Source organism: Metasolibacillus sp. (assembly GCF_025291715.1).
Lineage (GTDB): Bacteria > Bacillota > Bacilli > Bacillales_A > Planococcaceae > Metasolibacillus > Metasolibacillus louembei.
The window spans coordinates 115343-173013 of sequence record NZ_JAMBIZ010000005.1 but is presented as its reverse complement, the minus strand read 5'-3'; the positions used below and the strand labels follow the sequence as shown (position 1 = coordinate 173013).

The window sequence follows — 57671 nt, the reverse complement described above, 5'->3', positions numbered from 1 at the left end:
TCACACGCCTCAATTGCACCACGACCAAGTGGAATAATTCTTTCCTTGCCACCCTTACCAAAAACGCGCACAAAGCCCATCGTTAAATGAATATCATTAATATCAAGCTCAATTAGCTCACTAATGCGCATCCCTGTTGCATATAGCAGCTCTAACATCGCCACATCGCGAATGCCTTGAGGCTTTGAGCAGTCTGGTGCTGCGATTAGTGCATCGATTTCTTGAATCGATAAAACCTTCGGCAGCTTTTGCTCTAATTGTGGCATTTCTAAATGCACAGTTGGATCGGTTGTCGTTATCTTTTCCCGTAATAAAAACTGATGAAACGAACGAATCGAGGAAATATGGCGCGCGATTGTACGCGGTGTTTTTCCTGCTGCACGCAACGCCTCTAAATGTAATAAAATCGTTGCACGTGTTACCTCATTAAAGGATGGTAGCTGCTGTGCCTCTACAAATGCTGCGTAGCTCGCTAAATCGCGCTCATAGGAAACGAGCGTATTATCAGAAAGCTGGCGCTCGACACGAATAAAATGAATATAATCTGAAATGGCATCCTGCAATACATTCATACTGAAAAGTTCTCCTTTCTAGCAGAAATGAAAAACGAGTAGCTTATATGCTACCCGCTTTACTCTTTTGAATCCTCATCGCCATGACATCGCCAACAAATTCCATGGAACGTTAGTCGATGGTCTTTAATGATAAAATTCCAACGTTTTTCTACTACTGCTTCTACATCTTCTAATAAATCTTCTTGAATTTCATCAACTGCACCACATTCTATGCAAACTAAATGATGGTGGAAATGAGCAGCACCTTCTTGTCTAAGGTCATAACGAGATACACCGTCACCGAAATTAATTTTATCGACAATTTTCAGCTCCGTTAATAATTCTAACGTACGGTATACAGTTGCTAAGCCTATTTCAGGCGCTTTATCCTTTACTAGCAAAAAAACATCTTCTGCGCTTAAATGATCTTCCTCATGTTCAAGCAGAACGGCCACTGTCGCTTCACGCTGTGGCGTCAACTTATAGCTAGCACTATGCAGTTGTTTTTTTATACGATCAATACGGCTCTCCATGTGACGCCCTCCTAAACTCTTTTCATTATACCAAATGAGCGAAAGAGCTGACAAGTTAATGATTTTTAAAGAGACTTTTTCAAGCATATTTGAAAAAATCCCGACACAATTATACTACATATTGCTTTCTCTACTAAATCTATTTAAAAACATAGGATATAACGAGTATTTCCAGCAATGCAATTACACCAAATAATAGTATAATTGCCCCCATTCGTCTATATGTCGCATTACCCTTCTTTGCAAATCGCATCGGTCTTTTCGTTGAAATACTTAAACAAATCATTAGTAATAGTACACAATAAACAAATTGAAAAGGAAACCACCATATGCCATATGCAAGCAAGGATTGCTGCTGTGTTAACAAATACATCGAGCTAAACCCTAAAAACGTTGCTCGCAGTGCAATTAACCATTTTGCTACAAATGCACAAAACGGATGTGTCGCAAATAATAAAACAATCGCTATTGCAAAAGCAACGGGTAAAATTGTTTGAATGATACTCGGCTCTTGTTGCTGTAAAATACGTCCGTCCATCAATTGAATAAGTGCAATTGCCTGCTCTAAGTCAAATAAATAGAAGCAAGCAACGCCGCTTAGAAATCCGATGACAATCATACTTGTTAATTGTATTATAATGCTTGTCCGCAAATTTCAGCCTCCTTTTACAACCAACTTATGCTAGTCCAAGGCTGATATGCGAATTATTTTTGATTTTTCCACCACATCACAGCGTATGCTGTTTTCGCATCATAAATGGCGCCGCTTGCCATCATTGCTTCCGCTTCCTGCAAGGTGATTTCCATTAATTCAACAAATTCATCATCGTCAAGTGCTGCTTTTTCCTGCACTGGTGTTAGTCCGCGTGCAATGAATAAATGGATTACTTCATCAGCAAAGCCTGGTGAAGTCGCAAATGTTTGTAAATATGTAAGCTCCTCACAAGCATAGCCTGTCTCCTCCTCCAGCTCTCTACGTGCCGTTGCTGCGGGCTGTTCTCCTGGTTCTAATTTCCCTGCTGGAATTTCAACAATTGAGCGCTCTAGCGCCTTGCGGTATTGCTCGACAACAACTAATTTTCCTTCTTCAGTAAATGCGATAACCGCCACTGCCCCAGGATGATTAACAATTTCTCGCTTTGCTGTTGCACCATTAGGTAGCTGTACATCATCGACCTTTAATGAAATAACTCGCCCTTGAAAAATAGGCTGTGATGTAATTGTTTTCTCTTGAAATTTTTTCAAAGCTATTCGCCTCACTTGTCGCATAAGATAAATTCATTGTAACATTAGAACAAGAAAGGTGTGTATGCTATGAAAAAAAGAACGCTAGGAAAAAGCGAGATTGAAATTTCTGAGCTGAGCCTTGGTTGTATGTCATTGCCCCTGAATATAAATGAAGCAAAGCCCATTGTAGACACTGCTATTGATGCAGGTATTAACTATTTTGATACAGCAGATTTATATAATCAAGGCGACAATGAACGCATCATTGGTGAGATTTTAAAGCCACATCGTCAGCAGCTTATTCTGGCAACAAAGGTTGGTAATCGTTTTGAAAAAGGACAGGAAGGCTGGTCATGGGATGCCTCAGCAAGCTATATAAAAAATGCGGTGAAGGATAGCCTACAGCGCCTGCAAACAGACTATATCGATGTTTATCAGCTACATGGCGGCACAATTGAAGATAATTTAGATGAAGTTATCGCTACATTTGAGGAATTAAAAAAAGAGGGACTTATCCGTGCTTATGGCATTTCCTCAATTCGTCCAAATGTCTTTCTACCATTTGCTGAAAAGGGACAGGCTGTCAGCAATATGATGCAATACAGCATGCTTGACCGCCGCGCGGAAGAATGGTTCCCAGCACTTTCAGCAAATGGTGTTTCTGTTGTCACACGTGGCTCCATCGCGAAAGGGCTACTAACAAAGGAATGGCGCACACGCTTGCAAACCTATATGAGCTATTCACAGCAAGAGCTAGAAACGCTATTATCTAGCCTTGAGGAGCAATACGGCTCATTACATAGCTTAGCAATCGCCTTCAACTTGCAGCATCAAGCAATCGCCTCCACTGTTATCGGCGCAAGCTCAAAGCAACAGTTGCTTGAAAATATTGCTGCATACGATGCAATAAAAAATTTACCCGCTCTTGATACTGTTGAGGAGCTGCTAAAGAAGGACCTCTATACAGAGCATCGATGAAAAAATATATTTTTCTCGTTATTGTAGCACTATGCATTGTTGCATTTGCTTCTAATATGAGCTATAAGCAGCAAACGATTGTACCAGAGCTACGCGTGTTATTAGCTGATAAGCCTTTTGAAGAAACGCTTAGCCTTTTAAAAATTCCTTATTGGGGTACGATTATTTCTGTAGAATCAAGAGGCTATTTTTACTTTGTGGAATTTCTCGTGCGCAAGGCAACCCATTTCATTGGCTTCGGCATTGTCGGTACCATTCTTTATTTATTTTATCGCAAGCTCGCATGGCACTTTCCTTCACTGCTTGCGATTGCCACCATTTTTGTCATCGCCTCACTTGACGAGCTAAGACAATCCTTTTTACCAGGGCGCACAGGCGTTTTTTCAGATGTGCTGCTTGATAGCTTTGGAGCGGTTGTTTTTATTATGGTGACAGCGATGATGACAAGAAAAAAGAGAGCTACCTGAAAAGATAGCTCTCTTTTTTCTATATTAAAATTTCGAGCCTTTATCACCGTATTGCTCTAGCAATTCCTCAAAGCTCATATTTTTCTCGCGTTGCTTGCGTTCAAAGACCAGCCGTGCTTGACGCTCCTCTTCAGCAGCCTGTTCTTTATCAACTAACGCCTGTTTTGTTGCCTTTAATTTTGCTAGCACATCGCCACCAAGTTGGTCCTGCAATGTTGGTGCTTTTTCTTGTACAGGTTTTTGCTGTGCCGCTTGCTTTTGACCTGTTTTCTTTTTCGCCATGTTATTCACCTACCATATTTGCATTTCATATTATTTTATCAAATTTAGGTTAGGATTTATAGCGGAAGGGGGATATCTGCGCTTTTCTTTGAGTTATCTGCGAATTTGCGTCAGTTATCTGCGTTTTCACAGCACTTATCTGCGAATTTTCCTAAGTTATCTGCGAAACAGCTTCATTCCTTAAAAGAAATCAAATATTTCCTTCCTCTATTTTCCCCCTCAAAAGAAAAATCGAATTTTTTTAACAATCGCCTCGCTGCATACAATGAATCTATATGAACAAATCGCCTAAATTCCTCATTTGTAATCCATTCATTCACCAACAAGCCATAATCGTGCAATGCTTGCTGTAATAAAGTCCCATCATCCTTTATAGCACAAGATAGGCAGATAAAATAACCGCGTTCGAATTGCATCTGCACATCACATTGCTCACAAAGCACACCTGTGCGTATTTTAGATTTATCAATATTTACTTGTGGCTTTACAATAGCTTGCATTTGTCTTAATTGATGGAGCATAGCGTGAAGCTCTTTTGAGGTTACTTGTGGAGTATAACTTGATAGAAGCTTTCTTACATGAAATTCTAAGCCACTGCTATGTAGAACTGGCTCGTGTGGAGGCATTCGCCCAATAATAGTTTTCGGATGTGCGAGGACTACCGCATATATAATAGGAAATGTCGGAAATTGCTGCTGAAGCATGCGTTGATGACGTCGCACTTGATCAAGTGGATTTCGAAAACCTTGGATACTTCCGTCTTCTAATGTGCGTGTAAATTGATGGCGTGTCTCATCAAAATCAATTCGTCCTGCAATATTTTTTATTTCAATAACCAACAAAAATTTATCGCAAAGAAAAATCGTATCGATTTGATGGGAGGTTGTTTGAAAATCATGGAGTAAAAAATGGGGTTCGTTCAATTGCATATCGTGCCAGCTACGGTCAACATAGTGTTCTCCAGCTATGCCATACTGCACGCGGTTTAATTCTTCTTTAAACTCTGTAAAACCGCGACGCACTGCTGCTTCAAGTAGAGTTACTTTCATAGACTTTTTACGTGGCAAAACAATCATGTTATTCCTCCTTTTTAATCAATTACGCCTTGGCGTAATTGCGTCGGGATTTTGCATTGTGCAAGCACAATGGACTCCTTTCAAAATCCCTGACATCCGCCAGAGGCTTTATTAGGATTCAGTGAGTGTTTGGACACCCACTGAATGAAGGGTAATCTAAGTATTCATTGCACCACCTATAAAAGTGGGTGTTTTCTACTGAATCATAATAAATTATACCTATATTTCACCAATAAAAAAAGACGCCCGAATCTTCATTCAGACATCTCTCCTTATTATTTACCTTGAACTTTATTCATTTGAGCCATCATTTGACGGACTTGCTTTTCAGACGGTGTACGTCCCATTTGAGCCATCATAACACGAATCATTTGTTCATTTATCGGTGGATTTTCTTTCAAGTACTTCATCATATATTGACGTGCAAGGAAGAAGCCTAATGCCACCCCAGCAATTAAAGCAACAACTATTCCAAGAATCCATGCCCACATCGTTAAACCAACCTCCTCCATTACCTATCTCCTGAGAAAACTCTCCACAAAGCATTATACACTACTTTATTTATGCTTTCTATTGTTATTTATCTTAATTCATATAGAAGCATCTTTGCAATGCTAGCTAAATTTTATAGTCTTACTCCCCCTCAGCCTCAAGACCTAGCAAAAGATACATTTACAGGTCGTTATCTAAAATGCGAACTTGCTTTAACATAAAGGTATCAACAAAAGGAGGACAACAAAATGAAAAAATTCTTTTACTTTATCGGAGGCGCTATCGCCTTTATCGTTGCACTATCATTACTAGGGCCGATGATTGGCTTGCTACTGTCAGGCTTGCTTGTTGCAGCAGGTTTACATTACTACACAAAATCAACATCGGTGTTTGGCAAAATTATGAGTGGCACATTAGCATTGATAGGCTTCCTAACAGCTGCATCTAACATTCCAGCATTTATCGGCTTAATCGCGATTGTTGCATTATACTACATCGCAAAAAACTGGAAAAAAGATTCAAACGTTGTGGAAGCAAGCGACGATCCATTTAATAACTTTGAAAAAGAATGGGCAAAATTATCTAAATAAGAGGAGAGAACAATTATGACAAACTTATTCACACGCTTTAAATATCAATTACAGGCAGATTTACATGATTTCTTTGATAAAAAGGAAAGCAAAAACCCTATTGCCTTGTTAAATCAATACATCCGTCAGGCCGAGCAGCAAACGGAGCAAACAGGCAAGCTACTTGCACGTCAAGGGCAGCTAAAAAAAGAGCTTGAGGCACAATTAAAAGAAACAGAAACAATGCTAGCAAAGCGCGAGCAACAATTGCAGCTTGCAACAATTAGCGGCGAGGAAGATTTAATTATTTTCGCACAAGCGGAGGTAGAAGCCTATACTGCACGTAAAATGGGCTTACTTTCAAGCATCGATGTATGCACAGCTGAATACTTTGAATTAGAGCGCAAATTTGAAACAATGAAGCACAAAATTAAAGATATGAAAGTACGTCAGCTACAGTTAATGGGCAAGGAAAATGTAGTACGTGCACACCACCAAATGGATAAAGTCTTGCACAATCAAGATACAAGCAATTTTGAAGAGCTTTCAAGCTACTTTGACAATATTGCGACAAAAATTGACCATAAATATGAAGTGACTACATTTGAATCGCGATTAGCTAAACTTGAAAAAGAACAAAAGTTAATTACAACTAACGAAGAACCACAAAATCATGCTATAGTAGAATAGCCATAATTGGAGAGGGTACACTATACATCCTCTCCCTTTTATCTTGCGTCAGCTGATGTCTGTACATCAGCTGACGCAAGATAAAAACTTTGAAAGGAGGCCGCCTTTATGAAACGACTCACTACAGATCAATTTACTTTTTTTCTATTAGGCCTATTGCTCGTTATGTTAATAGAGCTTTCACTATTTCATAATGGCACTGTTTTTTTATTATTTTTCGGTATTATTTCTGTTTATTTTGGCATTAACAAACGCCGTAAATTTTTGCTATGGACAGGTGCCTTATTTATTCTTATTGCCCTCTTCACATTATGGAGCTTAAGACTATATTTTATCGTCCTCATTGGCTATTTAATTTATAAGCAATTAACAAAAGATGAAGTAACAATTGAAGTAACAAATCAAGGATGGACTTCCTCCACAACGAAAAATAAATTAATCGAAACGATGGCTACATCGACAGAGCCTTATAAATGGGAAGATGTACTTTTAAAGCGTTTCATCGGTGACGTTGTAGTTGATACAACACAAACGATTTTACCTGAGGGCAAATCGGTCATTACAATTCAACAAGCAATCGGTAAGGTGCATATTATTGTGCCATATGAGGTGTCGATTCGTTTGCACTATACAACAGTGTATGGAGAAGCAAGCTGCCTGCATGAGCCGCCAAAGCGTCTCTTTAATGAAAATTTAAAATTTGAAGATGGGCAAATCGATCATAAACGCCTATTAGTTATTAATGTTTCAACATGGCTTGGTGACGTGGAGGTGACACGCGCATGATTGGATTTATTTTTCGCATTTTTGTCATCTTCGCCCTTTTAGCCTCCATGTCATTTGGCTTTTTTATCTTTATTTTAGGTGAACCAACCGAACCGACGTGGCGCTTCTTTGTTGATGAAAAGCTTGGTGAAGTACCAATTGTTTTCACGATTGTCAGCATCATTTTAACGATTGCTGTTATTATTAGTATGTGGATGTCTGCATTAACTAAAACACGTGAAATCTCGACAATTCGTACAATTAATAAATTGAGAGACCCTGAATTTATGCCGCTACAAAAACGCGGCATCTCTCGTTCTATGAAAAAAGCGATTAATGAGGCCGGTGCCTTAATCGAATCACAAAGAGCTGCTTTACAGCGTTTATCCAATGAAAAAGCAGAAACAAATGATAAAATTGTACAAGAAAGATTAATTGAGGAGCGCCAGCGATTAGCACGTGAATTACATGATTCTGTGTCGCAGCAGTTGTTTGCTGCCTCTATGCTGCTCTCTGCTTTAACAGAGCAGGAGGAAAATGCACAATCAAAGCGCCAGCTAGAGCAGGTGGAAAAAATTGTCCAGCAAACACAGCTAGAAATGCGTGCACTGCTTTTACATTTACGTCCTGTTGCACTACGCAATAAAACATTAGCAGAAGGCTTAAATGATTTAATTCAGGAGCTACAGCAAAAGGTCTATTTCCATATTGAATATAAACTAGAGGAGATCGAGCTAACAAAAGCAGAGGAAGACCATCTTTTCCGTATTGCCCAAGAGGCGCTTTCTAATACGCTGCGTCATGCAAAGGCAACCGTTGTTGAGCTACTATTTGTCGCGCGTGATGACTATGCCATTTTACGTATTCAAGATAATGGTAAGGGCTTTGACAATCAATCCGATAAAAGCACCTCATATGGCTTGAAAAATATTGCAGAGCGTGCTGTTGAGATTGGCTGTCTTTATAAAATTGTCTCCGTTCCTAATGAAGGGACAATTGTTGAAGTGAAAGTTCCTAGAAAGAAAGGTGAGCAGCTTGATTAAAGTATTACTTGTAGATGACCATGAAATGGTGCGTATCGGTGTAGCAGCCTACCTATCTGCACAGCCTGATATAGAGGTTATTGGCGAAGCAGAAAATGGCTTAGAGGCAATTGAAAAAGCATTAGCTTTACGTCCTGATTTAATTTTAATGGATAATGTGATGCCTGTTATGACAGGTGCAGAAGCAACTGAAAAAATTTTAAAGGAATGGCCGACTGCTAAGGTAATGATGGTAACAAGCTTTTTAGATGATGACAAAGTATATCCAGCTTTAGAAGCAGGCGCAGTAAGCTATATTTTAAAAACATCGAATGCCAAGCAAATCGCGGATGCTATCCGTAAAACGATGGATGGCGAAACGGTATTAGAGCCTGAGGTGACGACAAAAATGATTTCTCGCATGCGTGGTGGCACGACTGCCCCACTGCATGAAAGCTTAACAGAGCGTGAAATGGAAGTGCTGCTTTTAATGGCAAAAGGAAAGGCTAATCAAGAAATTGCAGACGAATTATTTATCGCTTTGAAAACCGTGAAAACCCATGTCAGCAACATTTTAAGTAAATTAGATGTGCAAGACCGCACACAGGCGGTCGTCTATGCATTTCAAAATGGGCTTGCAAAATAATATAGCTGTTACTAATAGCCTTACTACAATTGATATTGTAATAAGGCTATTAAATATTAGTTAAAAGTTCATATCTTATTAATTAAGACGTAAGAAATTTTTCTTTAAAGATTGGACTAAGCTCACTCCATACATCAAATTTATTATCATCTAAATCATAAAAAACAAAATTTCTTCCAGCGTGTCCCCTATCTTCAATCTCTTCAACTCTAATTTCATTTTGCTTAAAATCTTTGTGTATTGCTTCTAAAGCATTTAATCCATTCACTTCAAATGTTAATGAAAAACGTTCATTTCCATAAATATCAAAGAAATTAGCACTTTGATTTTTATCAGACTTCACAAGAAAAATGCTTTGATTAGCAAAATTTAAAATAGCTTTGTCTTGATCCTTATAGCTTAACTCTGCGTTTAATTTTTTTACATACCAATCAGAAGAGAGGTCTACATTCGTAACTGGTATATATGTTGTTCCTATCCTTAATAACTTTTCGCCCATTTTTTGTCTCCTTTCATACCTTCAAAAAACTCGCTCCTGTAAAGCGAAACACTTTTTATATTCTGAAACTAAAGAATTGTGGTTTATACTTTAAGCTTTAATAGGTAAATAAATCTGTACTTCTTCATCCCCGTCCTTTCTTGGATGATATGTCTCGATAATATAAGAATCGAGATCCCTTTGATAGCCTTGTTGTTGTGACCACTTCAATAAATTTAAATGAAGTTCTCCTAAACTAGATATATGCCCCCTTGTCGTTATGTAGCTTTTATTTACTTCAATATATTCCATTCCTATTGGTATTTCATTTACCTGCTCATTCACAATTAGTCCTACATAATTCATATCGTTTATCATGATTCAGTAGAAAACTATAAATGCGCTTATAAGTACGTACAAAAACGCTCGTATAACCATGTACATTTTTGCTCACCAATGTATATTACAACTTTACTTGGAGTGGCGAGCATGATAGCCTTTTTCGGCTAGCCAGCCCTTGTATTAGCTGGGTTTTGGCTGCCGATTCATGCGAGTAGAGGTCTCCAAGTCAAGTTGTAATTATTCATACACATGAATAGAGAAGTACATTTTGAGCGAAAGTGTACATGCTTAGACAAGCAAAAATGTACATCTCGATGCGGACATTTATAGAAAACACCTACTTCTATAGGTGGTGCGATGAATATTTAGATTACCCTTCATTCAGTGGGTGTCCAAACTACCCACTTAGAAAGAGGAACTCAGTCTACGAGCGCCACGTCACGCGCGCAACGATTGAGTGACCAACATCATGTTGCCCCAAACCCTCCGACGCAATTACGCCTCAGCATAATTTCTGCAACTGTTATTCAACCAAACCTTTGCTTCATGTAATATAAATTAAGGATGAAAAAGTAGTGTTTCGCTACCTTTGCATATGTCTATTGATAAACCCCTAATAAACTATAGAATATATAAAATTAGTTATTGCCTCTCTTATAAATAGTTAATAGTAGCTTTCACCTTAAAACCTCGTTGGTTTGAAGTTTAAGGGGCCTATCATCTTATTTTTTAATAACTTTATTGCAAGTAAACAGCTTTATGTCAACGCTTCTCTTATTTGCTAGGTTGTACATAGTCCAAATACTGCGCTTTTGTTAGACCACCATAATGCATATTAAATGTATCAAAATCAAGCTGTTCCATATTAAAGAATTCAAATGCCATCTCATAATTTTTCTGATCAAAAGGGCTATGTCCAAACCTTACCCCATTGCTAACTCCATGCTGAAGATTGTAGTAGTCCAATGGGATACCTTCCTTTGCAATCGTCGCTAACCCCCAACTAATTCGTGAAGAATGGTCTTCAAAATAAAGTGATGGACCAAATCCAAATGGCAGCTCGATATCCGCTTCCGTTAATTGCTTGTTACCGATAAATGGGTATTGCCCTCGCATAAATTGGTCATCCATCACAATTTGGCAGCCTTCATAAAACGGCAATTTCGCTATTTCTTCTAGTGATAAATCTTTCTCTGTTTCAATATGATAAACTCTTACAAAAAGAGGAACTGTCATCAAGTCATGCCAAATACTTTCCTTCGAAAACATCCCATCTTTTCTCATTTTCGTTACATCCCCAATTACAACGATATAACCATGTGTCGTCATTGAACGCTCGACTTTAAAAACATCCCCTACTTTTATTTTATGGCGCTTTAGCTTTGTAAAGAGCTGTTCTAGCTTTTCCTTAGAGGTAGATGGTGGAGATGTAATAAATTGCGTTAATCGCTCTTCAACTTGTGCTAAATTTTCTGCATCAAAACGAGGAATTGGTAATGATCTTTTCGTTTCAACATGCTCCAAATCGATATAACCTTTATTATTGTATACACTATATTTAAATAGCAACATCCCATCATAACGACTATACAAACTAGGATATGTTAGCTTTTTTTCTTTCCCCCGAGCCGTTTTCGGTAAAATATATTGTCTATCTCGTGTAGCAATCGAGATATCCTTTTCCAAATAGGCGTTTTCAGTTTGGTCAATGCGTTTTACTATAATGTCACCCTCGAAATAAATTGTACACTCTGGTGACAATTGCACCATATCCCAAAAATCTTGAATAGGCTGTAATCTAAAAAATGCCCGTTTTTCATTGGTCATCCACATACAATCCCCCCTTAAATTTAGATTAGTTTAGAAAAAAGGCTGTCTAGAAAGAATCAATCATTTCTAAACAGCCTAAAATTAAGTTAGCTTATTTTAAAAGCTTAAAAACACTGCAATAAAAATACAAGTAGCTATCAGAAAAACTTTGCGTAATAGTCTTTCTATATTTTATGAATAGTTTATAGCGCTTTTACTTTATTTACTACGTTTTCAACAGTGAAGCCGAATTTTTCGATAACTAAATCGCCAGGTGCTGATGCGCCAAATGTGTCGATACCTAGTACATCACCTTCTAAGCCAACATATTTATACCAGCTTTGTGTTGCACCCATTTCGATTGCTAAACGCTTCGTAACAGTTTTTGGTAATACAGATTCTTTATAGTCTGCATCTTGTTGGTCAAATGCAAATGTTGATGGCATTGACACGACTGATACGTCGACACCTTCAGCAAGTAATGCTTTTTGTGCATCTACTGCTAGAGAAACTTCCGAACCTGCAGCAATTAAAATTGCATCAGGTGTTGCCTTTGTTGCAGGTGATACAACATAGCCACCACGTGCTACACCTTCAGCAGCTAATTGTGCTGTTGTGTCTAACACAGGTAAGTTTTGACGTGACAATACTAAAGCCGTTGGTGTGTTTGGCGATAAAATCGCTTGCTTCCAAGCTTCTGCTGATTCATTTGCATCTGCTGGACGAATTACATTTAAGTTTGGCATTGCACGTAATGAAGCTAAGTGCTCCACTGGTTCATGTGTTGGGCCATCTTCCCCAACAGCAATTGAGTCATGTGTAAATACATATGTTACTGGTAAGCCCATTAATGCTGATAAGCGTACTGCTGGACGAACATAGTCAGAGAACACGAAGAATGTTGCACCAAATACGTTTAAGCCGCCATGTAATGCCATACCATTTAACGCTGCTCCCATCGCAAACTCACGCACACCGAACCAAATATTGCGACCTGCATAGTTTTCTACTGAAAAATCGCCTGCACCTTTGATTGTTGTTTTATTTGAGCTTGCTAAGTCTGCACTACCGCCGAATAATGATGGTAGTTTTTTCGCTAAAGCATTAATGACATCACCAGAAGATGAGCGGGTAGCTACTGATTTTCCTGCTTCATACACAGGTACTTCAGCTGCGAAATCTGCTGGTAAGTCACCTGCCATTGCATTTTCAAATTCAGCTGCTAGCTCTGGATATTTAGCTCGGTAAGCTTCAAATTGTTCATTCCAAGCTTGTTCTGCTGCAACACCTTGACGCTCTGCCGCCGCTTTAAATGTTTCATACACTTCTTGTGGCACGTTAAATGGCTCATGATCCCAACCATAATGTGCTTTTGTTAAAGTTGCTTCATCTGCGCCAAGTGGTGCACCGTGTGAATCTGATTTACCGGATTTATTTGGTGAACCATAGCCAATTACTGTTTTTACTTCAATTAAAGTTGGCTTGCCCTTTAATTGCTTAGCTTCTTCAATTTTAGCGTTTAGCTCTGAAATATCATTTCCATCGTCTACACGCAAATAGTTCCATCCGTATGATTCAAAGCGCTTTTGGACATTCTCTGAAAACGACATGCCTAATTCGCCATCTAATGAAATATCATTGCTATCATAAAGTACGATTAATTTTTCTAATTGTAAGTGACCTGCTAATGAAATCGCCTCAGCAGCTACACCTTCCATTAAATCCCCATCACCACATAAAGCATATGTGTAATGATCTACGATTTTATGCTCATCTTTATTGTATTTAGCCGCAAGGTGTGCTTCAGCCATTGCCATACCCACAGTCATTGCAATCCCTTGTCCAAGTGGTCCAGTTGTTGCTTCAACACCAGCAGTATGACCATACTCTGGGTGACCAGGTGTTAATGAGCCCCATTGACGGAAGTTTTTAATTTCTTCCATCGGTAAGTCATAGCCACCTAAATGTAATAAGCTATAAAGTAACATAGAGCCATGACCAGCAGATAATACAAAACGGTCACGGTTATACCAATTTGGATTTTGTGGATTATGGCGTAAATGCTGTGTCCATAGTGTATAAGCCATTGGAGCTGCCCCCATCGGTAAACCAGGGTGGCCAGAATTTGCTTTTTCAATTGCATCAATTGATAATGTGCGGATTGCATTAATTGCAAGTTGATCCGGAGTTTGAGTCATTTTTGACATCCTTTCTCGTGCTAAATAGTCTACTTTTATAGTGTAGTCAAGAACGTTAAAGAAAACAATGGTTAGTAGCTGTTTTCTTTGAAATTCATCATACTAAATGTACTATTTTGTAAATTTCGGATTTTGTACTGAATCATGATAACATTAGTTTGGAAAATCCCTCTGCTTTTTAATATTTTTTATTTTATCTGGTGTAACATCATTGCCTTCTGGATCAACAATTTTTACATGCTCAATCGTATCACGCATCGTTGCACGGAATGTATCTAAATATTCTTTACGAAGTGCTGTACGCTCCTTGGCTTCTGCCTCTGTCAACGTACCTTCCTTCGCTTTTTTTGCGAGTGTATTAATTCGAGTTAATTTTTGTTTTGATAACATATTTTTCTCACCTTTCTAAAACTCCATACTACAAAGGTATGAGAAAAAAACGTAAAGCGCAAGTGATTTACCTTGCGCTTTACGTTTTGAACAAACTACTCACATCTCATGTTCTTCTTGATATTCCTTAAAGCGACGATGAACTGTTGCTTTACTCACATCGAAGCCTAACCCTCTCAATGTTGTAGCAATTTCTTCGAACGTGAAGCCTTTTGTACGCAGCTTTATAACTTCCTCAATCGGTATATCAATTCGTGCGCGTCCTTCGATATTGCCTCTATTCTTTAAATTATTTTCTGGACGATAGCCGTTATTGACTGCACGGCGCATGCCACGTCGAATTTTAGCATTATGTAGCTTACGTTGATATTCCTCTACTATTGCTAAAATTTCTAGCAGCATTGTATCCATTTCATTTAATGAGATAGGCCCAGCATCATTTAAGGTTAGAACAGACACACCCTGCTTTTGTAAAAGATGCAATACAGCTACACGAGCATTGCCACGCCCTAATCGTGTTTCATCTTGTATAAACAATGCTTTAATATTGTTTACTTTCATGTAATCTAACATGTCTAATAATCCTTCACGCTCCACATCAAAGCCACTCTGCTGATCCTCAAATATTGCTACTATATTGTAATTTAATTTGTTGGCATATGTTTTTAACTCTTCTTTTTGTCTTGCAAGAGATGTATGCTGTGTCGATTTCTCAGTGCTTACTCTTGCATATATAACTGCCGCTTGTCTAACCATTAGTTTTTATTCGCCACTTCACGCGAATGGCTATCCTCACTTAATTGATTTGCATTTGCAATGATCGAACGCTTTTCTATTGGAACTAGTAACTGCTGTCCACTTACTATTTTTTCATCCGTAAGATAATTTGTTTTTTTCACAAAGCCAATCCATTGCTCTGTTGACATTTTGCCTCGATATTGTTCAGCCAAAGACCATAGCGTATCTCCATGAGCAATAACAATTTCCTCATATTGTTCAATTTCTTCATCTGTAATTACTAGTATTGAAATGACAAACAGCGTAAATGCAACAAAAATTGCAATATAATTATTTTTTTTCAACCAATTCATATTTAACTCCTCCTAAATAAATAGAATATCCGTTCGGAATATATGTTCTTATAATAAAACGAACAAACGTTTCTTGTCAATATTTTTTTCGAACTAACGTTTGCTTTCTGTTTTCTCTTTTGTTATACTAAAAACAAGAAAATTTGTTCTACCAATTATGTGTTATTTAAGGCTTTATTTTAGTTCAGTAGGCTTTCTACATATGCTGAGCAAGACTAACTATAGTTCCCTCTCTTTATATTTAGAGAGGCAGGATATTTTACTAAAAATTAAAAGAGGTGAGTGAGTTGACAAAAGTATCAAAACGCCAAGAAGCAATTTTAGCTTTTATTAAAGAAGAGGTTAAGTCAAAAGGTTATCCACCGTCAGTTCGTGAAATCGGAGAAGCAGTCGGTTTAGCATCGAGTTCTACTGTGCATGGACATTTAGCTCGCTTAGAAAGCAAGGGACTTATTCGACGTGATCCAACAAAGCCACGCGCAATTGAAATTTTGGATACTAGCGATAATGATATTGAACAACAAGGCGTTATCCATGTCCCGTTAATCGGTAAAGTAACAGCTGGACTTCCTATTTCTGCCATTGAAAATATTGAGGAATATTTCCCGTTACCTAACTCCTATGGCTCTGCTGAAGATCAACTGTTTATGCTTGAAATTATGGGTGAATCAATGATTGAAGCAGGTATACTAGATGGAGATTATGTGATCGTAAAACAAAAATCGACAGCCAATAATGGTGATATCGTAGTAGCAATGACAGAAGATAATGAAGCAACGGTTAAACGCTTTTATAAAGAAAAAACGCATTTCCGTTTACAGCCTGAAAACTCTTCAATGGACCCAATTTTAGTGAATCAAGTAACGATTTTAGGTCATGTTGTTGGACTATATCGTAAAATCCAATAAATGAAAAGCGGAGCTACCCATCTTTGGGCAGCTCCGCTTTTTAGCTAGCATAGCTTTCGAATAATTACATTGTGGAAATAAAGAAGAATATTTGAGGTGAAATGAATATGAAGAAAAATCACTAAAAAGCTTGCTAGTGAGGAATTAATGCTATTTTATATAACAAATAAAAAATGTGCATGTTCAACAATGATTGATAATTTCTCAAAAATAGCCCATTTCAATAATTAATAGCATGATTTTTGTGGATTTTTAAATAAAATTGGCGATTTCCTATGAAATTTTTCTTCTATTAATGGATGCTGTACTTCAGCAAATATTTTAACAAAACAGCAAAAGTGTCCGAAAAGGAGGTTTAATATACCTCTTTTCAGACACCCATATACCTTTTTATTATTTACATGCTTCAATAAATGCTTTAAAAAGTTTAATAGAATGCTCATCACCAGATGGTGCCATTGCCTCTGGATGCCATTGTACCCCAATACAAAATGGATGTCCTTCATGTTCAACCGCTTCGTTGATGCCATCTGCTGCAACACCTGCAACGACTAATCCTTCTCCTAGCTGATCAATTGCTTGATGATGGAAGGAATTTGTGCGGACTTGCTCCACATCAAAAATAGCATGAAGCTTTTCTCCATTAATTTTAACTGTATGTGTTGCCTCATCTCTTAAAGAAGCTTGCACATGTGCAATTGATTGCTCCGATTGTGATGGAATATCTTGAATTAACGTACCGCCAAATGCGACATTCAATACTTGATGACCGCGACATATTGCCAATATCGGCATATTGCGCTGAAAGGCATTTTGTACAATGGCTAAATCACTGTTATCTCGTTTTGTATGAAACATACCTAGCTTTTGATGCGGCTCTTGCCCATATAATTGCGGGTTGACATCATGTCCCCCAATTAATAGTAGACCGTCTACTTTATTTAATACTTGCTCCACATCATATGCATCGAGATGTGGAATGCATAAAGGAATTCCTCCAGCTAGCTCTACAGACTGTATGTATGTTTCATTTATTTCTAGTTTTTTATCACCTGTATGCATCGTTACCCCGATTATTGGCTTCATTATTACATTCTCCTCACTTGTAAGTTATTACTATTATCATATGCTAGTTATTTGCAGTGAGCAACGTAATTTTTAGATAATTCAAAATTCCTTTTTTAAAGCAATTGCATATACCATGCCATTATTTGCTTGCCATAAAAATAAATGATAATGCTTGCCAATGCAATAGATGGGCCAAATGGAATTGGTGTTTTGCGATCTTTTTTATATAAATTTAACTGGATAATAGCTAATAGCATCCCAATCATCGCTGCTAAAAAAAGTGTAAGTAATGTACTCACTGTCCCAAGCACAAGACCAATTAAGAAAAATAGCTTAATATCGCCTCCTCCTATACCACCCTTCGATACAGCTGCAATAAGCAATAATAGACCAAAGCCCATCACTGCGCCAAGCAAGCTATCCCACCATAAAGTAAGGGGCGATAATATACGTCCTAAAATAAGTAAAGGTAAAAAGAATAACAAAATTTTATTTGGTATTAACATATAGGCAATATCGGAAACTGTAATAATCATTAAAAGTGAAATGAAGAGCAAGGCAACAAATAGCTCTGTTGAAAAACCTAGTTGGTAATAAGAAAATGCGAAGAGGATGCCTGTGAAGAACTCAATTATCATATAAATTGGGGAAATACGAATTTTGCATATGCGACATTTCCCACGCAATAAAATATACGAAAATATTGGGACTAGCTCAATGATTGTTAAAGTATGCTGGCAGTTTGAGCAGGAAGAACGGGGGAAAATAATAGATTTGTTTTTGGGGATACGTAAACCAACAACATTATAAAAAGAACCGAGTATCAGTCCTAATAACAAAAAGAAAAACAGATACATAATTGTCATTTTGTACTCACCTACATAATTAAAATAGTCGTTTTACTTTTTTATCATACCATATAAAGGAATAAAAGCTGTAGGGAAATATAGAAATTCTACATTCCCTACAGCTTCTTACTTCCTCCCTAATCTCCCCGACAACAACATTCCTGCTGCACCGATGATCATAAAGAGAATTGCCCGAATTAACAGGTTTAATGTGGCTAAATCAAAGAAAATAAGCTTAAATATTGCGATTAATAATAAAATAAAGCCTGTTGCTGTAACCTTTTTCCATTGTCGCCTTCTTCCTAACAATATTGTTAGGCTTGCTGCTGCAAAGAGAATCAATGTTTTCATCATAATCGCAATGCCCCATGTCAATAGGTCAATCGCGTATAAATAGGATGCAAGATTAATGAAATGCAATAGTGTTAGAAGAATACCTACATTTATATAGATTTCAATATATTTTTCAATGAACCTTTTCCACTTTTGATAAATACGTCCTTCTTTATATATGTCAGCAAGCAGGGCAATGAGCGTTAAAATGAAAATGCTACGCGTTACAAGCTGCAATACGCTATGCGTATTATCCATTGTGCCTGATGTAAGTAATGCCAAGCTTTGCGTAAAGTAGCAAACAATGAGTAATGCTGGTGCAAAAATGCCGAGCCAACGGTTATCCATAATTAAAACAACAAGCAGAGCAATAGCGGTTAAGCTAAAGACAATATACGGAATATGGGATGTTGTTGAAATATAAGCAAAATCAAGCTTTGCCATATACAGAATAACGAAGAAAATAATACTTGCTGCAATGACATCCATTGCATAGTACTTAGCTAACCCCCGTTCAAAGCGCATCAGCTCTTCTTTTGGTCTTTTCGCATAAATATAAGCAAGGGCTAGACCTACAATAAGGACAATTATCGCTATATTTTCTACATACCAAAATGGTCGTACATCTGTCGTTGCATATAAAGCAAATGCCATCATAAATAAAATAGTTGAATACGTAATTTTCATTAGCGATGCTCGCAAGCGTATTGCTAACATCATACCTGCAAGAGCTGATAAAACATAGGCGAGTCGATCATAGTCTTGTGCAAAATCAAACGTCATCACCATATTAAATGTTAATAGTAATGCAATTGTCGCCGCAATATCGAAAACATGACGCTCGCTCTTTTTATGTGCGATAAAGGCCATGATTACATAAAGTACAAATATAATAAATAAATAACCTATTTGATATGGCTCATTTAAAATAAAAATATTAAAAAGCAATAGCACAAAACTGCTAACGCTAAACAATGCACCTTCTTGTATAACCTTCCATCTTTCGCTACGTATAAATAGCTGCCACCAGCTATTCAAAAATAGCGCTAACAGAATGATGATACTACATGCAAAGTACAGTGTTTGATTGTATTGTGTAAACCAAATAATTTGTATTGCCAATAGTGAAAAAATCATAGCAATATAAAGGGCAATTTGTTGCTGATGCTGTAAAATAACGAGCTGAATGGCTCCAAAAATCAGTATAATATAAATTAAAATAAATACTTTTTCAAAATCCATATATTCTAGCAAATAAGGTAATAGTAAAGATGTAAATACAACAAAGGTTGTTAATGCCTGACTCCCTTTTAAATAGCTAATGGCAACCCCATATGCGATATATAGTAGTGCAATAGCAAGTGCCACCGTTAATGCGAATATTTCATATAAAATTGCCCCTGCTGCAGTCGCCAATATACCAATAATAAAGGAACCACCGTATAAAGAGATGACCATTGCTGTCACTTCTTCTTTTTTCTTCTCAAGGCGCCATGCATAAATGCCGATAGCGATTGATACGATGTAAGCCATCATAACTTTCACTGTATCTGATAAGAAGCCGAATTCGCTTGCTAGCTTTAGCCCCCATAAAATACCTAGCACTAAAATAACCATAAACAGCTTCGGTAAAATAGTTGTTATACGCTCCTCAAAGGATTTTGTCGGCTTCGCTACTATCTCAGGTGCCTTCGTTTCATTTATAGCTTTTTCGACAGGCTGCTTTATGACAGCTTTTGTCTTTGTAATGATAACAGGTTTTTCTTCTGTTTTAGGTGCTACATACTGTTTTTCGTGACCATGCTTAAGCTTTGCTACCTCTGCCTGTAGCTGTGCAACCTCTTGCTCTAGCCGTTTGACTCTTTCCTGCCATTCTCTTTCCATTCATCCCACCTACCTTTTATACATTTTATCACATGCTTATAGAAGCTATGACGAACTTTCTGTCGAATCGCGTGAAAATTAAGAATAAAGTAGGGGATTAAGTGTAAGCTGTAGGAAAATGTATACGGTACAAAAAAGATTGCCAAAAAAGCAGACTAACCTACTTTTTGACAATCAATGACTGTTTTATTTTATAAGCTGTTCTTGGAAGTAGGCTTCGATTTCCTTCCAATTGTTCATTCGTATGAAGCCTTCTGTTGTTTGATTATATGGCATGGAATATAAAATACCAGTACCTTTAAATGCTTCTAGCTGATATGGGCTATCGTCAATTAAATAGTCTGTGTGAATAACTGATTTCGTGCCACAAAATACGATGTTTTGTTTATTAATAAATGGGAAATAACGCTCTAACCAATCGTATTTCGCATTGAATGAGCCTGGAACTTCCATTGCAGCTGTTGCAATAAAAATATCATAATGCTCCTGCAAATTTTTCACCACTTCAATCGCATCTTGGTCCAATAATTCTAAGTCTCCAAAAAAATCTGCCTCATTCATAAAGCCATACAATTTTTTCATCTGTTCATCTGGCAAGTTACGTCGAGTCCCACCTATAAATTCTTCATCTGTATAACTTGTCCCAAATCGTTCATTGCATGTTGTACAAAGCTTTTTATAAAAATTAGCTAATACTTGGTCCATATCAATTGCAATACTTTTTCTCATTATATAGCCTCCTCTTTCATTCCTTTTCTAAGTGTAATCAACTTGTAAACGAGAAACAAGCATGCGTAATTAACTTAACAAATTTTACAAATTTAACACCTTACATGTTTGCGTTTAAAGCCAATTCGTCCCTTTTCCACTTCTTTTTCAATGCTTTCTAACGCATTTAAGAAGCTGCTTTTTTTACCAGCCTTCTTCATTTCAACAACACCGATTTCCTTCGCAGTAGTCAATGCCTGTTCGTGTAATGGCTTATACGACACCCCTACCGTTGTTACAAAATTGTTCATCGCTGATTTTGCTCGCTCTGGCGCAGTATGAATTGTCTCTTTTACAACATCCAGCATATTAGCAAGCTTGCTTTGTGAAAATGTCTCATCCTTGCGATTGCCAAGCAGCCAGCAATAACAGCTATAGCCTGCTGACATTTTCAATTCTTCACCACTAGCAATCCATTTATCAGCTACTTGCTCTGCAATATTTGCCTCTGCTAGCGTTACCGCTACAACATAGTCTGATAGCATATAAAAATATGCTTGCTCAATCCAACGATCATAATCTGCCTCTGTCATTGTATTTGGCTCTGCAATAACCCCTGCAAAATACATCGCATCATAATTGCCTGTTGCATATAGCTGCTCTGCAAGCGCTTGATTCGTTTTAATCATTTTTCTCATCGGCTTCATCGCACCTGTTGCTACGCCAAAAACAGGCTCCTTCGCCCCATTTGAACAATAAGTCTTTTTCATACGCTCTTTTCCTAATGCTTCTAGCTCCTGCATGACGGTTTGAAAGTCCATTCATTTTGCTCCTTTTGTCATTATTACTTTGACCTTAGTTTATCATTTTCATTACAGGTCAGTGAAGAAATATCCTCTATCCTATTAATCCGTTATAATATAAAGAGATTAATTTTTTATAATTCAATAGAGATTACAGATTTTGAAAAGGAGGCTACCTTGGAAACTATTTTATTTTTTGCATGCATTTTATTTGTCGCCTCTGTGCTGCAAACAAGTACAGGCTTTGGCTTTTCCATTATGGCAACGCCTTTTCTGCTGATGTTGCTGCTCCCACAAGAGGCGATTCAAATAAATATTATTTTATCTTTATTTATTTCACTTTCATTAATATGGAAAATAAGAGCAACAATTGATTTTACGATTTTAAAAAGGCTAACCATTGGCAGTATAGCTGGCGTACCTTTTGGTATTATGCTTTTTATTTCGATTGATATCGAAATGTTTAAATTAGGCATTGCGATACTGCTGTTATTGCTAACATTATTATTAATACTGAATTTTAGAGTTAAGCCAACCCCTGTTCGTGACTTTATCGTTGGCGGATTATCTGGACTTTTAACAACAAGCATCGGGATGCCTGGACCACCTTTATTGCTATACTTTACAGGGACAAATACAGAAAAAGCGAAGCTGCGTGCAACTACACTTGCTTTCTATCTATTTATCTATTTAATTAGTCTTATTGCACAAATATGCTTTACTGGTATTAGCCTATTCATATGGCAATCAAGCATTTACGCAATTCCGATCGTATTATTTGGCTTGTATGTAGGACAAATTATTTTTAAATGGTTAAATCAAAATGCATTTAAAATTCTTACATATATTCTTTTAAGCTTCACAGGTATTTATCTTCTTATTGATTATTTTAACTAACATAAAATGCTGTAGGGCGCTTTTTGTTTCTCTACAGGTTTTATCTTGATAAAACCCTATAAACGCTGTGGATCATCCTAGCCTAATTGCTGTTCTAGTTTCCATAAATGCATTTTAGTAGCCTTATTGGGATGCGCATATTTATGACCTTGCATTGATAGCAAAATTCTCTTTAATCCTTTAAGTGTACATTCACGCATTATATACATCCTGCCAATCCATACCAAGATCACGGGCTATTGCCCAGATTTTTTTGATAACTGTCCTACCATCTCCTCTTTAAAATTTCGTTAAAGGTGTTGTTAAATGCTTAAAGGCTACTTTATCTAGTGCTGCATCTATTAACAATCTAGTCCTTCTATTGGTTGATAGCCTTTGATGTGCCCTATTCTCTCTCAATCATACTTGCCAGTGTCCAACTTGCACGCTTCAAACGCCTCGTATTGTTGTCTAGCCTCCTGATTTCTTCAAAATTTTATCTTCATTTTAGTAGCCTCACCTATCCTAAAATAGTGATTTAATTTTCTTTAATAGACAAACTACCAATCCCCCTCCAATCTTAATTCATAAGATAAAAAGGGAGGTGAGAAAAAATGATTAAAAAATTAGGCTCGCAAAATTTGATTGACAACAGTTATTGTGCAATTAATCGATTTTTTTGGCCTCCTATGAAAGCTATTGACATATGTTCTATTCAACCGCCTCCAGTCATTATCCCTGAAGGAACTATTATTCCCATAATAAATAGATATTTTTATATCGTTACAGAAAATATTGATTTAACAAACGGAGTAACACTTCCAACTCATTTATTTTCAGATGATAATGGCAATCCAGTAACCGAATTTACACTTTTTAATCCTAATGGCTACGTTAATCTTTATATTAATGCCGTCATGCAAGAGGGGGCACATACCAGGTAACCCCTAATTCATTAACTCTAAACCCATTTAATGCAACTATCTTTGCTGGAACTCCAATCATTATAGAATCATTAGGTTTCCAACAAAGATAATATAGAATTCCTTTATCCCTTGAAAGGGGGTGAAAAAAATGGCACTTTCAATTATCAATATTCATGTAAATGTTACTGGCACTTCGACTAGATTCTTTAATGTTTTAGCAGCAAATTTACCTGTCACAGACGGTACTACAGTTGCTGCAACTGCCTTTCTAGACGATAGTGGAACTGCCGCTACCGCATTTCCTGTAGTAGCAAATGGCTACTATAATTTCTATATTAATGGCGTATTACAAGAAGGTGATTCGTATACAATTTCTGCAACAGAATTAACATTTAACGGTGTTACAGGTACAATCACAGCAGGAACTCCATTAGTAGTGGAAGCCGTAGAATTAGTTACACAAACTTAATCTTTAATTAATAATGCTACGGTTGAAATTTCAATGCGTGTTTTATTGCCATCCGTTTCTATAACCTCCATGCTATTTAAAATCACTAATTTTTCCTTGTTTGTCATATGAGTCTTTCCTTTTCTTAATAATGCAGAACAAACAATGAATAGTTACGAACAGTACATGGATAAGTTAGGGCAATAACAAAAGAAAGCGTTGGAACCTAATAGCTCCAACGCTTTTCTTTTAGTACATTTTTAAATATTGTTCGCGCTCCCATTGATGAACAGTAGAGCGATACATATCAAATTCGATATCTTTTGCTTCTTTAAAGTTCGCATAAATATGCTCACCTAATGCTTCTTGAATAACTGTATCTTTCGCTAATAATGTCAATGCATCATCTAATGCCGCTGGTAAGTTTAAAATACCATTCGCTTCACGCTCTTCCTCTGTCATTACATAGATATTGCGATTCACTGCTGGTGGTGGCGTTAATTGCTTACGAATACCTTCCAAGCCTGCTTGTAAAATAACAGCCATCGCTAAATATGGATTTGCCGATGGGTCAACAGAACGTACTTCGATACGTGTAGAAACACCACGAGATGATGGAATACGAATTAATGGTGAACGGTTACGTGCTGACCATGCCACATAACATGGGGCCTCATAGCCTGGTACTAAACGCTTATAAGAGTTTACTGTTGGGTTTGTTACCGCCGTAAAACCTTGTACATGCTCTAATACACCTGCCATAAATTGCATTGCTGTTTCTGATAAGCCAAGCTCTGTTTGCTCGTCATAAAAGGCATTTTCTTTCCCTTTAAACAAAGAAACATTAAAGTGCATTCCTGAACCATTTACACCGAATAACGGTTTTGGCATAAATGTTGCATGTAAGCCGTGCTTACGAGCAATTGTTTTTACTACTAATTTAAATGTTTGAATATTATCACATGCTGTAATAGCATCTGCGTATTTAAAGTCGATTTCGTGCTGACCTGGTGCTACCTCATGGTGGGATGCTTCGATTTCAAAGCCCATTTCCTCCAACTCAAGCACGATGTCACGACGACAGTTTTCACCTAAGTCAGTTGGTGCTAAGTCAAAATAACCACCATCATCATTTAACTCAAGTGTTGGTTCACCTTTTTCATCTAATTTAAAGAGGAAGAATTCTGGCTCTGGTCCTAAGTTAAAGCTTGTAAAGCCTAATTTCTCCATTTCCTTTAACATACGCTTTAAGTTTGAACGTGGGTCACCAGCGAACGGTGTGCCATCTGGGTTTGCAATATCACAAATGAAACGCGCTACTTTGCCTTTTTCAGCTGTCCATGGGAAAATCATGAATGTATCATAATCAGGTAATAAATACATATCTGATTCTTCGATACGAACAAAGCCTTCAATTGAAGAGCCATCAAACATCATTTTATTATCTAATGCTTTATCTAGCTGACTAACTGGAATTTCAACATTTTTAATTGTTCCTAAAATATCAGTGAATTGTAAACGAATAAACTTTACTTCTTGCTCTTGAACCAGCTTTTTAATGTCCTCTTTTGTATACTTACCCAAATGTAACACTCTCCTCTTAAGTAATTTGCACTTTTAATAAAAACGTGAAAGGTTTCCTTGACGAATGGATGTTTTTTGCATGCTTCGTGCTTGTAGCATTTCTTCCCGCATAATGCGGCGCAATTCCCGATCAGAAATTTCTTTTTTGCCTTCTGTATTCGCATGCTTCTTCATCGCAAATACTTTTTTAATTCCTGCCATATTCGTGCCTCGCTCAAGCATTTCCTTTATTTCTAGCAATACATCAACATCATTTAACGAAAACATTCGTCTATTTCCTTCTGTACGATGAGGTTGAACTAAATTGTGTTCTTCATAATATCGTATTTGACGCGCTGTTAAATCCGTTAGCTGCATCACAATACTTATTGGTAACACTGGCATAGATCGACGAATTTCACTACCCATTTAATTCACCTCCGCTATTATCATACATCAGTGTTTTTTTATACGTCAATTTTCATGTGATAAAACCTAACATGAAATCTTCTCTTATCATAACCTTCGAAATAGCAATTAAAAACTACCTTAAAAATGGCTTTATACAGCACTTTTAAGGTAGTTTTATTGTTTGCATTTTTGCAAAATATAAGGTTTCACTGAGCGAAAATCAATGCATGAGCATACCATTTCTTGCAAAAAATTATTTTTTTATTCTGTCACTCCAAATTTTAATGCTGCAACAATTTAAAATTTTTTAACATAACCTCAGCCTTTATTACTTAGCTTTTGAACAGCACTGCAAATTGCGTATTTTACATGCTCATAGGTTAAACCACCTTGTACAAAGGCGGTATATGGTGGGCGAATCGGGCCATCTGCTGTTAATTCAATGCTGGAGCCTTGCACAAACGTACCTGCTGCCATAATCACATCGTCCTCATAGCCTGGCATATAAGCTGGCTCTGGTGCGAAATGTGCATTGATGGGTGAGGCTGCTTGAATTTCACGGCAAAAAGCAATCATTTGCTCAGCTGTTTGGAACGATACGGATTGTATTAAGTCTGTGCGAGGTGCGCTGTAGTGCGGCGCTGTTGCCATTCCAATTTCCTCTAGCATCGCCGAAGTAAAAATTGCCCCTTTTAACGCTTGTGCAACCGTATGTGGTGCTAAGAAAAAGCCTTGGTAAAAGTCAGCTAATGTATTTAATGTGGCACCTGCCTCCGCACCAATGCCTGGTGAGGTCATGCGATAAGCACATTTTTCTACTAAATCTGCACGTCCTGCGATATAGCCGCCAATTTTCGCAAGACCAGCACCTGGGTTTTTAATTAATGAGCCTGCCATTAAATCAACGCCAACCTCTGTTGGCTCAAGTAGCTCCACAAATTCACCATAGCAATTATCTACAAAAATCACAGCACTTGGGGCAATCAAGCGAATTTGCTGCACCATTTCACTAATTTCTGCAACAGTAAATGAAGGTCGTGTCGCATAGCCTTTTGAACGCTGAATAGCGATCATTTTCGTTTTTACATTTACTGCTTCACGCACGCCTTGCCAGTCGATTTGCTCATTATCAATTAAATCAACATGGCTATATTTAATGCCGAAATCCTTTAATGACCCAGTATCTTTATCTCCACCATCAACAATTGATTGCAGCGTATCATATGGTTTGCCTGTAATATAAACGAGCTCGTCACCAGGACGTAAAACACCGAATAAGCTAAGCGTAATGGCATGCGTGCCTGAGATAATTTGCGGACGAACGATGGCTGCCTCTGTCCCAAATACTTGTGCATAGACACGCTCTAAATTATCGCGTCCTTCATCATCATAGCCATAGCCACTTGAAGGATGTAAATGATAATCAGAAACTTGATTTTCACGAAATGCTGTTAATACTTTTTGCTGATTAAAAAAGGCGTTTTCATCTACTTTTTTATGAAATGTAGCAATTTTATTTTCAATACGAGCAGCAAGCTCCATTGTTTGTTCTGTTAAGTTTGACGTGAACATAGATGTCTCCTTATTTTGCTTAATAGTTTTTAATCCTATCCCATCTTATCAACTATTTTCATCACGTCAACTATTTACTCTTTACTAATTTTTATATAATTGTTATGCTCATGTTTGCTAACTTAGATATTTACGATAAGAAGGAGTTTGAAAATGGCTTGGGAAGTTTTTAGTATTATTGGAACAATCGCTTTTGCCTTGTCTGGCGCTATCGTTGCGATGGAGGAGGAATATGATTTATTCGGCGTTTATTTGCTTGGTGTTGTTACCGCATTCGGTGGTGGGGCCATTCGTAATTTATTAATTGGCTTACCAGTCACTACTTTATGGAGTCAAGAAATGATGTTCCAAATCGCGCTCGCTGCAGTTACGCTATTCTTTTTAGTACCACAGCGCTTTATTAAGCATTGGAATCGTTGGGGAAATTTATTTGATGCAATTGGGCTTGCAGCATTTGCTGTACAAGGGGCCATGTATGCAGTGAAATTAGAGCTTCCTATTAGTGCTGTTGTTGTGGCAGCTGTTTTAACTGGCTCAGGGGGTGGTATTGTAAGAGACTTACTTGCACGCCGTAAACCAACTGTGTTACGCGATGAAATTTATGCAATGTGGGCAGCTGGTGCAGGTTTAATGATAGGACTCCAAGTTTTAACTGGCGATTTGTTTTTATATATGGTGTTTATTGCAGTGACAGCTTTACGTATTTTCTCTTATATGCGTGGCTGGCATTTGCCACGAAAAAAACTGTTAGTGAAATAGATTGATAGAAAATCAAAGAGGTGGCAGAAAATCAGGCTCACGCGTGACTTTTCTAACACCTCTTTTCATTTTTTACTTAAATTCTAGCTCACCATCATATGCAAGCATACCACCTTCAAGATTTGTTACATCATAGCCTTGCTCTGCTAAGTATTCGCAAGCATTTGCGCTGCGTACGCCGCCTTTACATACAATGATGTAAGGAAGCGATTTATCTAATTGCTCTAAGCTGTTTGGAATTTCACCTAATGGAATATGCACTGCACCCGGAATTACACCGTCTGCTACTTCAAAGTCTTCACGCACATCAATTACGTGTAAATCCTCGTTTGCATCAAGCAAATTAATTAGTTCATCTGTTGTCATTGTTTTCATTTCGATAAGCCTCCGATTCGAATTATGCATCTTCTTTATTAATATCTATCGTACTTGCTGGCACAAATGTCGAAATCGCATGTTTATAAATCAAGTGCTGCTTTCCTTCTACCTCTAACAGTACAGTAAAATTATCGTAAGATTTTATTAAACCTTTTAGTTGAAAGCCGTTTAATAAAAAGACTGTTACAAATGTATTGTTTTTACGTAATTGGTTTAAAAATGCATCTTGCAAATTAACTGGTTTCACGTAAGCACCCGCCTTTGTTATTGATTATGATATTTACTTTTGACTAAACATGGACTGACTTTGCCACAGCAAATACCAAGCTATTTTATGACCATTAATATATATTCGTTATATAATATAAATTTCCTTCTATTTTTATAAATTCATTCGGCGAAAAGCGACTTTACTTGTTCCCAATTTGTACCTATCCATTGTACATCCATTTTATTGCGGAAATATGTGAGTTGACGCTTAGCATAACGGCGTGAATTTTGCTTAATTTGGTCAACCGCATCCTCATAGGAAACTAGCCCAGCAAAATAAGTGCATAGCTCCTTATAGCCGATTGCTTTCATTGCTTGTACATCTCGAATACCCGCATCATATAACTCGCGCACTTCCTGTATAAGCCCTTGTTCTAGCATAATATCAACACGTAAATTAATGCGCTCATACAATTTTTCACGTTCCATATCTAAGCCAATAATTAAATGGTTGTAGAGTGGGATATCACCCCTATTATGCTCATCTGCCGCCTTTGATGTGCCACTTAATTCAACCATTTCTAATGCACGAATGATTCGTCTAGTATTGTTTGGGTGAATATTGCTCGCCGTTTCTGGATCTAGTGCCGCTAGCTTTGCATGCATTGCCTCAGGTCCAACTTTTTCTAGCTCCTTATAGTAAAGAGAGCGTGCCTCTTCGTTCACTTGTTCTTTTGTAAATTGGAAATCATAGAGCACAGATTGCACATATAAGCCTGTGCCGCCAACGATAATCGGTACTTTCCCACGTGCACTAATCTCATCAATTTTAGCACGTACAAGCTGCTGATATTCCGCTACTGAAAAACTTTCTGTCGGCTCCTTTATATCAAGCAGATGATGCGGGATACTATCCATTTCAGCAGCTGTAATTTTCGCAGTTCCAATATCGAGCCCTTTATATACTTGCATGGAATCACCGTTAATGATTTCACCATCGATAAGCTTTGCAAGTTGGATGCTTAATGCTGTTTTGCCAGATGCTGTTGGACCGATAATTGCAACAACATCATAGTTCGTTTTCGACATGTTTTAACCACCGTAATACAGCATCATGCACATGCTGTTTATTTGTTTCGTTTAAAATTTCATGGCGCATTTCTTCAAATAAATGCACTGTGACATTTTCCATTCCTACATCAGTCATTCTTTTGGCTACTTTGAATACCCCTTTACCAAAATCGCCAACAGGGTCATGGCTACCGCTAATAAATAGCACTGGTAAATCTGTTCGTGTGCGTGCCATCTCCTCTTTGCGATGGACAAGTAGTAAGCCCTCTGTCAAATCGGCGTAAAATTGATGCGATGGAATAAAGCCACACATTTCATCATCGATATATTTTTGCACTTCATCCGCGTCACGCGATAGCCAATCAAATTCTGTTGTTGTATCTGCAAATGCTTTATTAAAGCTACCAAAGCTTAAGCGATTCATGAAAGGACTCGCTGTTTGCTTGCCTTGTGCCTTCGCTAATGTATTCGCAAGCTGATTACCTGCTAAATGTGTTGCGGATGTAACGCCTGTACCACAAATAATACAGGCTGAAATTTGATCGCTATAAAGCTGAATAAAACGGCGTGCGATAAATGAGCCCATGCTATGACCAAATAGCGTCAAGGGAACTGTCACTGTTTTACGAAGATATAGAAGCACTTCAAGTACATCTAATACGACATGATGGAAGCCGCGCTCATCCGCAAAATGCCCGTAATTGCCCCTAGCCGTATAGCCATGCCCTCTATGATCGTGTAGTGATACATAATAGCCCTGCGCACACAAAAGCTTGGCAAACTCCTCATAGCGTCCTGAATGTTCGCCCATTCCATGCAAAATATGCATATGTCCAATTGGGTGCTCTGGCTCAAATATGCGCACAAAAACTTGTTGCCCGTCTCGCATCGTTAAAAATAGCTGTTGCTGTTTCATTAAAAATCCCCCTTCACTTTACATGACACGCTTAAACATTTTTTCTAGCTCATATGTTGAAAAATGAATTAATACAGGACGTCCATGTGGACATGTAAACGGATTTTCTGCCTCTCTTAAATCATTTAGCAGTTGATCCATTTGCTCCTTTGTTAAATAGTAATTCGCTTTAATGGATTTTTTACAGCTCATCATAATCGCTGCTTCCTCGCGTAGCTTTTTCACATCAGCCTTGCGTGTTGTCAACACTTGCTCAATTAGCTCCTCAATTACTTCTTGTTCAAAGCCTTTGGGGAACCAAGTTGGGTGCTCACGTACAACGAAGGAGTTTTGACCAAATGGCTCTAAATAAATACCAACCTCCTGCAAGCTTTGCTGATGCTCCATTAAACGTAACGCTTCATCTGCTGAATAATGGAATGTCAGTGGCAGGAGCAGTGCCTGTCGTTCGTTGGCATTCACATCGCCTACTTTTTCGCGATAATATTCATATTTTATACGCTCCTGCGCAGCATGCTGGTCAATTAAATAAAAGCCATCCTCCATTTGAGCAACAATATAAGTTCCATGAATTTGCCCAATAACTTCAAGCTGTGGAAATGGTGCTTTTTTTTCCTCCACTACTGGTGGTTGCTCTATTATAGGCTCTTCGAAGCTTTCCACAGTTAATGGTGGCTGGCTTTCCTTTACTTGCACAGGCTCTCCTCTTAAAGGGGCTGGCTCTAGTCGACTTTCCTTTAAATGTTGAACAATCGAAGCCATTTTCTCCTCATTAAAAGTTGGCGCTGGTTTCCATATATTGAGCTGCTCTGTTGGTAGCTTCTCAGGCTTTTTCGGCTTTGCTGCTAGGGGAACGCGGACAACGTCACTTACAGCTTTGCGAATTGTTTGCTCTACTAATTGCAGTAGCTCAGGCTCTTTACTTAAACGAATTTGATGCTTGGCAGGGTGAACATTGACATCTGTTAACTGCGGGTCGCCTTCAATAAACAATGCGGTAATTGGATAGCGCTCAATCGGCAAATACGTATGAAATGCATCAACGACCGCCTTTTGTACTAAATAATGCTTCACCCAACGCCCATTCACAAATATCGAAATGTAATTTTTTGAAGCGCGTGTGAGCTCAGGGAATGTTGCAAAGCCATGTATTTTATAATCATTTGTTTCACCGTTAAATGCAAACATTTTTTTCGCATTATGTGCGCCATAAATCGCTGCGAGCACTTGCTGCACATGCCCTCGGCCATTTGTTTGCAGCTGAACCTGTCCATTGTGCACAAGCTTGAAGGCAATATGTGGATTGCCTAATGCTAAACGATTCATTAAATCAATTGAATGACCTAACTCTGTCTGTACTGTTTTTAAATATTTTAAACGCGCAGGTGTGTTATAAAATAATTGCGCTACTGTAATATCTGTTCCTTGTCGCAGTGCAGCTGGCTTCTGACTTTTAATATGTCCACCTTCAATATAGAGCTCTGCACCGTCTTGACCATCAGATGTTTTCATCGTCATTTTGCAGACGGATGAAATGGAGGCTAATGCCTCACCACGGAAGCCGAGCGTGCGAATGCGGAATAAATCCTGCTCTTTTTCAATTTTAGAAGTGGCATGTCTTGCAAAGGATTTCAATGCATCCTCCTCGCTCATACCACTCCCATTATCAACAACTTGGATAAACGCTAATCCCGCTTCCTCTAAAAACACTTCAATCGTTGTCGCACCAGCATCAATGGCATTTTCCACAAGCTCTTTGACAACAGATGCAGGACGTTCTACTACCTCACCCGCTGCAATTTTATTGGATAGCCATTCATCCATAATGTGGATTTTCCCCATTCGCGCTCACCTCTATTTGCTTAATAATTTTTGCTGTAATTCATGCAATAGCGTCATCGCCTGTAGCGGCGTTGTTCCCATAATATTTGCCTTCTGTAACACCTCTAACACTTCCTGTTCCTCCTTTGATAAGGAAGGCTGGTCTGTGAATAAAGTTAGTTGCTCTGCTACAATGCTTGGCTTCTCTTGCACAGGCTTTACCGCTTCCTGTTCCTCAAATTGTGTGAGCAGCACTCTTGCACGCTCAATAATTGGCTCTGGCATTTCTGCCAGCTCAGCTACATGCACACCATAGCTTTTATCGGCTGCCCCTGTTTTCACTTTGTGTAAAAAGACAACTTTGCCATCACGCTCCGTTGCGCTAACATGGACATTTTGTAAACGTGCCAAGTCATGCTCAAGCTCTGTTAACTCATGGTAATGCGTCGAAAACAGTGTATTTGCACCGATTTCCTGATGAATATATTCCATCATCGCCTGCGCTAAGCTCATACCATCATATGTAGATGTACCACGCCCAATTTCATCAAATAGTAACAAGCTATTTTTCGTCGCATGTGTAATCGCATATTGCGATTCAAGCATTTCCACCATAAATGTGGATTGTCCTGCCGCTAAATCATCGGCTGCTCCAATACGTGTGAAAATTTGATCGGTAATTGGTAAGCTTGCCTCTTTAGCAGGTACATAGCAGCCCATTTGTGCCAAAATTACCGTAATGGCTACTTGACGCATATATGTACTTTTACCAGACATATTCGGCCCTGTAATAAGCATCATATTGCGGTCGCTCGGCAAAATGCAATCATTTGGCACATATAGTTGTTTATTTAGCATTTTTTCAACGACTGGATGACGCCCTTCTTTAATCGTTAAATCGCGTCCATCATGGAATATTGGACGTGTAAAATGATATTTCTCTGAAATGCTTGCAAAGCTAATAAATACATCAAGCTCACTTATTTCAGATGCAAGTGCTTGTACACGTGGGATATAAGCTTTTAGCTCCTCGCGTAATGCGACGAATAAATCATATTCAAGCGCTAGGCTTTGCTCTTCTGCATTTAAAATTAATGCTTCTTTTTCCTTAAGCTCCTGCGTAATATAGCGCTCTGCATTTGCTAATGTTTGCTTACGCTCATAACGCGTTAAATCTACATTGCCAAAATTAGATTTTGTAATTTCGATATAATAGCCAAATATGCGATTATAGCCAATTTTTAAATTTTTAATGCCTGTTAGCTCGCGCTCCTTTTGCTCAAGCTGGGCAATCCAATCTTTGCCGTTACGTGCCGCATAACGTAGCTCATCAAGCTTGTCATGGTAACCATCACGAATAACGTCACCCTCTTTAATGGTAATCGGTGGGTGATCTGTAATCGCTACAGCAAGCAGCTGCTCCACTTCCTCACATATATCGAGCACCTCGCCCAATTGACGCAGCGGCTCGCTTTTACTTGCCAGTAGCTGCTCGCGAATTGCAGGCACTTGTTGCAATGATTCACGCAGCTGTGCTAAATCTCGACCACCGACATTACCAAATGCGACACGACCAGCTAAACGCTCTAGATCATACACTTGCTTTAAACGCTCACGCAGCTCTTCACGCACAAAAAAGTCCTCTAATAAATGCTCCACAATTGTTAAACGTTGCTCAATTTTAGTCCGTTGCACAAGCGGCTGATGTAGCCACTGCTTTAATTTACGTCCACCCATTGCTGTCACTGTTTCATCAAGCAGCCATAAAAGTGTACCCTTTTGGTCACCACCTCGAATGGACTGCATCAGCTCTAAATTGCGCTTTGAATTTGCGTCTATCGATAAATAGTGATTCATTTCAGTAAAGCGGAATGGCTGAATATGTGAAAGTGAACGCATTTGCGTACGTTCAATATAACGTAAAAGCTTGCTTGCTATCGGCTGAACATTTGGAGGCAAGTCACTCGTAAATTGCTGTGTTTGCTGCATTTCATCATGTTCGATAGAGAGTACAATATTTAATGCCTGTGCCATTTCTGCTGCCTCTAGATGCATTGCCTCACCAACGATCAGCTCACGAATGGCATAGGATTGTAGCTGCTGGAATAATGTTTTAATATCCCCTTCAATAATCGTTGCTGTTGCCTCGCCTGTGGAAATATCAAGTGTGACAAAAGCAATTTGCTGCTCTGCAACATATTGTGCCGCACCGATAAAATGATTCGTCTTGCCATCAATTGTTTTACCCTCTGTAATCGTCCCAGGTGTAATCAGTTGCACAACTTCGCGTCTTACAACACCTTTGGCTATCTTTGGGTCTTCCGTTTGTTCACAAATTGCTACTTTATAGCCTTTGGAAACGAGTGTTTCAATATAATTTTTTGCGGAATGATGTGGCACACCACACATTGGAATGCGCCCTTTACTTCCCCCATCACGGCTTGTTAACGTAATTTCTAAAAGCTGTGAAGCTCTCTCCGCATCTTCAAAAAACAGCTCATAAAAATCCCCTAAACGGAAAAATAAAAAAGCATCCTTATAATCTTCTTTTATCATTAAATATTGTTGCATCATCGGCGTGTATGTCGTCATGTAAAAACCTCTTTTAATTAAATTCTATACTTCTATTATATAAAAAAACTAAACATTATGCATGTCAGCCTCTTAAGAGAATAAAAATTGTCTAGGCTATGTATAAAATATCTGCGTTTTTTAATGACTTATCTGCGAATTTTCCAGTAATATCTGCGCTTTTTGCTGATTTATCTGCGAATTTCTTCAAGATATTTGCGAATGCAAAAAAGAGCTGCCAGATTTCTCTAGCAGCTTGCTTCACTTATTGAAACGATGAAGATTCTTTTATATGCCGGATAGTTGATGAACTGGAGCCGCCTAACGCTGCTGAAGAGCTTGAAGACGATGACGAGCTCGATGATGAGGATGATTCTGCAAACTCCCATTCATCTTCATAATCCAATGGATGCACATGAATGCAAACTGTCGTTTCTCCAATGAGTTCGACTAAAAATTCTCGCTCAATTGTTACCTGGAACTTATCACCATTGATAATTATTGCCTCAACACAGTTTGGCTGTTGTTCAACATGTGTATGAACCTCGTTTGTGTCCTTCACTTTTTCATCGCGGTAATGCAATTTAATGCGATCGCGATATGTGATCGTTTCTGTGTAAACCGCCGTCTTCGAATGTTGGTTGTAAGCATACCATACATTAATATCAAATTTCCCTGACACTTCAACAAAATTCCCAATTTTTTTCGCTTGGTAATGGTGATTAATCACCCAGCATCCTAAAATACTCGTTGGAACATTTGGCGGACATAGCGTTTCGACACTCTCAACACGTTTTTTCCCCTTCGCTACAACTGCCTTTGTCACGATTTGACGTAATCGTTTCAACGAAAAATCCCCCTTCCTATGTGGCTCGCCATAGTTTATGCGGCACGCGCCTAAATGGTGCTAGGAAGAGGGAATGTTCATTTTATAAATGCTTTAACATGCTTGAACCAGCAATACCTGGATGTGTCATTTCATATGGATCTAAAATAAGGTCCAGCTGTTCAGCTGTCAATACACCAGCTTCAATACATAGCTCACGAATTGATTGCCCTGTGCGAATTGCTTCACTTGCTAAACGAGCTGCTGTTTCATAGCCGATATGCGGGTTCACCGCAGTTAAAATACCAACGCTTTTTTCTACATATTCCTTCATACGCTCCTCATTTGCTTGGATGTCTTTTAAGCAATGCTCTGTAAATGCTTCGAATACATTGTTCATAATGCTTAGCGATTGAATTAGATTAAATACGAGTACTGGCTCCATTACGTTTAACTCTAGCTGTCCTGCCTCTGAGGCCATCGAAATTGTATGGTCATTTCCGATAACTTGGAACGCTACTTGATTTAATACTTCTGGCATAACTGGGTTTACTTTACCTGGCATAATAGAAGAGCCTGGCTGACGTGCTGGCAAGAAAATTTCGTTAAACCCTGCACGTGGCCCTGAAGCCATTAAACGCAAATCATTGGAAATTTTCGACATATTGACCATACAAATTTTTAATGCGCTTGATACTTCTGTATAGGCATCGGTATTTTGTGTTGCATCCACTAAATGTGTTGCACCTGTCAATGGGAAACCAGAAAGCTCTGCTAAATGACAATCTACCGCTAAAATATAGTTTGGTACAGCATTTAAACCTGTTCCTACAGCTGTAGCTCCCATATTAACTTCATATAGATGTTCGCGTGTTCTAGCAATACGCTTAATATCACGACCGATTACGCGGCTATATGCTTCAAACTCTTGTCCAAGTCGAATTGGTACAGCATCCTGTAAATGTGTACGCCCCATTTTAATAACATGGGCAAATTGTGCCGCCTTTTTATCAAATGTATCTTGCATATGCTGCATCGTTGCAAGTAGCTCTTCAATCAATGTTAAAATCGCAATATGCATCGCTGTTGGGAATGCATCATTTGTAGATTGTGACATGTTGACATGACTATTTGGACTAATTGTGGCATAATCGCCTTTTTCTTTCCCTAAAATCTCCAATGCGCGGTTTGCAATGACTTCATTGGCATTCATATTAATGGAAGTTCCAGCTCCGCCTTGAATAGGGTCAACGATAAATTGCTGATCCCATTTTCCTGCGATTATTTCATCTGCCGCAACAATAATCGCTACACCGATTTCCTTTGGCAATAATTCTACTTCCATATTTCCTAGAGCTGCCGCTTTTTTGACAATCCCCATTGCTCGAATTAATGATGTATGTAGTGATAAACCAGTAATTGGAAAGTTTTCAGTTGCACGTAATGTTTGAATACCATAATACGCCTCTAGCGGTAATTGACGCTCTCCTAAAAAATCTTTCTCTATACGCATTTGCTGTTCCATAAAGTATCCCCTTTATCTAATTTCGATATCTATTTAATCGAATATTGATATCTATTCAACATGATAGTAGCCAATTTTCATGAGCTTGTAAACAGTATTTCATTTTTATTTATAATTTTTTTGTAAGCGGTGACATTCTTCATAAAAAATAGCTGCCGAAAGGAACGCTTTTCGACAGCTATTTATTAATAATCTAATAGTTGTTCAACCTCTGTTAAAGTCATTGGCTTATAATAATAGTAGCCTTGTCCTACTTGGCAGCCAATTTTTTGCAGCTCTAAATGCTGCGCCTCTGTTTCTATACCTTCTGCAACAGATTTCATATTTAAATCTGCTGATAATTGAATCAATGTACGAACAACTGCATTCATCCGCTCATCTGATAAATAATCAATAAAGCTTTTATCAATTTTTATTTCATCAAAGGGCAATTCCTTCAAATAACCGAGAGAGGAGTAACCAACACCAAAATCATCAATAGACATCGCAATGCCAAATTCCTTCATTTCATTAATAATCCCCTTTGCTCGTATCATATTTTCCAGCTCAACGCTTTCTGTAATTTCAAATTTAATATAGCGTGGTTCAACACCATATTCAGTAATAAGCAGCTTCATACTTTCTACAAAACTGGGGTCATAAAAATGAGTAGGTGATATGTTAACAGCAATTTGGTACATTTTTTTCCCAGCATCTTGGCGCATCTTTTGCCACGCTAAAATTTTTCTAAAAATAACACGGTCTACTTTATGAATATTCCCTGTATTCTCTGCAACAGGAATAAAAATAGCAGGCGATACAAAGCCTAAGCTTTCTGAAAACCAACGTGCCAATGCTTCAAAGCCTTCAATTTCACCTGTTTGAATATTTACTTTTGGTTGCAGGACAGGTGTGAATTCCATATTTTTCAATGCATATGAAAACGATGATAAAACTTCCATTTCAAGCTGTAGCGTTTGCATTTGTGATTCATCGTACACTTTCAACGTCGTGCCAGTGCTTTTTAAAGAAACAGACAATGCTGTATCGGCACGCTTGACCGCCTCTGTAATTAAAATAGATTGGTCATAGTTTGAAGTGCCAATTTTTAACGTAATATATACGCTTTTTCCTTCAATTGAAAAAGGCTCAACGATAATTTCATGTAATAGCCCCTCTAGCTCCTCATCAATCGTATACTTGCTGGCTAAAATAACAGAGGAATTGGTGTAGCGCGCAATCAAGGCATTTTCAAATGCAGGAATCAACATCGCTCGCTGTGCCAATTGTAGCAATAATGCATCGCCCCCTTGCCGTCCATATAAATCGACCACTTTTTGATATTCCCCAGGCTCAATAATACAAATAACGCCACTACAATCCTCTTGATAAAGCTGGTTTAATTCATTTTGAAACAATGCAAAATTAGGCAATCCCGTTTTTTCATCATAATAAGCTAACTGTAAAATTTCCTTTTTTTGATTAAAATATTTTAAAGCTAGTGTAATAATTGGCGCAACTCGATCTAAAAATTTGATTTCATTTTGACGTGGAAATTTAATAGACTCCTCAAAAAATAAAGAAAAAATACCAACAAGCTCTCCTTCAGGTGTTTTAATCGCTTGATGCCAAACTGCTTCTATATCCTTTTGCTGTAATATACTTGCCCACTCTTCTTGCTGCTGCTCTAAATGGTGAATAATATAGCGATCTTTTATAATATGTTGGAAAAAGTTGTTATAATCTAAATGCAAATTATCAACAGATGCAAATATATTTCTTATTTTTTTCGGCAAAGTGTTAGAAGCAACTAATTTCAAACGATTTTCTTCAATTAAAAATATACAAGTATAGCTTTTTTTCTGAAACGTTGTAGCGATATGTCGGCAAAGATGTGCTAAAACATCGGCAATATCTGCTCCTTGCTCTAATTCCGAATAGGCCTCACGCTCTACCGCAATCAGCGCTTCAACATTAATCGAATCGGTAATATCTCGCGCAGCAACAATATAAAACTGCACGATGCTTTCATGATCTCTTATTGGTAGAATCGATAGTTCATTCCAAAAGGCAGTTTGATCTTTTCGATAATGAAATATTGATAATTTCAATGATAGCCCTTGTTGGAGGCTTTCTAAAATAAGCGCTTCACTATTTACGTCAGTTAAAGGCCCTGTTAATAACGATAATGTAGAGCCGATTAGTTCATCATGATGATATTCAACCATGCGTGTGAAAATATTATTTGCATATATAATACTGTGTTGATTTTGTGCATCTAAAATAACTAATACTGATTCAAATTGTTTTGCTACTTAACACAAGCTAAAATACAATTGTCCCCTATCAACAATATTATGGTTATACATTGGCTCACTCATATCATTTAGCCGATTCCATTTCAATATATTTTTACAGCCGTGTTAATTAGCCTTTATTTTACAGAGACTACTAAAAAATTTGTTCATTTCCGTTGCGAGAGGCGCTTTCCACAGGCTCCAATGAACAAGTAAAGGCTATAGAAGAATGCATTTTCTCTTGCAAAACACGCCTGCTATTTTTATTAAGTCAATACTCTATCAATCAAATGTATAAGAATGCTATATATTCCATTAGTTCATTTTACTTATTTATACCATTTTCCATACTATTCGACAAATTATTTTGAATAGATTTATGTATTTTCAGGTAGTTAATTATTCTTTATTTTATCGAGTGCGCTTCGCTTTCAGTACGTAAAAGAGCTGCTGAATCATAATAAAGAAAGAAGTACGGAAAAGCAATAAAACCGTGTGCTTTTCCGTACTTCTTTAGTCTTTATGAACAGCTACCAGGTGTGCTGTTTTCTACTTTTGAACCTGTTTCACCGCGCAATAAGTCGCCGCCAGTTGATTCAATAATTTCATTTGTTACCTCATTTGCAATTGCATTTGATACTAATTGCAATAAATCATTTACATCCATTTGTGATTGTTTAAATTGTTGGACAACAGGAATTTCATCAATTTCCTGTTCGATGCCATCAATTTTACCTTCAATCATGTTTAATGCTTTTTCTTTCCCTAAATGTTGGAAGTTTACTGCTTGCTTTTGCAACGTTTTTAGCGAAGCAATTTTTTCACGCACAAATTGGTTTTCATTAATTTGTGCTTCTGCTTTTTTGAAAAACTCTACTTCCTCTGTATTTGCAATCATATGCGCAATTTCTTTTGCCTTTGCAACGATTTCATCTTTTGTATAATATGTTGTCATTAACTATGCACCTCATGTCGTTTTACAATCTCCACAAACTCACCGCGTAACGAGTAATTTTTCGCCTCTAAAATTTTTACATTTACTCGCTGTCCAACTAACTCCATTGGACCTTCAAAGTTTACTAATTTATTTTTGCGTGTATAGCCAGCTAACACATCATCACGCTTTTTACTACTACCTTCTACAAGCACTTCTACCATTTCACCTTCAAGCTTTTGTAACGCTGCCTTCGATAGCTCCTCTACAACTGCATTTAAGCGTTGCAGACGCTCCTTTTTCACTTCCATCGGTACATTATCGACCATTTTCGCAGCAGGTGTGCCTTCACGTGGTGAATAAATGTATGTGTAAGCCATTTCGAAGCCTACTTCACGATATAAATCCAAAGTTTCTTGGAACTGCTCCTCTGTTTCGTTTGGATAGCCAACGATAATATCTGTTGATAATGCAATATCGGGCATTGCTTCTTTTATTTTGCGCACTAAATCAAGGAAATGCTCTCTCGTATATTTACGTGCCATAATTTTCAAAATCTCATTTGAGCCTGACTGTACAGGTAAATGAATATGCTCGACTAAGTTGCCGCCTTTCGCTAAAATCTCGATTAAATGATCATCGAAATCCCGCGGATGGCTCGTTGTAAAGCGAATACGTGGAATATCGATTTTGCGCAGCTCGTCCATTAAATCACCTAAACGATAGGTAATATCATCAAAATCCTTGCCGTACGCATTAACATTTTGCCCTAACAGCATAATTTCCTGATAGCCTTGTGCTGCTAGCTCACGCACTTCTGCGATAATTTCCTCTGGTCGACGTGAACGCTCCTTACCGCGCGTATATGGCACGATACAATACGTACAGAATTTATCACAGCCATACATAATGTTTACCCATGCTTTAATCGAACCAAGTCGTTGCTTCGGAAGATTTTCAATAACATCGCCTTCCTTTGACCACACTTCAATGACCATTTCCTTCGACATATAGGCTTCTTTTAAAATATGTGGTAAACGGTGGATATTGTGCGTACCAAATACCATATCTACATGCTGGTACGTTTTTAAAATTTTATTGACAACCGACTCTTCCTGCGACATACAACCACAGACGCCAATTAACATTTCTGGATTTTTGCGCTTATATTTCATAAGGAAGCCAAGCTCACCAAACACTTTATTTTCCGCATTTTCACGAATCGCACAAGTATTAAGCAGCACGACATCCGCCTGCTCGATTTCCTCTGTTGGCTCATAGCCAAGCTGCATGAAAATACCTGCCATTACTTCAGTGTCATGCTCGTTCATTTGACAGCCGTATGTGCGGATGTAAAAATTACGCCCGTTCCCCATATTTAAAAACTGCTCGTCAATCGTGAAATCCTTATGATATTTAATCTCCTCTTTCCCGCGCTTTTTTGCGTCTTTTAAAGAAGGAGCTGTGAATACTTTTTCAAAATATTTACTGTAATCCTTTTCAGCAGCAGGCTTTGGCTGATTCACTTGCTTGCTTGCTAAACGTTGTTCCTCATTCATTGAGCTCATAAACTCCTTTCAATTGATTTCGTGCATACGAATATCCATTAAACTATTATAACGAATTTCCTAAGAAAGAACACTATTCACGCTTGAATTGTTGAGGAGTTTGTGTGAATTTTTTAGTTAAATTGATGAAATTGTGTGCATTTTATTAAAATAAAGTAAGAACAAAGGTGAATGATTATCTATCTTGAAAACAGTAAAAACGACGCTAATTTCCTAATCGTAGACGCTGAATTTCCTCTAAAGGTAGCTCCGTTAGATCTTGAATTTCTTCATCGCTTTTTCCTTTTGCTATCATTTTTTGCGCAATTTGCTTATTTTGTTGGACTAAGCCTTCCTGTATTCCTTTTTGGATTCCTTCCTCAATTCCTTGATGTCGCGCATAATCTAGTTTGGCTTCCGCATCAATGATTGTTTTTAAACGAGAGTGGTAGGCGATGATTGTATCTGGGTTTTGACTAAGCTCTTGCCATGTATCAAAGGCTTGTTGTAAACGTTCATCTTTCAAAGCTAATACCTCCAATTCATTATAAATATCATCATATACTTTCTGTTTACGTGCATCGACCATTCCTAATAAGAGTAGCCAGCGAGCTAAAATATCATCTAATGAATTTAATTGCTCCTTACGCCATGCTTGAAGGAAGATACTAAAAATTAGTTCAGGCTTTTCATTTTATTAAAAAACCGCTCATATTCCGCTGGTTCATTGTCTTTTAAAATAGCTAAAAAAGTAAAGCCTAGCTGCACGACAGACCACCATTTCATATTGTATAGATGTTCAAATTTATATCGCGGTATCGAGAAAACATCTTTAAAAATCGTTAATGCATCAATATGATGCTCTTGTAAATAAAGTAAAAAAGCTAAAAATAGTGTATGGTCCTTAATTTGTAGCTGCTGTGCCTCGACGAATCGCTTCAACTCGTCTACCTGATCATAACTGCATTCCACTGTGCGCTGTAATTTCGTTAATTCCTTTTGCTCATGCCTTGCAATAAAATCTATGATGTTCGTCAATTAAATTGCACCTCAATTCATTGCTCTCTCTAGTAATTATACAACGAATTTCTTGAGTGCATGTGTTAAAGCACGCGTATTTTTTGAAATGTACTGAATTTGCTCGTGCATATTTGTCGTAATATCAAGTTGCTTTGCTGTTTGTTGCACAATTTGTTCAACTTGGCTACCATTCTCCTCTGATAGCTCGCTTAACTTCCTTGATTGATCCGCCACATTTTGTGCATATTGCGACATTTTTTCGACTGTACTTGATATGTCCGCAATATGCGGTTCAATATGTTCAATGCGAGTAGCAATCGCTCGGAAATGCGTCGCAGTGTTCGTCGTTACTTCAATGCCAGAATGAACTGCCTCGCTTGCGACTTCCATCATATTAACAGCCGTTTTTGTATCTTGCTGTATCGTTTTCACGATTGTCGTAATTGTTTTCGTCGAATCTAATGATTGTTGTGCTAGCTTTTTCACTTCATTTGCTACAACAGCAAAGCCTTTGCCCTCTTCTCCAGCGTGCGCTGCCTCAATCGCTGCATTCAGCGCAAGCAGACTCGTATTATTGGCAATTTCCTGAATAATATCAACAGCCTTTGAAATCTCCTGTGATTGTAGCTCTAGTTTACGCATTTTCGCATCTGCCTCTAGCATTGCTTGCTCAATTAGGTGCATTTGTGACATATTCGATGCAATTTCTTGCTCGCCATCTTTAGCTTGCTGCACTGTTTCAGCAATATTTTCCTTCATCATTTGCACGCGATTTGTCACAACTGTAATATTGCTTGCGACCTCTTGAATCATCGCTGTATTCGATGTTAAATGGGCTGTCGATTCCATAATACTTTGAGCAATTTCATCCGTATTTTTAGATGTTTGCTGTGCAGAGAGAGTCATCGTTTCAGAGCTCGTGCGAATGTTTCCATTGGCTTCCCCTACAACGCTTGCACTACGATTCACAACTTCTAATAAGCCTTTTACTTCCTCTACCATGTGATTGTAGCAAAGCAGCAGCTCCCCAAGCTCATCTCGCGATGTATAAATTGCTTTTTGTGTAAAATCACCTTGCTCGGCACGCTTTAATAAGCTTTTCAATTGCTTAGTTGGCTTACGCACAGAGCTTGAGGCAGTAAAACTTAAAATGACTACAAGCACCACCATCATCAACGAAATAAATATAATGATGAAATAGCCTCTATGTATATCCTTTTCATAATTTATAATTTGTTGCTCTGTGCGAGTAAGTACATAATCAACTACCTCTCGTATGTTGGCTTCATTTATTTCTGTCTTTAGCTGCTTCAAATAAAAATCCATTTTCGAATCGAATGCTAAATAAGGTGCTTCATTTATTAATCCTTGCGCTTCCTCTGTTTTTCCTGCTAGCGTTAGCGCTTCTGCTGATTTTAACACGTACATGCTTTGTAATTTTTGCTCATATATTTGCTGTGCATGCCATTCCATTTTTCTTAAATAGTCCATACAAAAAATAGAAATGACGATATTGGAAATAACACAAACAAGCATTAATAACATGAGCTTGTCCTTTACTTTAACATATTTCATTATATATGCTCCTTTTTTACTATATGGAACAAGCATATATGAACTGTATAAATATGATGTAAAGGGAATGTTAAAGTTTTGTTATAGTACTATTGTCTCTTAAAACAAAAACCTGTAGGAAAATTAAATTCCCACAGGTTTTTGTTTTACATAAATTCTTTTAACAGTTGATCAAACTGATCCTCTGATAAGCTAATATCAATATCCGTTAATGGTAGCTCTGAATAGCCTGTAATTTTTTCTTGGTAAGAAGTTGTTTCTTGATCATGGTAAATAACACCTGTTACAAGTCCTTCTTTTTCCATTACTGTTTGCATCGCTAATGAACGGTCTGTATGGTCATAGCCCTCGATTTCAGATAACTTGGTTAAATTTTCTTTAAACCAATCATATGTGTTCACTTTATTATACGTTACACATGGTGAGAAGACGTTAATAAATGAAAAGCCTTTATGGTTTAAGCCTGCTTCGATTAATGCTGTCAGCTCTTTAATATCCGTTGAGAAGCCTTGTGCAACGAATGTTGCACCACTTGTTAACGCTACTTCTAGTGGTTTCAAAGATGGCTCAATTGCTCCACCTGGTGTTGATTTTGTAATAAAGCCTGCTGCTGAACGCGGCGATGTTTGCCCTTTTGTTAAGCCATAAATTTGGTTATCCATGACGATATACGTAATATCGATATTACGGCGAATTGCATGGATTGTATGGCCCATTCCAATCGCAAAACCATCACCGTCACCGCCTGATGCGATGACCTTTAAATCTTTATTAGCCATTTTCAAGCCTTGTGCAATTGGTAACGCACGACCATGAATACCATGGAAGCCATATGAATTAATATAGCCTGAAATACGCCCAGAACAGCCGATACCTGAAATAACTGCTAATTCATGTGGCTCATAACCTACGTTTGCCGCAGCGCGTTGAATCGCCGCTTGTACCGAGAAGTCACCACAGCCTGGACACCAGTTTGGCTTCACTGCATTGCGGAAATCTTTAAATGTTGCCATGATTAAATCTTCTCCTTCACTAAGTTTGTTAGCTCACGTGGTAAAAATGGTGTACCATCATATTTTAAAATTGTTGATGTTTTGGCATGTGCACCAATATTCATTTTTAAAATATTTGCTAATTGGCCTGTTGCATTATTTTCAACAACGATAATTTTCTTCGCCTTGTCTGCTAGCTGTGCCATTTCTTCTGCTGGGAATGGGAATAGTAAGCGAACATGTGCATGGTTTGTTTTAATGCCTTCTGCGTTTAATGTTTCCTGTACTTCCTCAATTGCACCACGCGTTGAGTTAAAGCCAACAAGTAAAATATCTGCTTCCTCATGTGGTGCATTAGCATAAATTGGTGTATCAAACTGCAAATAGTTTAGCTTACGCATACGTTTATCCATTTGTGTGCGACGGTTGCCTGTCGCTTCAGATGGCTTTCCTGTTTCATCATGCTCTACACCTGTTACGTGGTGAATACCGCCCTTTGTCCCTGGTAAAATACGTGGCGACACGCCGTCCTCTGTATTTTCATAGCGCTTGAAGTAATCTTTTGTTTCCTCGTCCTCTACTGCCTCGACGATTTTACCACGTTTAATTTCAATTTTGCTATAGTCAAATGGAGCAACAGTTTGCTTCCCTAACGATAGCTGTAAATCTGTCATGATAATAACAGGTAATTGTAATTGCTCCGCGATATTGAATGCTTGAATTGTATCAAAAAATGCTTCTTCCATTGTAGAAGGGGCAATGACCACTTTCGGAATTTCACCGTGCGTGCCGTATAGCATCGCCATTAAATCTGATTGCTCTTGCTTTGTTGGTAAGCCTGTTGATGGGCCACCACGCTGCGTATCAATAATAACAAGCGGCTGCTCTGTCATACCAGATAAGCCAATTGCCTCAACCATTAAAGAAAGTCCTGGACCTGCAGATGCTGTAAATGAGCGTACACCGCCATAGTTTGCGCCAATTGCCATCGTTGCTGCCGCAATTTCATCCTCAGTTTGAATGACTGCACCACCAACTAATGGTAGTTTTTTAATCATATATTCCATAATTTCAGATGCTGGTGTAATTGGATATGCTGCCATAAAGCGAGAGCCAGCTGCCATTGCGCCAAGTGCAATCGCATCGTTGCCAATCATAAATAGACGACGCTGCCCATCAGCTGGTGCTAGCGCCCATTCCCCAACACGGTCACCAATTTGTTCAGCGATGGCTTCACGCCCTTTTTGAATCGCCTCAATGTTTTTCGCAACAACTTCCTCACCTTTGCGTCCGAAAATTTCTTCTACAACGCTTTGGAATACCGTTTCATCTAAATTTAACAAGGCAGTTGTTGCACCGATTGCCACCATGTTTTTCATTAATGATGTACCTAATTCTGATGCAATTTCAGTAAAAGGCACTGCAAATAATGGTGCTACACAGTCCTCAGGTGCTACTGGCTCAAAGCGAGCATCTGCCAAAATAATGCTTGTTGCTGTTAATTCTTTATAATTAACATCAATTGTCTCTTGGTCAAATGCCACTAAAATATCTAAATCGTCCGCAATCGAACGAACCTCTGTCGGACGTACTGTAATTTTATTATTCGTATGGCCACCTTTGATACGAGAAGAGAAATGACGGTAACCGTATAAGTGATAGCCTAAACGGTTCATCGCAGTTGCGAAAATTTCGCCTGTACTTTCAATACCTTCCCCTTGTTGCCCACCGACTTTCCATGAAAGCTGATGTAACATATAAACATCTCCTTAAATTCCGTTTTTATATATGAATTTCCTACATTAGTTTAACACGAAGATGGTGTCTGTACTATTGTAAATATGTAATTCTGCAAAATTTCAGTCCTTTGGCTGAAAAAAAGTCTAGTTTTTAGATAGGTTTTATTTCAAAATATATAATACAATATAATTACATTTTTTACAATTTTATTAGTAAATACTGGTATGATGATAGCATTTTTTAGATTTAATAAAAAAAGTCTGCATCCAAGTTTTGCAGACTTTTTTTCTCAAAAATATTTATGCTGAGGCATAATTGATAAATATTTAATTATAATATGTTTAGATAAAATTATAAAAACCCTTTCAATTCATTTTCATATGGATTGAAAAGGTTAATAAAAACAAGTCTATGAAATTACTCTTTTTGATCGGCCTATTAGTTTATAGTGTAGTCCTAGTACACAATACAAACTAATTAAACCAACAAGTACAAAGCTCACCACTAGATGTTTTACTATTTCAATTGGAAAATGTACTCTTAAAAAATGTATACTAATTAAGTAATAGGTCATACCAAAACCCATCAAAATATTGATGATAAAAAAGCAAATAGCTAGCTTTTTTTTCTTGAAGTGCCAAAATGTAATTGTTAATAAATAACAAGGAATAACTAAAATTAAAAATAATATGACTCCAGTAGGTATCACTACTGCTTCTTGAATGGGTAAATCATATAGGTTTCCAATTATAAAATAAAAAAGTATACTAATAATCATTGCCAGTATAGGATTAACCACAATAAAAAATGGTGTATTCATTAGCAACTTCCTTTCTTTGGTGTTTTGAAGTTCTGAGAAATTCTACTTAGACTAATAATTTCGATATAATTAAAACACCAACAATGAGTACTTCCTGTCATAAAATATATTATTTTAGACTTCCAATATAAGATGTATTGTCAGCTAATTGTCTAGGAGTAATACCATATGCCTCTGTCCACAAACTTAAACTTGTAAGACCAGGAATTGTATAATTTGCCTTGTAGTATGCATGCCACACAAACTCTGAACAATAACTTGTTGTAATATTGTATGGGTTACCATCTAAAGCCGCATACGATTTGACATTCATATAATTATTTTTTGCGAATTTGCCTGCATTATAACGTTCAAAAATTGATGCTCCATTCACACGATACACTCCTAAATTTGCGGTATTATGTTTACCAATATAACTGGTAATTGAAGTACGAGCACCTAATCCAAATTTTGTAACTTCATAAACATACAAATCTGGACCGACTATCCCTACATGCCCAACTAATGCTGTATCAAGAGAATAATTTGTTGAAATCAAAAGATCCCCAACATTCATAGGAATTGTCTTATTAGGATAATACGTTGTTCCTCCCCCATCTCCTCCTATTTCTACATTAAAAAGTGTGATAATATCTTCTTCATTCTTATTATTTTCACTTAAAATATCTTCTTCACTAGAATCATTGTTCAAATTCTGATTGATTGATGATATTTGATTCATATCATTGTTAAATTCTATCGTTTCATCAGTTTCACTATCTGCAAATGCTTGTTGATTAAATAAAGCAAATACTAAAATAAGACCAAATGTTGGAACTAAAAAATATTTCCTTGTTTTAGTTAGTATACTCTTCATTATTCCACTTCCTATCTTCCTTTTATTTTTAAAAATACCATTTATAAAACAATAAAATATATTTCTACTTTTGTAAATATTAAAAATATTTTATGTTTACAAATAATATATTTATTTAATACAATTAAGAAAATATTCATTAAAGTAAAAAAGCCGCCAACTTAGCTCTCACTAAATTGACGACTTTGTACGTTATCGGTTTCTTTTTTCTACAACCAACTTAAGTGCTGTTCGATCTTCCCCTGCAATCGTAATATCTGCAAATGCTGGTGCGCAAATTAAATCAGTGCCGCTTGGTGCTACAAAGCCTCTTGCAATCGCGACTGCTTTCACGGCCTGGTTGAGTGCTCCCGCTCCCACTGCTTGCATTTCCACGAAGCCTTGCTCTCGAATGACGGCAACCAATGCACCTGCAACAGAATTTGGATTTGAGCGAGATGATACTTTTAATGAATCCACAACTATTCCTCCCCATTTTGCATGATCGAGACAACTTTTTATTTATTGTCTGTAGGTCATTGTATGCTTGAAGAGAATGGAACATGACAAATAGATTAGAATTACTGTATATTTTTATAAAGAGGGGGAATTGGCATGAGAGAAAAAACATTACGCATTTGTGAAAAAGGGCATCGCTATTATAAAAGCACTGATTGTAATACATGTCCAAAATGCGAGCAAGAAAACAAACCTGTGGAAGGCTTTTTAGCGAGACTTTCCTCACCAGCCCGTAATGCATTAATTCATGAGGGGATTACAACATTGGAGCAACTTGCACAGCATACAGAAAAGGAAATTTTAAAGCTGCATGGCATCGGTCCAGCATCAATGCCGACAATGCGTGCTGCATTAGAAGAAAAAGGACTAAGCTTTAAGTAAAAAAGCCTAGTCCCTTTGTTATGGAGTGAATGGATAATCCTCATTAATATAAATACGCTCTTGGCGCAATGCTTTACCTGTTTTATCATCAACCTCAACGAAAAAGGCACTTAGCACTTCACGTCCTTTTTTCGGCACTTCGAAGCGGGCAGGCATATTTGTTTGGAATTTATAAATAACACTATCCTTCGTCATTCCTAAAATTTCATCGTATGGTCCTGTCATGCCGACATCTGTAATGTAAGCTGTTCCATTTGGATAAATGCGTGCATCTGCTGTTTGCACATGTGTATGTGTGCCAACGACTACCGATGCCTTTCCGTCTAAATGCCAGCCTAAGGCAATTTTTTCACTTGTTGCTTCTGCGTGGAAATCGACAAAAACAAGTGGTGATATTTTGCGTGCCTCTGCTACTAATTCATCTGCCATTGCAAACGGATCTTCATGAGGTGGCAAAAATACACGTCCATGCAAATTAATAACTGATAATGTCACATCATTTTTCGTAATTTGTGCTACACCTCTACCAGGAGCATCCTTCGAAAAATTAGCTGGACGAATTAAATAGTCTACATCATCAATAAAATCAAAAATATCTTTATTGTCCCACGTATGATTTCCCATCGTAATCACATCAATGCCCATTTGCAATAAGTCATTGTAGATATTACGCGTAATGCCACGACCTGCTGCCGCATTTTCTCCATTAGCAATCACAACATCTACTTTATATTTACTTTTCAAGCGTGGTAAATATTTAGCTACCGCATCGCGACCGATTGAGCCAACAATATCTCCAATAAATAAAATTTTCATTTGTTCATCCACCCATTTCTAAAATATATAGAGGGCTGTTGGTGAGCAGATAAATATCTGCTTTCCCTACAGCCCCCTCTCTATTGCTATTTTGCGTACTCTACTGCACGTGTTTCACGAATTACTGTTACTTTAATATGCCCTGGATAATCAAGTTCTTCCTCAATACGCTTACGAATATCTCGCGCTAAGCGGTGTGAGGTAATATCATCGATTTTATCAGGCTGAACAATAATGCGCACTTCACGGCCAGCTTGAATCGCATAAGATTTTTCAACACCATCATAGCTTTCTGAAATTTCTTCTAGCTTCTCTAAGCGACGAATATAATTTTCAAGCGTTTCGCTACGTGCACCCGGACGTGCTGCTGATAAAGCATCGGCTGCTGCAACAAGTACTGCAATAACAGAAGTTGCTTCTGTATCCCCATGATGCGAAGCAATACTGTTAATAACAACTGGATGCTCTTTATATTTTGTTGCAAGCTCTACACCAATTTCAACATGGCTTCCTTCCACCTCATGATCAATCGCCTTACCGATATCATGTAAAAGACCTGCGCGTTTTGCTAAAGTTACATCTTCTCCAAGCTCTGCTGCCAGTAAACCAGCAAGATGGGCAACTTCTATAGAATGCTTTAAAACATTTTGTCCGTAGCTTGTACGGTACTTCATACGACCTAAAATTTTCATTAAGTCTGGATGTAGGTTGTGAACACCAACTTCAAATGTTGTTTGCTCACCTGTTTCGCGAATTTGCTCATCCACTTCACGACGAGATTTTTCAACCATCTCTTCAATTCTTGCTGGGTGAATACGTCCATCTTGCACAAGTTTTTCAAGTGCCATCCGAGCTGTCTCACGGCGAATTGGATCAAATCCAGATAAAATAACTGCTTCTGGTGTATCATCAATAATTAAATCGATACCTGTTAACGTTTCAAGCGTACGAATATTACGCCCTTCTCGCCCAATAATACGTCCCTTCATTTCATCATTTGGCAAGTTTACAACAGATACTGTTGTTTCTGCCACATGATCAGCTGCAAAGCGTTGTAGTGCTAACGATAAAATTTCGCGCGCTTTTTTATCAGATTCTTCTTTCGCACGTGTTTCTGATTCCTTCGTCATTACAGCAATATCTGTCGCTAATTCATTTTCTACTTCGCTCAAAATAATCGCTTTCGCTTCTTCTCGCGTTAATGCAGAAATACGTTCTAGCTCTAGTTTTTGGGCTGTAACGAGTTCTCCCACTTTGCCTTCCATCTGTTCAATATGCTGTTGTCTGTCCGTTAGAGCTTCTTCCTTACGCTCTAAACCGGCTTCTCTTTTATTGAGAGTTTCATCCTTGCGGTCAAGATTTTCTTCTCTTTGCAATAAACGGTTCTCTTGTTTTTGAAGTTCTAAACGACGTTCACGAATGTCATTCTCTGCTTCATTTCGAAATTTGTGAGTTTCATCTTTCGCTTCAAGTAGTGCTTCTTTTTTCAATGCATCTGCTTCACGTTTCGCTTCTTCAACGATAGACTTTGCAGTATGCGTAGCACCCGTGATTTTTGAGTCATTCACTTTTTTCATGTAGAAATAGCTAACAGCGGCACCAACGATGAGTCCAACAAGCAAAGCGGAGATGCTTATAATTACTTCCATCATACTAAACACCTCCAAGTGCCAATTTCATGTTGTTTTTATTGATTAACTGTTGTAAACAATTAATCATTTTTCATTTCAATTTTTAGAAATTATACAATTTTAATTGTATAGTTCTGTCATTGCGCTGTCAAGGATTGCCGCCATATGTATGACATATTCTTTACAATCATTGCTAAAAAAAGTTGATGGAAAAATGATACGTTACACTACTTTTTTCATAAAGCTTTGCACCTAGTATTGTGCTTGATGGACAGAGGTACCTGTTACTTTTTTGAATTGTTCATCATTCAAAAAAGCTATTTGAAGGGTTGTCCCCTTCAAATAGCTTTAGTTACTTTTATTTTTCTTCATCTAATAATAATGCTAATTCTTCATCCATTTCTTCATCTTCCTCATGACCACCAATTGTGTAGTTTGAAGCTGCAATACCATAAGACTGACGGATTCTATCGGCAATTTCTTCACGTACAGAAGGATTTTCCTTTAAAAATTGCTTCGCATTTTCACGACCTTGCCCTAAACGCTCATCACCATATGCATACCAAGAACCGCTTTTTTGTACGATATCTAGCTCTACGCCTAAGTCGACAATTTCGCCTTCCTTCGAAATACCTTCACCATACATAATATCTACTTCTGCTGTACGGAATGGTGGTGCTACTTTATTTTTTACGATTTTAATTTTCGTTTTGTTACCAACCATATCATTGCCTTGCTTAATTGTTTCTGCACGACGTACCTCTAAACGAACAGAAGAGTAGAATTTTAATGCACGGCCACCTGGTGTAGTTTCAGGATTACCAAACATAACACCAATTTTTTCACGAATTTGATTGATGAAAATTGCTAATGTTTTTGATTTGTTAATCGCACCAGATAGCTTACGTAATGCCTGTGACATTAAACGCGCTTGTAAACCTACGTGAGAGTCACCCATCTCACCTTCAATTTCCGCTTTCGGCACAAGTGCTGCTACGGAGTCAATAACTAAAATATCGATTGCACCACTTCGTACTAATGCTTCCGCAATTTCTAAAGCTTGCTCCCCTGTATCAGGCTGTGATAGTAATAGCTCATCTATATTTACACCTAATTTTTGTGCATAAATTGGATCAAGCGCATGCTCCGCATCGATAAATGCGGCTTGTCCACCTGCTGCTTGTACTTCTGCAATCGCATGTAGGGCAACAGTTGTTTTACCAGAAGACTCAGGTCCATAAATTTCAATGATACGTCCACGTGGATAGCCACCTACTCCTAATGCTGCATCCAGCGCTAACGAGCCGCTTGAAGATGTTGCAATTTCACGATCTGTCGTTTCGCCAAGCTTCATAATAGAACCTTTACCGAATTGTTTTTCAATTTGTTTTAACGCCTGTTCTAAGGCTGCTTTACGATCACTCACTATAGTTGTTCCTCCTCTAAAAAAGGTTAGATTTGTTTATAACACTACTATACTTGTTCTTTGAGAAAATAGCAACAAAAAAGCGAACGTATTTTCGTTTTTGTTTGAAAATAAAAATTTGGACGTAAAAATACGCCCAAATTTTATTTTTCATTAAGCAATCGCAATAAATAACTACATGTAAATTTCACAGCTCGTAAACGATTTGTATTGCGCATACCTGAAAGCTGTAATTTATATGTTTGTACCTCTTGTCCCTCAATGCTAATGCCGATCCATACAGTGCCTGCAGGCTGCCCACCATGCATATCTGGTCCCGCAGCACCCGTTAAGCCAATCCCAACATTTGTGCCAAATTTTGCACGTACGCTTTGTGCCATTGCAGCTGCACATTCACTGCTTACAACGCCGTATTGAGCAAATAATTCAGAGGCAATGCTAAGCTGCTCTATTTTTGCTTGCTCATTATATGTGACAACACCACCAACTAAAGTGCCACTTACCCCAGGTACCTCCGCTAATTCAGATTGGAATAAACCTGCTGTTAAGCTTTCAGCTGCTGCAATCGTTAAATTTTTGGCTAATAATATTTCCACAGTTTTCGAGGCAAGTGAATCATCATTAATGCCATATTGAAATTGTCCAACAATCGCTTGAATTTCTGCTACTTTAGCATCAATTAAAGCAATCGCCTCCTGCTCATTGGCAGCCTTCGCTGTAACGCGCAATGTGACCTCTCCATCCGATGCTAGTGGCGCAACCGTTGGATTTGTTTGGCTGTCTAAAATATGCTGCACAGCAACTTCTAGTTCCGCCTCTCCAATACCGTAAAAGCGCATAACATGGGATACAATCACCGCGCCATCTGTCAAGCGAGCTGCTAGCTTCGGCTTTGCTTCAAATTGAAACATCGGCTCTAGCTCCTTCGGTGGTCCAGGTAATAAAATATAGGTTTTACCATTTTGCTCAAAAAGCATCCCTGGTGCCATACCATGATGGTTTGCTAACACATCACACCCTGCTAATACTAATGCCTGCTTGCGATTATTTTCTGTCATTGGTCGACCTAGACGTTCGAAAAACGCTTCAATATACGTCAATGCTATTTCATCAAATGCCAGCTCTACACCTAAATGACGTGCAATCGTTTCCTTTGTCAAATCATCCTTTGTTGGTCCTAAGCCGCCTGAAAAAATAATGATATCCGCACGCTTCTCAGCAGCTGCTATTACTTCCTCAAGTCGCGCCGCATTGTCACCAACTACTGTATGGTAATAAACATTGATGCCTAACTCTGATAGCTGACTCGAAATAAATTTGGCATTCGTATTGGCAATTTGTCCAAGCAAAAGCTCTGAGCCAACTGCGATAATTTCTGCATTCATAAAGGATAACCTCTCTTTATTTAGAATCTAGCAGCACACGACGGTTTAAGTAGAAATAATCCCAGCCAGACCATATTGTGAAAAATAGTGCTACATAAAGTGCAATTTTATCAAATGGAATGCCCATCATCGTAAAAATCGTATTATGTAGTAGCAATGCTGAGATTGCAATAATTTGTGCCCATGTTTTAATTTTCCCTAATTGATTTGCCGCAACAACTTCACCCTCACCAGCTAAAATTAAACGCAAGCCTGTCACAGCAAACTCCCTGCTAATAATAATGATGACAATCCATGCTGGAGCTAGTTGAAGCTCTACAAGCAAAATAAGTGCAGCAGATACTAATAGTTTATCTGCTAACGGATCTAAAAACTTCCCAAAATTTGTGACTAAGTTATACTTTCTCGCATAATAGCCATCTATCCAGTCTGTAACAGAAGCAACGATAAAAATCATTGCGCCAACAAAATGGTGAACGGGCATTTCAGCGCCAAAAAAGGTCATATTTCCCCATCCAAAATCAAACATTATAACAATCATAAAAAGGGGGATTAAACAAATGCGCGAAACTGTAATTTTATTTGGAATATTCATGACTAAGCACCTTTCATTTTAAAACAAAGAAGCCATATACATCGACATGGCTACTTTGTTGATTATTGTTGAGCTAATTGAATAATATAGTTTTGTATTACTGAGTCAGATGTCGAAGTCACCAGCTCATCATTCACATACACTTTCACAAAGGCATTGCGTCCTAAACGAATTCTTACATAGCCATCCGCTGTTGCATCGTACTCAGCTATTTCACCTTGGAAATATTCTTTTCCTAAATTGTCCGTTCCCTGTGCATTACGGAAGGCAATCCAGCTGCTGTTTTCAGCAACTTCTGTACGAATTTTTAATTCTGTCGTACCCGTTACTTCGAACATAACATCCTCGCCATTAATAGCCGTTTGTGTAACTACCTGTGTTGTTACTTCTTCAACAGGCTCTTCTTCCTTTTCTTGCTCCTCTGGCTTCTCCGCTTCCTCTTCGCTGTCTTTGTCTTTATTGTCAGCTATCCCTTTATTATTGTCCATTTGCACCGGTGTTTGCGTTTCACCTTCTTCTGGTGGCAATTTATTTGCCGCCTTTTGCTGGTATAAGTACCATGAAAAAACAATAATCACAACAATAAATAATGCAGCGATAATCATCGGCATCATTTCTAATATTTTATTGGAGGACCTTGGTGTAATTCGACGTCGTCTCGTATTTTGCGTATAGGCCTGTGCAACCTCTTCCTGCTGAGCACCAGGCACATCCTTTTGATAGTTCGCTAATACCTCTTCCGGGTCTAGTCCAACCGCCTCTGCATATTGTTTAATAAATGCTCGTACATAAAATGAGCCAGGCATAATCGAATAGTTACCTTCTTCAATTCCTACTAAATAGCGCTTTTGAATTTTTGTTACTTCCTGTAAATCATCTAAGCTAAGCCCTTTAGCTAATCTCGCTTCTTTCAAGCGAGCTCCTAAATCTGTCAACAATAACACCTACTTTGCTAAAAATTAAATCCTCCAAAATCAGAGCTTGACATCATATCGTTTTTTTCGATAATTTCGTATGTGATTTCTTCATCAGGGTGTGTCCGAATTTCAATGATATAATCGAAATCTTCAATCGTATATTGCGAATGCTGCACAAAAATATCTGGATGCTCAATCACTTTTATTGTCGGCATGCTCATCATCTCA

The 57671-nt window shown here is 37.9% G+C and carries 61 protein-coding genes (2 of these 61 running past the window's edge); 13 read left to right on the top strand and 48 right to left on the bottom strand.

The features are described from left to right. The 4 genes from xerD to M3Z76_RS05725 form a co-directional block, all read right to left on the bottom strand. On the bottom strand, nucleotides 1–572 hold the 5' portion of the coding sequence (gene xerD / locus M3Z76_RS05740) for a site-specific tyrosine recombinase XerD (protein ID WP_293921191.1). Its footprint begins 328 nt before the window's first position; only the first 572 of its 900 coding nucleotides appear in the window; its start codon is at nucleotides 570–572; the stop codon falls past the left edge of the window. Between the two features lie 59 nt (nucleotides 573–631). Beyond that, a complete protein-coding gene (gene fur / locus M3Z76_RS05735; protein ID WP_293921192.1) occupies nucleotides 632–1087 on the bottom strand; it encodes a ferric iron uptake transcriptional regulator in 456 nt (151 codons plus the stop codon). A 139-nt stretch (nucleotides 1088–1226) separates the two neighbouring features. Then, nucleotides 1227–1739 (bottom strand): hypothetical protein, encoded by a 513-nt coding sequence (locus tag M3Z76_RS05730; RefSeq protein WP_293921193.1) that lies wholly within the window; start codon nucleotides 1737–1739, stop codon nucleotides 1227–1229. 53 nt (nucleotides 1740–1792) lie between these two features. Beyond that, on the bottom strand, nucleotides 1793–2332 hold the full coding sequence (locus M3Z76_RS05725; RefSeq protein ID WP_293921194.1) for an NUDIX domain-containing protein: 540 nt from the start codon (nucleotides 2330–2332) through the stop codon (nucleotides 1793–1795). A 69-nt stretch (nucleotides 2333–2401) separates the two neighbouring features. Between M3Z76_RS05725 and M3Z76_RS05720 the strand changes: the two genes are divergently transcribed. Both M3Z76_RS05720 and M3Z76_RS05715 read left to right on the top strand, forming a co-directional pair. Continuing rightward, the gene (locus M3Z76_RS05720) at nucleotides 2402–3292 is read left to right on the top strand and encodes an aldo/keto reductase (RefSeq protein WP_293921195.1); all 891 of its coding nucleotides are present in this window, start codon (nucleotides 2402–2404) and stop codon (nucleotides 3290–3292) included. Further along, complete coding sequence (locus M3Z76_RS05715; protein WP_293921196.1) at nucleotides 3289–3759, top strand: VanZ family protein; 471 nt, start codon at nucleotides 3289–3291, stop codon at nucleotides 3757–3759. The genes M3Z76_RS05720 and M3Z76_RS05715 overlap by 4 nt, the downstream gene beginning before the upstream one ends. A gap of 24 nt (nucleotides 3760–3783) precedes the next feature. On the opposite strand, the gene M3Z76_RS05710 is transcribed toward M3Z76_RS05715, so the two are convergent. The 3 genes from M3Z76_RS05710 to M3Z76_RS05700 form a co-directional block, all read right to left on the bottom strand. Then, entirely contained in the window at nucleotides 3784–4041 is a 258-nt protein-coding gene (locus tag M3Z76_RS05710) for a YqkE family protein (protein WP_293921197.1), read from the bottom strand. A 173-nt stretch (nucleotides 4042–4214) separates the two neighbouring features. Next, on the bottom strand, nucleotides 4215–5117 hold the full coding sequence (locus M3Z76_RS05705; RefSeq protein ID WP_293921198.1) for a nuclease-related domain-containing protein: 903 nt from the start codon (nucleotides 5115–5117) through the stop codon (nucleotides 4215–4217). 275 nt (nucleotides 5118–5392) lie between these two features. Continuing rightward, a complete protein-coding gene (locus tag M3Z76_RS05700) occupies nucleotides 5393–5629 on the bottom strand; it encodes a YneF family protein (protein ID WP_293921199.1) in 237 nt (78 codons plus the stop codon). A 228-nt stretch (nucleotides 5630–5857) separates the two neighbouring features. On the opposite strand from M3Z76_RS05700, the gene M3Z76_RS05695 reads away from it, so the two are divergent. The 5 genes from M3Z76_RS05695 (at nucleotide 5858) to M3Z76_RS05675 (ending at nucleotide 9301) form a co-directional block, all read left to right on the top strand. Next, nucleotides 5858–6199, top strand: coding sequence for a lmo0954 family membrane protein (locus M3Z76_RS05695; RefSeq protein ID WP_293921200.1), 342 nt, complete (start codon nucleotides 5858–5860; stop codon nucleotides 6197–6199). A 15-nt stretch (nucleotides 6200–6214) separates the two neighbouring features. Next, on the top strand, nucleotides 6215–6868 hold the full coding sequence (locus M3Z76_RS05690) for a PspA/IM30 family protein (protein ID WP_293921201.1): 654 nt from the start codon (nucleotides 6215–6217) through the stop codon (nucleotides 6866–6868). A 108-nt stretch (nucleotides 6869–6976) separates the two neighbouring features. Continuing rightward, entirely contained in the window at nucleotides 6977–7654 is a 678-nt protein-coding gene (gene liaF, locus M3Z76_RS05685) for a cell wall-active antibiotics response protein LiaF (RefSeq protein ID WP_293921203.1), read from the top strand. After that, nucleotides 7651–8676: a sensor histidine kinase gene (locus M3Z76_RS05680; protein WP_293921204.1), complete on the top strand. Its 1026-nt coding sequence runs from the start codon at nucleotides 7651–7653 to the stop codon at nucleotides 8674–8676. Before liaF ends, M3Z76_RS05680 begins: the two co-directional genes overlap by 4 nt. Next, nucleotides 8669–9301 carry a response regulator transcription factor gene (locus tag M3Z76_RS05675; protein ID WP_293921206.1) on the top strand — a complete coding sequence of 211 codons (633 nt, stop codon included), beginning with the start codon at nucleotides 8669–8671 and terminating at the stop codon, nucleotides 9299–9301. Before M3Z76_RS05680 ends, M3Z76_RS05675 begins: the two co-directional genes overlap by 8 nt. Nucleotides 9302–9383: 82 nt before the next feature. Here M3Z76_RS05675 and M3Z76_RS05670 read toward each other — a convergent pair whose 3' ends face one another. The 7 genes from M3Z76_RS05670 to yneA all read right to left on the bottom strand — a co-directional run bounded on the left by M3Z76_RS05670 (nucleotide 9384) and on the right by yneA (nucleotide 15609). Beyond that, on the bottom strand, nucleotides 9384–9800 hold the full coding sequence (locus tag M3Z76_RS05670) for a VOC family protein (protein ID WP_293921207.1): 417 nt from the start codon (nucleotides 9798–9800) through the stop codon (nucleotides 9384–9386). 90 nt (nucleotides 9801–9890) lie between these two features. Beyond that, a complete protein-coding gene (locus tag M3Z76_RS05665; protein WP_293921208.1) occupies nucleotides 9891–10124 on the bottom strand; it encodes a hypothetical protein in 234 nt (77 codons plus the stop codon). 771 nt (nucleotides 10125–10895) lie between these two features. Next, a complete protein-coding gene (locus M3Z76_RS05660) occupies nucleotides 10896–11954 on the bottom strand; it encodes an immunity 26/phosphotriesterase HocA family protein (protein WP_293921209.1) in 1059 nt (352 codons plus the stop codon). A 179-nt stretch (nucleotides 11955–12133) separates the two neighbouring features. After that, nucleotides 12134–14128 (bottom strand): transketolase, encoded by a 1995-nt coding sequence (gene tkt / locus M3Z76_RS05655; RefSeq protein ID WP_293921210.1) that lies wholly within the window; start codon nucleotides 14126–14128, stop codon nucleotides 12134–12136. A 153-nt stretch (nucleotides 14129–14281) separates the two neighbouring features. Next, on the bottom strand, nucleotides 14282–14518 hold the full coding sequence (locus M3Z76_RS05650) for a DUF896 domain-containing protein (RefSeq protein ID WP_293921211.1): 237 nt from the start codon (nucleotides 14516–14518) through the stop codon (nucleotides 14282–14284). Between the two features lie 99 nt (nucleotides 14519–14617). Further along, on the bottom strand, nucleotides 14618–15274 hold the full coding sequence (locus M3Z76_RS05645; protein ID WP_293921212.1) for a YneB family resolvase-like protein: 657 nt from the start codon (nucleotides 15272–15274) through the stop codon (nucleotides 14618–14620). Next, on the bottom strand, nucleotides 15274–15609 hold the full coding sequence (gene yneA, locus M3Z76_RS05640) for a cell division suppressor protein YneA (protein ID WP_293921213.1): 336 nt from the start codon (nucleotides 15607–15609) through the stop codon (nucleotides 15274–15276). Before yneA ends, M3Z76_RS05645 begins: the two co-directional genes overlap by 1 nt. 287 nt (nucleotides 15610–15896) lie before the next feature. Between yneA and lexA the strand changes: the two genes are divergently transcribed. Then, complete coding sequence (gene lexA, locus M3Z76_RS05635; protein WP_293921214.1) at nucleotides 15897–16517, top strand: transcriptional repressor LexA; 621 nt, start codon at nucleotides 15897–15899, stop codon at nucleotides 16515–16517. Between the two features lie 393 nt (nucleotides 16518–16910). Here the strand turns inward: lexA and M3Z76_RS05630 are convergent, their stop codons facing one another. The 5 genes from M3Z76_RS05630 to M3Z76_RS05610 form a co-directional block, all read right to left on the bottom strand. Continuing rightward, nucleotides 16911–17603, bottom strand: coding sequence for a gamma-glutamyl-gamma-aminobutyrate hydrolase family protein (locus M3Z76_RS05630; RefSeq protein WP_293921215.1), 693 nt, complete (start codon nucleotides 17601–17603; stop codon nucleotides 16911–16913). Nucleotides 17604–17698: 95 nt separating this feature from the next. Beyond that, entirely contained in the window at nucleotides 17699–18451 is a 753-nt protein-coding gene (locus M3Z76_RS05625; protein WP_293921216.1) for a prepilin peptidase, read from the bottom strand. Nucleotides 18452–18559: 108 nt separating this feature from the next. Further along, entirely contained in the window at nucleotides 18560–20650 is a 2091-nt protein-coding gene (locus tag M3Z76_RS05620) for a DUF2339 domain-containing protein (protein ID WP_293921217.1), read from the bottom strand. A gap of 186 nt (nucleotides 20651–20836) precedes the next feature. After that, a complete protein-coding gene (locus M3Z76_RS05615) occupies nucleotides 20837–21379 on the bottom strand; it encodes a 5' nucleotidase, NT5C type (protein WP_293921218.1) in 543 nt (180 codons plus the stop codon). A 92-nt stretch (nucleotides 21380–21471) separates the two neighbouring features. Next, entirely contained in the window at nucleotides 21472–22179 is a 708-nt protein-coding gene (locus tag M3Z76_RS05610) for a DNA alkylation repair protein (RefSeq protein ID WP_293921219.1), read from the bottom strand. 159 nt (nucleotides 22180–22338) lie between these two features. Between M3Z76_RS05610 and M3Z76_RS05605 the strand changes: the two genes are divergently transcribed. From M3Z76_RS05605 to M3Z76_RS05595, 3 genes are all read left to right on the top strand, one after another. Beyond that, nucleotides 22339–23058, top strand: coding sequence for a sulfite exporter TauE/SafE family protein (locus M3Z76_RS05605; protein ID WP_293921220.1), 720 nt, complete (start codon nucleotides 22339–22341; stop codon nucleotides 23056–23058). Between the two features lie 593 nt (nucleotides 23059–23651). Next, nucleotides 23652–23981 carry a DUF4183 domain-containing protein gene (locus M3Z76_RS05600; protein ID WP_293921222.1) on the top strand — a complete coding sequence of 110 codons (330 nt, stop codon included), beginning with the start codon at nucleotides 23652–23654 and terminating at the stop codon, nucleotides 23979–23981. A 130-nt stretch (nucleotides 23982–24111) separates the two neighbouring features. After that, a complete protein-coding gene (locus M3Z76_RS05595; protein ID WP_293921224.1) occupies nucleotides 24112–24432 on the top strand; it encodes a DUF4183 domain-containing protein in 321 nt (106 codons plus the stop codon). Between the two features lie 228 nt (nucleotides 24433–24660). Here the strand turns inward: M3Z76_RS05595 and glnA are convergent, their stop codons facing one another. The 3 genes from glnA to M3Z76_RS05580 all read right to left on the bottom strand — a co-directional run bounded on the left by glnA (nucleotide 24661) and on the right by M3Z76_RS05580 (nucleotide 27957). Continuing rightward, nucleotides 24661–25995, bottom strand: a complete 1335-nt coding sequence (gene glnA, locus M3Z76_RS05590) for a type I glutamate--ammonia ligase (protein ID WP_293921226.1) — start codon at nucleotides 25993–25995, stop codon at nucleotides 24661–24663. A gap of 33 nt (nucleotides 25996–26028) precedes the next feature. Continuing rightward, nucleotides 26029–26403 (bottom strand): MerR family transcriptional regulator, encoded by a 375-nt coding sequence (locus tag M3Z76_RS05585; protein ID WP_293921228.1) that lies wholly within the window; start codon nucleotides 26401–26403, stop codon nucleotides 26029–26031. Nucleotides 26404–26703: 300 nt separating this feature from the next. Next, on the bottom strand, nucleotides 26704–27957 hold the full coding sequence (locus M3Z76_RS05580) for a methionine gamma-lyase family protein (protein WP_293921229.1): 1254 nt from the start codon (nucleotides 27955–27957) through the stop codon (nucleotides 26704–26706). A gap of 153 nt (nucleotides 27958–28110) precedes the next feature. On the opposite strand from M3Z76_RS05580, the gene M3Z76_RS05575 reads away from it, so the two are divergent. Beyond that, nucleotides 28111–28716 (top strand): trimeric intracellular cation channel family protein, encoded by a 606-nt coding sequence (locus M3Z76_RS05575; protein WP_293921230.1) that lies wholly within the window; start codon nucleotides 28111–28113, stop codon nucleotides 28714–28716. Nucleotides 28717–28788: 72 nt separating this feature from the next. Here the strand turns inward: M3Z76_RS05575 and M3Z76_RS05570 are convergent, their stop codons facing one another. From M3Z76_RS05570 to M3Z76_RS05480, 19 genes are all read right to left on the bottom strand, one after another. Next, nucleotides 28789–29091, bottom strand: a complete 303-nt coding sequence (locus M3Z76_RS05570; RefSeq protein WP_293921231.1) for a rhodanese-like domain-containing protein — start codon at nucleotides 29089–29091, stop codon at nucleotides 28789–28791. A gap of 22 nt (nucleotides 29092–29113) precedes the next feature. Next, on the bottom strand, nucleotides 29114–29341 hold the full coding sequence (gene hfq / locus M3Z76_RS05565; RefSeq protein ID WP_293921232.1) for an RNA chaperone Hfq: 228 nt from the start codon (nucleotides 29339–29341) through the stop codon (nucleotides 29114–29116). Nucleotides 29342–29484: 143 nt separating this feature from the next. Next, nucleotides 29485–30393 (bottom strand): tRNA (adenosine(37)-N6)-dimethylallyltransferase MiaA, encoded by a 909-nt coding sequence (gene miaA / locus M3Z76_RS05560; RefSeq protein ID WP_293921233.1) that lies wholly within the window; start codon nucleotides 30391–30393, stop codon nucleotides 29485–29487. Beyond that, nucleotides 30374–31291: an alpha/beta fold hydrolase gene (locus M3Z76_RS05555; protein ID WP_293921234.1), complete on the bottom strand. Its 918-nt coding sequence runs from the start codon at nucleotides 31289–31291 to the stop codon at nucleotides 30374–30376. Before M3Z76_RS05555 ends, miaA begins: the two co-directional genes overlap by 20 nt. 18 nt (nucleotides 31292–31309) lie before the next feature. Continuing rightward, the gene (mutL, locus tag M3Z76_RS05550; protein ID WP_293921235.1) at nucleotides 31310–33133 is read right to left on the bottom strand and encodes a DNA mismatch repair endonuclease MutL; all 1824 of its coding nucleotides are present in this window, start codon (nucleotides 33131–33133) and stop codon (nucleotides 31310–31312) included. Between the two features lie 12 nt (nucleotides 33134–33145). Next, nucleotides 33146–35704 carry a DNA mismatch repair protein MutS gene (gene mutS, locus M3Z76_RS05545; protein ID WP_293921236.1) on the bottom strand — a complete coding sequence of 853 codons (2559 nt, stop codon included), beginning with the start codon at nucleotides 35702–35704 and terminating at the stop codon, nucleotides 33146–33148. A gap of 244 nt (nucleotides 35705–35948) precedes the next feature. Beyond that, the gene (gene cotE, locus M3Z76_RS05540) at nucleotides 35949–36530 is read right to left on the bottom strand and encodes an outer spore coat protein CotE (RefSeq protein WP_293921237.1); all 582 of its coding nucleotides are present in this window, start codon (nucleotides 36528–36530) and stop codon (nucleotides 35949–35951) included. A gap of 82 nt (nucleotides 36531–36612) precedes the next feature. Further along, nucleotides 36613–38034, bottom strand: coding sequence for an aspartate ammonia-lyase (gene aspA, locus M3Z76_RS05535; RefSeq protein ID WP_293921238.1), 1422 nt, complete (start codon nucleotides 38032–38034; stop codon nucleotides 36613–36615). A gap of 185 nt (nucleotides 38035–38219) precedes the next feature. Then, a complete protein-coding gene (locus M3Z76_RS05530) occupies nucleotides 38220–40298 on the bottom strand; it encodes a putative bifunctional diguanylate cyclase/phosphodiesterase (protein WP_293921379.1) in 2079 nt (692 codons plus the stop codon). A 532-nt stretch (nucleotides 40299–40830) separates the two neighbouring features. Further along, nucleotides 40831–41265, bottom strand: coding sequence for a YlbF/YmcA family competence regulator (locus tag M3Z76_RS05525; protein WP_293921240.1), 435 nt, complete (start codon nucleotides 41263–41265; stop codon nucleotides 40831–40833). Further along, on the bottom strand, nucleotides 41265–42803 hold the full coding sequence (miaB, locus tag M3Z76_RS05520; protein ID WP_293921241.1) for a tRNA (N6-isopentenyl adenosine(37)-C2)-methylthiotransferase MiaB: 1539 nt from the start codon (nucleotides 42801–42803) through the stop codon (nucleotides 41265–41267). The genes M3Z76_RS05525 and miaB overlap by 1 nt, the downstream gene beginning before the upstream one ends. Nucleotides 42804–43017: 214 nt before the next feature. After that, complete coding sequence (locus M3Z76_RS05515) at nucleotides 43018–43317, bottom strand: hypothetical protein (RefSeq protein ID WP_293921242.1); 300 nt, start codon at nucleotides 43315–43317, stop codon at nucleotides 43018–43020. Between the two features lie 149 nt (nucleotides 43318–43466). Then, nucleotides 43467–43829, bottom strand: a complete 363-nt coding sequence (locus M3Z76_RS05510; protein ID WP_293921244.1) for a 2-oxoglutarate ferredoxin oxidoreductase subunit beta — start codon at nucleotides 43827–43829, stop codon at nucleotides 43467–43469. A 36-nt stretch (nucleotides 43830–43865) separates the two neighbouring features. Continuing rightward, nucleotides 43866–45386, bottom strand: coding sequence for a methyl-accepting chemotaxis protein (locus tag M3Z76_RS05505; protein ID WP_293921246.1), 1521 nt, complete (start codon nucleotides 45384–45386; stop codon nucleotides 43866–43868). 146 nt (nucleotides 45387–45532) lie between these two features. Further along, nucleotides 45533–46399, bottom strand: a complete 867-nt coding sequence (locus M3Z76_RS05500) for a 2-oxoacid:ferredoxin oxidoreductase subunit beta (protein WP_293921247.1) — start codon at nucleotides 46397–46399, stop codon at nucleotides 45533–45535. A 2-nt stretch (nucleotides 46400–46401) separates the two neighbouring features. Beyond that, entirely contained in the window at nucleotides 46402–48135 is a 1734-nt protein-coding gene (locus M3Z76_RS05495) for a 2-oxoacid:acceptor oxidoreductase subunit alpha (RefSeq protein ID WP_293921248.1), read from the bottom strand. Nucleotides 48136–48527: 392 nt separating this feature from the next. Next, complete coding sequence (locus tag M3Z76_RS05490; RefSeq protein ID WP_293921249.1) at nucleotides 48528–48938, bottom strand: hypothetical protein; 411 nt, start codon at nucleotides 48936–48938, stop codon at nucleotides 48528–48530. Between the two features lie 109 nt (nucleotides 48939–49047). Next, nucleotides 49048–49794: a C40 family peptidase gene (locus M3Z76_RS05485; protein WP_293921250.1), complete on the bottom strand. Its 747-nt coding sequence runs from the start codon at nucleotides 49792–49794 to the stop codon at nucleotides 49048–49050. 192 nt (nucleotides 49795–49986) lie between these two features. Continuing rightward, a complete protein-coding gene (locus M3Z76_RS05480; RefSeq protein ID WP_042472077.1) occupies nucleotides 49987–50253 on the bottom strand; it encodes a stage V sporulation protein S in 267 nt (88 codons plus the stop codon). Between the two features lie 135 nt (nucleotides 50254–50388). On the opposite strand from M3Z76_RS05480, the gene M3Z76_RS05475 reads away from it, so the two are divergent. After that, nucleotides 50389–50673, top strand: coding sequence for an RNA polymerase alpha subunit C-terminal domain-containing protein (locus M3Z76_RS05475; protein ID WP_293921251.1), 285 nt, complete (start codon nucleotides 50389–50391; stop codon nucleotides 50671–50673). 18 nt (nucleotides 50674–50691) lie between these two features. Here the strand turns inward: M3Z76_RS05475 and M3Z76_RS05470 are convergent, their stop codons facing one another. The 7 genes from M3Z76_RS05470 to M3Z76_RS05440 form a co-directional block, all read right to left on the bottom strand. Next, nucleotides 50692–51489, bottom strand: coding sequence for a TIGR00282 family metallophosphoesterase (locus M3Z76_RS05470; RefSeq protein ID WP_293921252.1), 798 nt, complete (start codon nucleotides 51487–51489; stop codon nucleotides 50692–50694). A gap of 86 nt (nucleotides 51490–51575) precedes the next feature. After that, entirely contained in the window at nucleotides 51576–53138 is a 1563-nt protein-coding gene (rny, locus tag M3Z76_RS05465) for a ribonuclease Y (RefSeq protein ID WP_293921380.1), read from the bottom strand. A 340-nt stretch (nucleotides 53139–53478) separates the two neighbouring features. Then, nucleotides 53479–54546: a recombinase RecA gene (gene recA, locus M3Z76_RS05460; RefSeq protein WP_293921253.1), complete on the bottom strand. Its 1068-nt coding sequence runs from the start codon at nucleotides 54544–54546 to the stop codon at nucleotides 53479–53481. Between the two features lie 143 nt (nucleotides 54547–54689). After that, nucleotides 54690–55931 (bottom strand): competence/damage-inducible protein A, encoded by a 1242-nt coding sequence (locus tag M3Z76_RS05455; RefSeq protein ID WP_293921254.1) that lies wholly within the window; start codon nucleotides 55929–55931, stop codon nucleotides 54690–54692. A 16-nt stretch (nucleotides 55932–55947) separates the two neighbouring features. Then, nucleotides 55948–56526, bottom strand: coding sequence for a CDP-diacylglycerol--glycerol-3-phosphate 3-phosphatidyltransferase (gene pgsA, locus M3Z76_RS05450; protein WP_293921255.1), 579 nt, complete (start codon nucleotides 56524–56526; stop codon nucleotides 55948–55950). Nucleotides 56527–56588: 62 nt separating this feature from the next. After that, nucleotides 56589–57470, bottom strand: coding sequence for a helix-turn-helix domain-containing protein (locus tag M3Z76_RS05445; RefSeq protein ID WP_293921257.1), 882 nt, complete (start codon nucleotides 57468–57470; stop codon nucleotides 56589–56591). 8 nt (nucleotides 57471–57478) lie between these two features. Then, nucleotides 57479–57671: the end of a DUF3388 domain-containing protein gene (locus M3Z76_RS05440; protein ID WP_293921258.1), read on the bottom strand. Its footprint extends 593 nt past the window's final position; the window shows 193 of its 786 coding nt (coding positions 594–786); its start codon lies beyond the right edge, outside the window; the stop codon is at nucleotides 57479–57481.

Bases quoted from the DNA above. Each gene is read 5' to 3' on its own strand.
- M3Z76_RS05715 (WP_293921196.1), top strand. From the start codon at position 3,289: ATGAAAAAATATATTTTTCTCGTTATTGTAGCACTATGCATTGTTGCA.
- fur (WP_293921192.1), bottom strand. From the start codon at position 1,087: ATGGAGAGCCGTATTGATCGTATAAAAAAACAACTGCATAGTGCTAGC.
- M3Z76_RS05615 (WP_293921218.1), bottom strand. From the start codon at position 21,379: ATGAGAAAAAGTATTGCAATTGATATGGACCAAGTATTAGCTAATTTT.
- M3Z76_RS05620 (WP_293921217.1), bottom strand. From the start codon at position 20,650: ATGGAAAGAGAATGGCAGGAAAGAGTCAAACGGCTAGAGCAAGAGGTT.
- M3Z76_RS05600 (WP_293921222.1), top strand. From the start codon at position 23,652: ATGATTAAAAAATTAGGCTCGCAAAATTTGATTGACAACAGTTATTGT.
- M3Z76_RS05625 (WP_293921216.1), bottom strand. From the start codon at position 18,451: ATGACAATTATGTATCTGTTTTTCTTTTTGTTATTAGGACTGATACTC.
- liaF (WP_293921203.1), top strand. From the start codon at position 6,977: ATGAAACGACTCACTACAGATCAATTTACTTTTTTTCTATTAGGCCTA.
- mutL (WP_293921235.1), bottom strand. From the start codon at position 33,133: ATGGGGAAAATCCACATTATGGATGAATGGCTATCCAATAAAATTGCA.
- M3Z76_RS05610 (WP_293921219.1), bottom strand. From the start codon at position 22,179: ATGGACTTTCAAACCGTCATGCAGGAGCTAGAAGCATTAGGAAAAGAG.
- M3Z76_RS05695 (WP_293921200.1), top strand. From the start codon at position 5,858: ATGAAAAAATTCTTTTACTTTATCGGAGGCGCTATCGCCTTTATCGTT.
- M3Z76_RS05525 (WP_293921240.1), bottom strand. From the start codon at position 41,265: ATGACAACATATTATACAAAAGATGAAATCGTTGCAAAGGCAAAAGAA.
- rny (WP_293921380.1), bottom strand. From the start codon at position 53,138: ATGGAAGTAATTATAAGCATCTCCGCTTTGCTTGTTGGACTCATCGTT.
- M3Z76_RS05670 (WP_293921207.1), bottom strand. From the start codon at position 9,800: ATGGGCGAAAAGTTATTAAGGATAGGAACAACATATATACCAGTTACG.
- mutS (WP_293921236.1), bottom strand. From the start codon at position 35,704: ATGACGACATACACGCCGATGATGCAACAATATTTAATGATAAAAGAA.
- M3Z76_RS05660 (WP_293921209.1), bottom strand. From the start codon at position 11,954: ATGTGGATGACCAATGAAAAACGGGCATTTTTTAGATTACAGCCTATT.
- tkt (WP_293921210.1), bottom strand. From the start codon at position 14,128: ATGACTCAAACTCCGGATCAACTTGCAATTAATGCAATCCGCACATTA.
- M3Z76_RS05495 (WP_293921248.1), bottom strand. From the start codon at position 48,135: ATGTTACATCAGCTTTCATGGAAAGTCGGTGGGCAACAAGGGGAAGGT.
- M3Z76_RS05680 (WP_293921204.1), top strand. From the start codon at position 7,651: ATGATTGGATTTATTTTTCGCATTTTTGTCATCTTCGCCCTTTTAGCC.
- M3Z76_RS05585 (WP_293921228.1), bottom strand. From the start codon at position 26,403: ATGGGTAGTGAAATTCGTCGATCTATGCCAGTGTTACCAATAAGTATT.
- aspA (WP_293921238.1), bottom strand. From the start codon at position 38,034: ATGGAACAGCAAATGCGTATAGAGAAAGATTTTTTAGGAGAGCGTCAA.
- M3Z76_RS05500 (WP_293921247.1), bottom strand. From the start codon at position 46,399: ATGGCAACATTTAAAGATTTCCGCAATGCAGTGAAGCCAAACTGGTGT.
- M3Z76_RS05650 (WP_293921211.1), bottom strand. From the start codon at position 14,518: ATGTTATCAAAACAAAAATTAACTCGAATTAATACACTCGCAAAAAAA.
- M3Z76_RS05575 (WP_293921230.1), top strand. From the start codon at position 28,111: ATGGCTTGGGAAGTTTTTAGTATTATTGGAACAATCGCTTTTGCCTTG.
- pgsA (WP_293921255.1), bottom strand. From the start codon at position 56,526: ATGAATATTCCAAATAAAATTACAGTTTCGCGCATTTGTTTAATCCCC.
- M3Z76_RS05690 (WP_293921201.1), top strand. From the start codon at position 6,215: ATGACAAACTTATTCACACGCTTTAAATATCAATTACAGGCAGATTTA.
- M3Z76_RS05720 (WP_293921195.1), top strand. From the start codon at position 2,402: ATGAAAAAAAGAACGCTAGGAAAAAGCGAGATTGAAATTTCTGAGCTG.
- M3Z76_RS05710 (WP_293921197.1), bottom strand. From the start codon at position 4,041: ATGGCGAAAAAGAAAACAGGTCAAAAGCAAGCGGCACAGCAAAAACCT.
- M3Z76_RS05485 (WP_293921250.1), bottom strand. From the start codon at position 49,794: ATGAAGAGTATACTAACTAAAACAAGGAAATATTTTTTAGTTCCAACA.
- M3Z76_RS05455 (WP_293921254.1), bottom strand. From the start codon at position 55,931: ATGAATGCAGAAATTATCGCAGTTGGCTCAGAGCTTTTGCTTGGACAA.
- M3Z76_RS05570 (WP_293921231.1), bottom strand. From the start codon at position 29,091: ATGAAAACAATGACAACAGATGAACTAATTAATTTGCTTGATGCAAAC.
- M3Z76_RS05475 (WP_293921251.1), top strand. From the start codon at position 50,389: ATGAGAGAAAAAACATTACGCATTTGTGAAAAAGGGCATCGCTATTAT.
- M3Z76_RS05505 (WP_293921246.1), bottom strand. From the start codon at position 45,386: ATGAAATATGTTAAAGTAAAGGACAAGCTCATGTTATTAATGCTTGTT.
- miaA (WP_293921233.1), bottom strand. From the start codon at position 30,393: ATGTCGAAAACGAACTATGATGTTGTTGCAATTATCGGTCCAACAGCA.
- miaB (WP_293921241.1), bottom strand. From the start codon at position 42,803: ATGAATGAGGAACAACGTTTAGCAAGCAAGCAAGTGAATCAGCCAAAG.
- M3Z76_RS05595 (WP_293921224.1), top strand. From the start codon at position 24,112: ATGGCACTTTCAATTATCAATATTCATGTAAATGTTACTGGCACTTCG.
- M3Z76_RS05630 (WP_293921215.1), bottom strand. From the start codon at position 17,603: ATGAAGCCAATAATCGGGGTAACGATGCATACAGGTGATAAAAAACTA.
- M3Z76_RS05705 (WP_293921198.1), bottom strand. From the start codon at position 5,117: ATGATTGTTTTGCCACGTAAAAAGTCTATGAAAGTAACTCTACTTGAA.
- M3Z76_RS05555 (WP_293921234.1), bottom strand. From the start codon at position 31,291: ATGAAACAGCAACAGCTATTTTTAACGATGCGAGACGGGCAACAAGTT.
- M3Z76_RS05470 (WP_293921252.1), bottom strand. From the start codon at position 51,489: ATGAAAATTTTATTTATTGGAGATATTGTTGGCTCAATCGGTCGCGAT.
- M3Z76_RS05700 (WP_293921199.1), bottom strand. From the start codon at position 5,629: ATGGAGGAGGTTGGTTTAACGATGTGGGCATGGATTCTTGGAATAGTT.
- yneA (WP_293921213.1), bottom strand. From the start codon at position 15,609: ATGAATTGGTTGAAAAAAAATAATTATATTGCAATTTTTGTTGCATTT.
- M3Z76_RS05580 (WP_293921229.1), bottom strand. From the start codon at position 27,957: ATGTTCACGTCAAACTTAACAGAACAAACAATGGAGCTTGCTGCTCGT.
- M3Z76_RS05645 (WP_293921212.1), bottom strand. From the start codon at position 15,274: ATGGTTAGACAAGCGGCAGTTATATATGCAAGAGTAAGCACTGAGAAA.
- M3Z76_RS05490 (WP_293921249.1), bottom strand. From the start codon at position 48,938: ATGAATACACCATTTTTTATTGTGGTTAATCCTATACTGGCAATGATT.